The following is a 47,314-nucleotide window of genomic DNA, read 5'->3' as shown; positions in this document are numbered from 1 at the left end:
CGCCAACACCAAGCCCGCATCAGCCACTACAGGCGACGCGGACACAGCCCATAAACCTGCCCAGCAATCAGCACAAGCACCGTTGCAGTACTAGGGCCTGTCGTTTGGATCATGCCGGCGTCGCGGGGCCTGGCACGCACTCCCCCAGAGGGGGGACCCCCAGCCGCGTTGTCGTCAGTCGCCGATGCTCCGCGTCGACTCCCTCCTCCGCCGTGCAGCTGCACGCACCAGGCCCCGCTCGGGTCGGTTGAAAGGCGCAGTCTCTCTCAGCCGGCCTGATCCAAACGACAGGCCCTAGCCCACAAGAACACGACCGACACGGACCTCGCCCTCCCCAGGGCTGTACCAACGGCACCGCGGTCAACTCGCCTGTGCGCAGCGGTGGCTCCGCGCCACGGGCGACCCGGCCGAAGCCGACGACGTCTCGGCCTGGCCCAGTCGGCCGACACTTGGCAGCAGCTCGCGACGACCTTCCGCACCGGCCCCGCCACGACCGGCGTCATGATCCACCCCCACGGCCGGTACGGCACGGGCGCCCATCACGCGCACGACATCTCCCTGGCCGGGCCGGGCCGGGCGGGGACACCGCCCAGCCACCCGCGGCACCGATCGACCTGACGACGCGCGCGGTCACCTCGTACAACGTCGCCCTGTCCGCCACGGTGACGGGCACGACCGGCGCCGGACCGGACGGCGGCGGCACGGACCCCCGGCCCACGCCCCGGTCGGCTACCTCCACGCGGCCTTCAAGAACCCGAAGACCCCACTGCGGGCGTTCGGCGGCTGTTTCGGTTGAGGAACAGCCACAGCAGAGAGACGAGCACCGTACAGAGGCACCAACTGGCCACCACGTCCAATGGCCAGTGGTATCCGCGCCGGATCAACCCGTAGCCGGCGCCGAGATTGAGGGCGGCGCACACGGCGAGGAGTGCGCGGCGGGCGCGTGCGGAGTTCAGCCACCGCAGGAGGAGCAGCGTCGCGGCGCCGTACGCGACGGCGGCCGTCGCGGTGTGCCCGGACGGGTAGTAGCCGGTGGCCGGTGGCACGACCGGGGTGCCGGGGCGGTCGGTCAGTTCCTTGAGGGGAACGATCAGGGCCGGGACCAGCGCCATGAGGAGGGCGGCCGAGGCCGCGGGCAGCCACCAGTGGTGTGTACCAATACGGCGATGCCGCCAGGTGACGTACGCCAGGGCGAGGGCCAGTACCGGTACCGCGACCGGCACATTGCCCAGGTCGGCGAGGAGTTCGGAGAGGCGGTCGGGATGGACCAGGGCCCGGCTGGCCGCTGCGTCGGCGTCCAGCAGCGGGCCGTCGGCCACGACCTGCCAGGTGATGAGCGTGAAGAGAAGGGACGGAAGCCCGAGAAGGAGGAAGAGGGAGGTCGGCCGCCCCGGAACAGGGGGGGTAGTTCCGGGGCGGCCGTCCGGATCGGATCGTCGCGCGCCCCGGGGGGTTTGGGGCGGGCGACTGTCCGATCGGTGAGGAGATCCGGAGCCGGAAGCTCCGGGTGTGTGCGCGAGGGCACGACCAGGTTGAAGCTGGGGAGGCCTCAGCCTGATGTCGCCCAGAGTCCCCTCTGGACGGGGTGTATCTCTCATCTGGTTAGAACCTACGACAGGGCGAAGGCGTTAGACAGACGGAATCGCGTCCTGACATCCACCTCGCACACCTTCTTCACACGCTCTGACGGTAGCCGCCCCAGCCCCGGAATCACGGATGACACCGGGGCTGGGGCGGATGTGGTTCCCGGGACCGGAAACCTGTCGCTCACCAGGGGCTTCGCTGTGGCCTCAGATACGGGCGAACGCCTGCTCGATGATGTCGAGGCCCTCGTTCAGCAGGTCCTCGCCGATGACCAGCGGGGGCAGGAAGCGCAGCACATTGCCGTAGGTGCCACAGGTCAGGACCAGCAGACCCTCGGCGTGGCACGCCTTGGCCAGCGCGGCGGTCGCCTCCGGGTTCGGCTCCTTGGTGGCGCGGTCCTTGACCAGCTCGATGGCGATCATGGCGCCACGGCCGCGGACGTCGCCGACGATGTCGAACTTCTCGGCGATGGCGCCCAGGCGGGCCTTCATGATCGCCTCGATGTTCTTCGCCTTGGCGTTGAGGTCGAGCTCCTTCATCGTCTCGATGGAGCCGAGCGCACCAGCGCAGGCGACCGGGTTGCCGCCGTAGGTGCCGCCCAGGCCGCCCGCGTGAGCGGCGTCCATGATCTCGGCGCGGCCGGTCACGGCGGCGAGCGGAAGGCCGCCCGCGATGCCCTTCGCGGTGGTGATCAGGTCGGGGACGATGCCCTCGTCCTCGCACGCGAACCACTGGCCGGTACGGCAGAAGCCGGACTGGATCTCGTCCGCGACGAAGACGATGCCGTTGTCCGTGGCGAACTTGCTGAGGGCCGGAAGAAAGCCCTTGGCCGGCTCGATGAAGCCGCCCTCGCCGAGCACCGGCTCGATGATGATCGCGGCCACGTTCTCCGCGCCGACCTGCTTGGAGATCTGGTCGATGGCCTGCGCTGCGGCCTCCGGACCGGCGTTCTGCGGACCGGTCGGCCAGCGGTAGCCGTACGCCACCGGCACCCGGTAGACCTCGGGCGCGAACGGACCGAAGCCCTGCTTGTACGGCATGTTCTTCGAGGTCAGCGCCATCGTGAGGTTGGTCCGGCCGTGGTAGCCGTGGTCGAAGACGACGACGGCCTGCCGCTTGGTGTACGCCCGCGCGATCTTGACGGCGTTCTCGACGGCCTCGGCGCCGGAGTTGAACAGCGCCGACTTCTTGGCGTGGTCACCCGGCGTCAGCTCGGCCAGCGCCTCGGCGACGGCGACGTAGCCCTCGTACGGCGTGACCATGAAACAGGTGTGGGTGAAGTCGGCGAGCTGCGCGGACGCCCGGCGTACGACCGCCTCGGCGGACGCGCCCACGGAGGTCACGGCGATGCCCGAACCGAAGTCGATGAGCCGGTTGCCGTCGACGTCCTCGATGATGCCGCCGCCCGCACGGGCCGTGAACACGGGCAGCACGGAGCCCACGCCCTGCGCGACCGCGGCCGTACGGCGGGCCTGCAGTTCCTGCGACTTCGGGCCGGGGATGGCGGTGACGACGCGGCGCTCCTGCGGAAGTGCGCTCATGAGGGGCTCCTGGGGGTTTTGCGGACTCTTGTCTTGTCTTTTCTCGCAGGCTAGGGCGGGGAGCGGGGGGTGGGCATGCTCCATGTGGGCGTTGTCAGGCGAATGCGTTGTCCGTCGTGGACATAGCGGCCGGCGTGGCGCGCACGCGGCGCCCGAGGATCACTGGAGCATCTCAGTCCCTTCCGTCGGCCGTGTAAGCGGTGAACTCCCCAGGAGAGGGCGTTAGATTGACTCGCTGATGGTGGATGGCACGGACGGAACGGCTGGTCAGGGGGCAAGGGCGATGGACAGCGACGGGACGCAGGACGCGCGGGGCACGCATGCGACGCCTGTGCCGCGTCCGGCGGTGCCGCCGGAGGCCCCCGCGGTACCGCCGCGGCCGACCAGGGCACCCGGTGCGGGGCCGGACGGCTCGGCGTTCCTCGCGTGGCTGCGGGCGCCGCGACCGCAGGCGCAGCCCGGGGTCTGGCGGATGGGGCATGTGCCCCGGCCGGACGAGGAGCCCGAGCGGATTCCGGGGCGGCAGTTGCTGAGCGGGGCGGTGATCGCGTTCCTGGTCGGATGGCTGGTCTGGTCGCTGCTCTGGAACGGCTACCTCGGCGGCTGGTGGGTGCTGCCCCTGGAGCTGTTCACCCCGGACTCCTGGCGCGAGAACAACGACCGCGTCGGCAACGCCATCCTCTGGTACAGCTACTACACGCTCATCGCTCTCGCCATAATGCTCGCCGTCGGCCGCCTGGGCCGCTGGGGCGAGGTCTGGCGCCGCTACGGCCCGCCCGCCTGGCGTCGTGCCGTGCCCGCGCCCGAGCGTCCGCCCGCCCCCGAGCAGGACCCGGCGTCCTGGCCCGCGCTGCGTGCCGCCGGGGCCGCCGACGCCGCCGAGCGGCTCGCCGCCGACGCCCGGTCCGGACGGATGCTGGACGTCGACTACGCCCGGATCACCCGCGCCTGGCAGGGCGTACGCAGCGGGCGGCACGACCTGCCCGCCTTCAACGGCGCCGTGCTCAAGGACGGCGCCGCCGCCTGTCCGCACCCCTCGGGAGAGCGCGACCTGCCCGCCCGGGCCTCCCGGCACGACCTCGTCAGCGGTCAGGTGCGGCTCGGCACCACCGCCGACGACCCGCGCAACCCGTACGTCTATCGCGGCACCGGCCTCGGCCTCGGGCCCGATCTGCTCGCCACCTCCCTGCTCGCGGTCGGTCCGGCCGGCTCCGGCAAGACGGGGACCGTCGTGCGGCCGCTCGCCGAGTCGCTGTGTCTGCACGCGCTGGCCGGGCGGGCCTCGGTCGTGGTGGTCGGCGCGGCGGGCACGGGGCTCGGACCGGCCGACGCCTACGACGTCGTCGTACGGATCGGAAACCCGGACTCCGTGTACGACCTGGACCTCTACGGCGGCACCAGCGATCCCGACGAGGCGGCGGCGGTGCTCGCCGAGGCGCTCGTCGGGGATCTCGCCGACCCGCATCCGGGCAGCGACAGCCGCCGCTCCACGACCGTGCTGGCGCAGCTCCTCGGGCCGTTCCGGGCGGTCCACCAGCGCTTCCCGTCCGTGCCGGAGCTACGGCAGCTGCTGGACGGCGCGCCCGGGGCGCTCGGCGCGCTGCGGACCGCGCTGGAGGGCTCGGGGCAGGAGTCGCTCCTGCGTGAACTGGACGCCCGGGAGCGCCAGTCGGGGCACCCCGGCGATGTGTCGGCGGTCCTCGCGGACCGGGTGGCGCTGCTGGACCGGCCGGCGTTCGCCGGCTTCTTCGACACGTCGGGACAGTCCCGGCCGTTCTCGCTCAAGGCCCTCGACCACCCCGTCCGGGTGCGTATCGACCTGCCCGCGCGCGGACACGCCGAGGCCTCGCGGATGCTGGCCCGGCTGGTGCTGGCGCAGTTCACGGCGAGTGTCGCGGTACGGGAGGACCGGTCGCTGTTCGCCTGCCTGGTACTGGACGACGCGACCGGGGTTGTGACGCCCGAGGCCGTACGGGGCATCCAGCGGCTGCGGTCGGGCAACGCGGGCGCGGTCCTCACGCTGCGCACCCTGGACGACGTACCGAGGCCGCTGCGCGGGCCGCTGCTGGGGTCCACCGGGTGCCGGATGGCGCTGGCCGGCGTCACGCCCTGGGACGGGCAGGACTTCGCCGACGTGTGGGGCAAGGAGTGGACCGAGGCGCGGGACGTCACCGACCGGCAGATCATCGCCGAGACACCGGCCGGCAAGGCGCTGCACGCGGTGCGGCGGGTGATCACCGGCAAGGCGCCGACCGCGCGCGCGGTGACCGTGCGGCAGGTCGAGCGGGAGCGGTGGTCGGCTTCCGAGCTGGCGCACGCGGTGCCGCCGGGGCACGCGGTGCTGTCGCTCACCAGCGTCCAGGGCGAGCACGCGCCGCCGCTGCTGGTGGATCTGCGGGGGTGACCCGGGTATCCGGGCGCAGGGCCAGCCGGTGACCGTACGGTGAGGCAGAATCGACACAGGTCGTTCATACATCGCGGCCAAAAGATCACCGAGGTCACACCGACTTGAAGGCCCTATGCCCCCCACGCTCTCCTCGCTCGTCCACCACTCCGCGCTGAAACTGACCGTGCGGGCGGGCGGGGACCGCCTGGACGTGCCCGTGCGCTGGGCGCATGTGAGCGAACTGGCCGACCCCGTCCCCTATATGGAGGGCGGGGAGCTGCTCCTGATCACCGCCCTGAAGCTGGACGCGGAGAACCCCGAGGCGATGCGGCGCTATGTGCGGCGCCTCGTGGGCGCGGGCGTGGTCGGGCTCGGCTTCGCGGTCGGCGTCAACTACGAGGACATCCCCACAGCCCTTCTCGACGCGGCGGCGGAGGAGGACCTTCCGCTGCTGGAGGTGCCGCGTCGGACGCCCTTCCTCGCCATCAGCAAGGCGGTGTCGGCGGCCATCGCGGCGGACCAGTACCGGGCGGTGACGGCGGGGTTCGCGGCCCAGCGGGAGCTGACCAAGCAGGCGCTGACCGACGGGCCGGAGGGGCTGCTGGCCGCGCTGGCCTCGCAGGTGGACGGCTGGGCGGCGCTGTACGACGCGTCCGGCGCCGTCGTCGCGACCGCGCCCGAGTGGGCCGGGCGGCGGGCGGCCCGGATCACGGCGGACGTGGAGCGGCTGCGGGAGCGGCCCGCGCCCGCGTCGTCCGTGGTCGGCGGGCCGGAGAACGAGGACCGGGTCGAACTGCACACCCTGGGCACGGGGCGCCGGCCGCGGGCGGCGCTGGCAGTCGGTACGGCGGCCGCGCTGGGCACGGCGGAGCGGTACGCCGTGCACTCGGCGATCGCCCTGCTGACGCTGACGACCGAGCGTTCGCGCTCGCTCCAGGCGGCCGAGCAACGGATCGGGACAGCGGTGCTGCGCATGCTGCTCGCCGGGGAGCCGGACCACGCCCGGACCGTGGCGGGGAATCTGTACGGCGACCTGCTCGACATGCCCTTCCGGGTGATCGTCGCCGAGGTCGCGTCGGTGTCGGCGGCGCGAGTGGTGGACTCCGGGGGGCGGACGGCGCTCGGCAAGCCGACCGCCGCCGCGCTGGCCGCCGTCTCCGACACCCACGGCGACCCCCTGGGCGCGCTCACCGAGATCGTGGAGTCCGCGGCGGCCCGGGCCGGAGAAGCGGTGCTGGTGGTGCCGGAGGGGGAGGGCGACACGGCCCGGCTGGTCGTGCTCGCGGCGGACGGGGGCGCTGCGGTCTCGGCGTGCGCGGAGTACGCGGCGGTGCTGGAGGCGGCGCGGGCGGGCGGCGTGGCGGAGCAGCCCGCAGGACTCGACGAGGACGAGCTGGTCGCCGGGCTGTCGGCGCCGGCCGGGCCCATCGCGGCGGCGGCGGCGTACAAGCAGGCCGAGCAGGCGCTGTCGGTGGCCCGGCGGCGGGGCCGGGTGTTCGTGGAGCACGAGCAGGTGGCGGCCGGGTCCGTGCTGCCGTTGCTCGCGGACGACGCGGTGAAGGCGTTCGCGGACGGGCTGCTGCGGGCGCTGCGCGAGCACGACGCGACGGGGCGGGGGGATCTGGTGGCCTCGCTGCGGGCCTGGCTGTCCCGGCACGGGCAGTGGGACGCGGCGGCCGCTGACCTCGGGGTGCATCGGCATACGTTGCGGTACCGGATGCGGCGGGTGGAGGAGATCCTGGGGCGGTCGCTGGACGACGCGGATGTGCGGATGGAGCTGTGGCTGGCGTTGAAGGCGACGTCGGCCGAGTAGGCGCGCGGCGTGGGTGCCTTCGTTTCTCGCCCCCGCCGCCCCTACCCGTCCCGTCCCTGGGGCTGCCGCCCCAGACCCCCGCTTCGGCCTGGACGGCCTCGTCCTCAAACGCCGGACGGGCTGGTTGTCGCAGACGGCGCTGAAATCGTGCCCTCACCTCGCCAATCCGTAGCACCCCCGCCCCCGACTGCTACGACTCGGACAAACGCCGCTTCGCCTCCCCACCCCTACCGTGGACCCCGACACCACCAGGACACCCCTAATGCGGAAGGGCCGGGAAACGACATGACTTCCACCCACGCCTTCTGGCTCGCCGGCCGCCAGGTCGGCGGCGAGGACAGCTTCGATGTGACCTCCCCGTGGGACGGGCGCGTCGTCGGCAAGGTCAGTGTGCCGACGGACGCGCAGATCGAGGAGGCCGTGGCCGCCGCGTACGCCGTCCGCGACGAGTTCGCCGCGACGCCCGCCCATGTGCGCGCCGCCGCCCTCGACCACGTCAGCCGGCGGCTGGTCGAGCGGACCGAGGAGATCGCCCGGCTGATCTCCGCCGAGAACGGCAAGCCCATGAAGTGGGCCCGGGGCGAGGTCGGCCGTGCCGTGTCCGTGTTCCGGTTCGCGGCCGAGGAGGCCCGGCGGTTCAACGGCGGCGAGGCCCAGCGGCTCGACACCGACCTCGGCGGTCAGGGGCGGCTCGCCCTCACCCGGCGGTTCCCGAAGGGTGTCGTGCTCGGCATCGCGCCCTTCAACTTCCCGCTGAACCTGTGCGCCCACAAGATCGCCCCGGCCATCGCCGCCGGCGCGCCGATCATCCTGAAGCCCGCCCCGGCCACCCCGCTGTCCGGCCTGATCATCGGTGACCTCCTCGCCGAGACCGAGCTTCCGGCCGGCTCCTGGAGCATCCTCCCGGTCCCCAACGACCGCATGCCCGCGCTTGTGCAGGACCCGCGCCTGCCCGTGATCTCCTTCACCGGCTCCGAGAAGGTCGGCTACGCGATCATGGACTCCGTGCCGCGCAAGCACTGCACCCTGGAGCTCGGCGGCAACGGCGCGGCGATCGTGCTCGCCGACTTCGCCTCCGACGCGGACCTCGACTGGGCGGCCGGCCGGATCGCCACCTTCTCCAACTACCAGGGCGGCCAGTCCTGTATCTCCGTGCAGCGCGTGATCGCGGACGCGTCCGTGTACGACCGTCTCCTTCCGCGCATCGTCGCCGCCGTCGAGGCCCAGGTCACCGGTGACCCGAGCGACGACGCGACCGACGTCGGGCCGCTGGTCAGCGAGGACGCCGCCAAGCGTGTCGAGACCTGGGTCGACGAGGCCGTGGCCGCCGGGGCCGCCCTCCTCGCCGGCGGCAAGCGCGACGGTGCCGCCTACGCGCCGACCGTCCTCACCGACGTCCCCGCCGACGTCACCCTCGCCTGCGAGGAGGTCTTCGGGCCCGTCCTGACCGTGCAGAAGGTCGACGGGGAGGCCGCCGCCTTCGCCGCCGCCAATGCCTCCAAGTACGGCCTCCAGGCAGGTGTGTTCACCCACGACCTGCAGACCGCCTTCCGTGCCCACCGGGCTCTGGAGGTCGGCGGCGTGGTCATCGGCGACGTGCCGTCCTACCGCGCCGACCAGATGCCGTACGGCGGCGCCAAGCAGTCCGGCGTGGGCCGTGAGGGCGTGAAGTTCGCGATGGAGGACTACACCTACGAGCGGGTGATGGTCCTCACCGGCATCGCTCTCTGAGCCGTTTCGGGATCCGCTCTGGCTTGTGACAATCGTTTTCAGGTAGAGTGGGTCCCGCAATCCCGGGATGAAGAAGGGCCCGGCACCGATGCCTTCCGGTGCCGGGCCCTTCCGTGTGCCGGCCTGTTCCGGACCCTCAACCGGAGAAGCCGACGTGCGCGAGCCGCAGCGGGCCGCGCAGTTCGAGGCGGACGTCGTGGATGCCCTCGGCCGCGAGCGCGGCGGTGAGCGCCGTGTAGTCGTACGGGCCGGACCCGGACGCCTCCGACGTCAGTACGGCCCGCACCGGGCCGCCGTCCAGCGACACCTCGACCGTGCCCTCGCCCGCCACCGTCATCAGCACCTCGGTGACGCCGTCACCGAAGTCGCAGCCCCGGTAGACCAGTTCACCTTCCTCGCCCCGCGCCGCCGTCACCGCGTCGCCCGACGTCTTCGTGCGGTCGACGATCGTGACACCGCGCTGCTCGTCGAAGTCGGCCGCGGCCAGGCCCCGTTGGAGGACGGGCCGCGGAGCTGCGGGCTCGCCGTCCAGAAGCACCGTCGTACGCAGCCGGACGTCCTCACTGGAGGCGCCGGCCAGCATCTCGTACGGGCCGGGCTCGCGGCGCCATCCACCCCCGGCCACGTCCCAGAAGTCGAAGGCGGACAAGGGGACTTCGAAGGTCACGTCCCGCCGCTCGCCGGGGGCCAGACTCACCCGGCAGTGCGCCAGCAGCTCGCGGCGCGGGCGCGGCACCGACGGCTCCAGGGCCCGGGTGTAGAGCTGGGCGACCTCGTCGGCCGTCACGTCGCCGGTGTTGGTGACCGTGAAGGAGACGTGCAGCGCGTCATCCGCCATGCGGATGTTCAGGTCGGCGTAGGAGAAGGTCGCGTACGACAGGCCGTGGCCGAAGGGGAAGAGGGGCGTGCCCTCGAAGTAGAGGTAGGTCTGACGGCCGCCGATCACGTCGTAGTCGAGGAGGTCGGGCAGGTCGGAGTCGTCGGCGTACCAGGTCTGCGGGAGGCGGCCGGCGGGGGAGACGTCGCCGGCCAGGATCCGGGCGAGCGCGGTGCCGGCCGCCTGGCCGCCGTGGGCCGTCCACAGCAGCGCCGGCACCTGAGCGTGATCGACCGCGTACGGGTATGCCGAGACCAGCGCCAGGACGGTGTCCGGATTGGCCGCGCGGGCCGCGCGCAGCAGACGCTCCTGGTGGGCGGGGAGGGCGAGTGTCGTACGGTCCTCGGTCTCGCGGCCGTTGATGTGCGGGTCGTTGCCGGCGACCACCAGGACCACGTCCGCCTGGGCGGCGACCCGGGTCACCGCGTCCTCGCCGCTTTCGACGACGACGACTTCGAAGCTCTCCCCGTTCCCGTCGGCAACCTTGAGGCCGTCGGCGGCGACTGAGACGTGGTGACCCGTACCGATGTGCCTCAGGAGGTGCCCGTTCCCGTGGGGTTCCAGGCGGAAGGTCTCCTGGACGATCCAGCCTCCGGGCTGGTCGGCGGAGGCCCGGACACGGCCGTCCTCGGCGACGGAGAGGTAGCGGCCGTCGGGGGCGCGCAGGGTGAGCACGCCCTCGCCCCAGTCGATGAGGGAGAGTTCGGTGCCGGCCGGGTCGGTGGTGAGCGGGGGAAGGTCGGTGCGGCCGGCGAGCAGGGCGGGGTCGAGGGCGCCTTCGGCGCCGCGCACCTCGTCGGCGGCGTCGGCCTCGGGGACGTGCAGGAAGGTGCCGGCCGAGGTCTTCAGGCGGATGCGGTCCACGCCCTCCGCGAACTCCACCCGCTCCGCGCCGAACCGCTCGTACAGGCCCTCCAGCGGCGTGCAGCGGTGGATGAGCGTGCCGCTGTACCAGTCGAGCTTGCACTCGTCGGCGAGCAGGCCGACCACGGCGAGCCGGGTGCCGGCCGCGAGCGGCAGCAGGCCACCGCTGTTCTTGAGCAGTACGACGGCCTGCTCGGCGGCCTCCTGGGCGAGGGCGCGGTGGGCCGGGGTGTCGAAGTCCTCGGTGAGCGCGTGCGGGTCGTACTCCGGGTCGAACTCGCCGAGCCGGAAGCGGACCGAGAGCTGACGCCGTACCGCCGTGTCGATGTCCGGCTCGGTCAGCAGGCCCCGGTCGAGGGCGCCGCGGACCCGTGCGGTGATCTTCGAGCTGTCGGTGCCGTGGTCGGTGAAGCTGTCGACGCCGGCGAGGATCGCGGCGGCCGTGGCCTCCTCGTGGGTGTCGAAGTAGTGCTCGGAGTCGACCAGGTTGGAGGGCGCGCCCGCGTCCGAGCAGACCAGCAGGTCCTCGTCGGTCCAGGTGCGCAGGTGCTCGCCGAGATACGGCGAGACGTGGTTGGGGCGGCCGTTGACCAGGTTGTACGCCGGCATCACCCCGGCCACGGCGCCCGCCTCGACCGTCTCGCGGAAGGCACGCAGGTCGTATTCGTGCAGGACGCGCGGGCGGACCGAGGAGGACGTGATGTCGCGGCCCGTCTCGTTGTTGTGCGCCAGCCAGTGCTTGAGGACGGGCGCGGTGCGCCAGTACGTGGGGTGCTCGCCGCGCAGGCCACGGGTGTAGGCGGTGGCGATGGCCGAGGTGAGCTTCGGGTCCTCGGAGTAGCCCTCCTCGCCCCGGCCCCACAGGGGGTGGCGCAGCAGGTTCACGGTCGGGGACCAGACGTTCAGCCCCACGCGGGCGTCGCGGGCGCGCATCGCCCGGACCTCCTTGGAGACGGCCTCGCCGACTCGTCGTACGAGATCCGTGTTCCAGGTCGCGCCCAGGCCCACCGCCTGCGGGAAGACGGTGGCCGGACCCATCCAGGCGACGCCGTGCAGAGCCTCCTGACCGGTGCGGAAGACAGCGACGCCGAGCCGCTCGACCGCCGGCGCGAACTGGTGCAGGAATCCGATCTTCTCGTCGAGGGTGAGCCGCGACAGAAGGTCGTCGATGCGCTTCGTGAACGGCAGCTGCGGATCACGGAAAGGCGGAGTGTGCGGGGTGTGTGCGGTCACGTGGGGATCCCCTTGCGATGGATCGGGTCGGCGCTTTCGAAGCGCTTCGATGCTCATTGGACTCGGGGGCGGGTGTCAAGAGACCAGCACCGTTACTTCAAGCAGTGCATGAGAAAGGGTCCCTTCCTGCACCTCGGAGGAATCTTGGGAGCGACCCTTGTGCACCCATGGGCGTTCACTTAACCTCACAGCAACATCGAAGCGCTTCGACTACTGTCGACCTCACTCACGGAGCTCGTCGCAGTCGTCGGAGGGCCGCTTCAGCTCAGCCAGTTCCGCTTACGACACCGCAGCCGACGGCCCACCGCCGGGTGTCCAGGTGCGCCACGAAGGGTTGACGCAATGACGCCGAACGCCGCCTCCGCCACCTCCGGACCAAGCCGGAGAAGCTTTCTCGCCTCCACGGCGGTCGCCACCGCGGCGGCGGCCGGCGGGATGCCGCTGCTCGCCGCGTGCGGCGGTTCGGACAGCGGATCGCGTGACGGCACCACGTCGGGCAAGGACGCGAAGAAGATCCTGCCGGCGTACGTGGCCAGCAACGTCGTGACGCCGGACATCCCCTCGAAGAACGGCTCCTCGAACGGCTTCACCAGCAAGCTGGACCTGGCGGACCTGAAGACCTCGGTGGCGAAGAAGCTCGGCAAGGGCGGCAAGGTCACCATCATGTCCCCGTTCTGGGGCTCCCCGCCGAAGGGCGGCAACCCCTACTACACGGCGATGAACGACCTGATCGGCGTCGACGTCCAGTGGCAGAACCAGGACGGCAACACCTACGACCAGAAGCTCGGCGCGGTCCTCGCCTCCAGCCATGTCCCCGACATCGTGGTGATCCCCGGCTGGAACATGGGCGGCAAGATACCCAGCGCCATCATCAGCAAGTTCGCCGACCTGGGCCCCTACCTCTCCGGGGACAAGGTCAAGGAGTACCCCAACCTCGCGGCCGTCCCCACCGACGCCTGGCAGCGCTCCATCTTCGGCGGCCGGCTGCGCGGACTGCCGATGCCCGCCTCGTACGTGCCCAACATCGTGCCCCTCTACCGTCAGGACGTCTTCGAGAAGGAGGGGTACGAAGTCCCCACCTCCACCGACGAGTTCCTGGCGCTGGCCAAGGACATCACCAACGCCAAGGCGAAGGTGTGGGCCTGCGGTGACATGAAGTGGACCGCGTTCAACTCCTTCGGTGTGCTCTCCGGTTCGGAGAAGCCGCTCGGCTGGAACCTCGTCGACGGCAAGCTGGTCTACCGCATCGAGACCGAGGAGTACCTGGAGGCGCTGGAGTGGTCGCGCAAGCTGTTCGCCGCCGGGGTCGTCCACCCCGACTTCAGGCTGGGCAAGAGCCAGGCCACCGACCCGCAGACCAAGTTCGCGGCCGGTGAGTTCCTGATCTACAACAACGACATCTCCAGCTGGTACGGCCTGACCGCCTCCCAGTCCACCCAGAACCCGGACTTCAAGGTCTCGGGCATGGACATCTTCGGCGCCGGCGGCAGCGAGCCGAGCCCGTGGGCCGCCCAGCCCGCAGGCATCTTCGCGTTCATCAACAAGAACGCCTCCGAGTCGGTGATCCGCGACGCGCTGGCCGTCGCCAACGTGACCGCGGCGCCGTACGGCACCAAGGAGTACATGCTCACCAACTACGGCGTCGAGGGCACCCACTACACCCTCAAGGACGGCGTCCCGGTCAAGACCGACCAGGGCAACAACGAGGTCCTCAACGCCTACGTCATGGTCGCGAGCCCCGCCTCCACCCTCGCCCACCCGGACTTCCCGGACATCGCCAAGGCGCAGGTCGAGTGGCAGCAGCGGATGGGCGCCCGCACCAGGAAGTCGTCCTTCTGGGGCATGCAGATCACCGAGCCCGCCCGCTACACCAACCTCTCCAACGACTTCGAGCAGCTGGAGGACGACATCGTCCGCGGCCGCAAGAAGATCGGCGACATGCAGCAGGCCGTCTCCGACTGGAAGAGCAAGGGCGGCGACAAGCTGCGCGACTGGTACAAGAAGATCCTCGACGAGAACGGCAGCGCGGCCGGCTGACCCGGGCCCCAAGGCAAGGAGAAGGCCGTGTCGCACAACACGGTTCCTCGGAGCAGGGCCGAGGCGAAGAGGAAGACCCTGCCGGATCAGACCCCGGTGGCGTCCGGCGGCGCCACCGGTGCCACGGGGGAGCGTCCCTCGGGAAAGCTGAGCATCAAGGTCCGGTTCAGACGCGACCGGTTGCTTCTGCTGATGACCCTGCCGGCCGTCGTGCTGGTCCTGCTCTTCAACTACATACCGATCCTCGGCAACGTCGTCGCCTTCCAGGACTACGACCCCTACATCAGCGACAACGGCGTCGTCTCCATCCTGAACAGCCCCTTCGTGGGCATGGAGAACTTCCAGCGGATCTTCGAGGACTCCGCGTTCTGGAACGCCGTCCAGAACACGCTGATCCTCTTCTTCCTCCAGCTCGTGCTGTTCTTCCCGATCCCGATCCTGCTCGCGCTGCTCATCAACAGCGTGGTCAGGCCACGGGTGCGGGCGCTCTCACAGGCGATCCTCTATCTGCCGCACTTCTTCTCCTGGGTGCTGGTCATCGCCGTCTTCCAGCAACTGTTCGGCGGTGCCGGGATCTTCTCCCAGCTGCTGCGGCAACACGGGTACGACGGCCTCGACTTCATGACCGACCCCAGCACCTTCCCGCTGCTGATCACCGCGCAGAGCGTGTGGAAGGACGCCGGCTGGGGGATCATCGTCTTCCTCGCCGCGCTCGCCTCGGTGCCGCCGGACCTCTACGAGGCCGCCGCGATGGACGGCGCGGGGCGCCGGCGCCGCATGTGGCACGTCACGCTTCCCGCGCTGCGCCCGGTGATCGCCCTGCTGCTGGTGCTGCGCGTCGGTGACGCTCTGACCGTCGGCTTCGAACAGATCCTGCTGCAGAGGGACATGGTGGGGCCGGGCGCCGCGGAGGTCCTCGACACCTTCGTGTGGTGGAACGGCGTGCGCAACCAGGACTTCAGCTACGCGGCCGCCGCAGGCCTGGTCAAGGGCGTCGTCAGCCTCGGACTGGTCCTCGCCGCGAACAAGGTGGCCCATCTCATGGGCGAGCAGGGGGTGTACAAGAAGTGACCGCCGTGATCGACAAGACGGTGCGGGGGCCCGGCCGATGGGCCGCGCCGCCCCGGCCTTCCTGGGAGGAGGAGCCCTCCGGGGCCGGCCTCGCGGGCAAGGGGCTCGTCCTCACGCTGGCCTGCCTCGGGATCCTCTTCCCGCTGTGGATCGTGGTCGTCACCAGCGTCTCCTCGCGCAAGACGATCGACGAGGCCGGCGGGCTGGTGATGGTGCCGAAGGACATCACTTTCATCGCCTACAAGGAGCTGCTGAGCGGTGGGCAGGTGACCCGGGCGGCGATCATCAGCGTCCTCGTCACCCTCATCGGCACGCTGTTCTCGATGGCCGTGTCCGTGCTGTGTGCGTACGGCTTGTCCCGGACCGGGTCGCTGGGGCACCGGTGGATCCTGATGACGCTGCTCGCGACGATGTTCTTCAGCGCCGGGCTCATTCCGACATATCTGCTGGTGCAGACCCTCGGGCTGACGGATTCCTATCTGGCGCTGATCCTGCCGAGCGCGGTGAGTGTGTTCAACATCCTTGTGCTGCGTGGGTTCTTCATGGGGATATCGCAGGAACTCATCGACAGCGCGCGTATCGACGGCGCCGGGGACCTGCGGATTCTCTGGCAGATCGTCATGCCGTTGTCGCGGGCCGTCATCGCGGTGATCACGTTGTTCTACGCCGTCGGGTACTGGAGTGCGTGGTTCAACGCCTCGCTGTATCTGAACGACCAGGACATGATGCCGTTGCAGAACGTCATGATTCAGCTGGTGCAGAAGCAGGAGGCACCGGTCGGACTGGGCCAGGCCATCAAGACGGGTCAACTGTCCGGGCTGGCCGTCCAGATGGCCGTGATGGTCATGGCCCTGCTGCCTGTCGCCGTGCTTTCCCCCTTCGTCCAGAAGCACTTCAAGAAGGGCATGCTCACGGGGGCCGTCAAGGGCTGACGCCGCGCCGAGTCAGGAGTACGGGGCGTCCACCAGTTGCTCCGGGGGGATGGCGGCGCGGGCCGCGAGGGCTCGGCGCGTGGCGCGGCTCAGCAGGGCATCCAGGTTCTCCAGGTGCATGGGGAATGGCGGGGACGTCCCGGAAGCGCGGCGCGAAGAGGTCCGTGCCCTGGGCCGGCCGGTGCCCGGCCGTTCACGGCCCTGGACGGGGGTTGGGCGAAGATGCGAGAGGGTGGCCGGAAGACCTCCACCCCCCGGCCACCCCCTCCGACACGGCTACTCCGCTACAGGCAGCCGCGCCCCGTCCCGCAGGAACAGCGGGATGCGGTCCAGCGGGGCGTCGACCGTCACGGCCTCGCCGCCCTCGTACGTCTCACCGGTCCACGCGTCGGTCCATCGGGCCCCGGCGGGGAGATACGTCATCCACGTCGTCGCGCCCGGCTCCAGCACCGGAGCGACCAGCAGATCCGGCCCGAACATGTACGCGTCGGAGACCTGCCATGCGAGCTTGTCCTCCGGGAACTCCAGGAACAGCGGCCGCATCACCGGCAGCCCCTCCGCGTGGGCCTCGCGCATCACGTCCAGGACGTACGGCTTCAGGCGCTCGCGCAGCCGCAGGTACTTCTCCAGGATCGCGCCGGCCTCCTCGCCGTACGACCAGACCTCGTTCGGGCCGCCGGTCATCTCCGGGCCGAGCGGCATGCCGGGGTCGCGGAAGCCGTGCAGGCGCATCAGCGGGGACAGGGCGCCGAACTGGAACCAGCGCACCATCACCTCGCGGTAGGCCTCGTCGTCCGGGTCGCCGCCGTGGAAGCCGCCGATGTCGGTGTTCCACCAGGGGATGCCGGACAGCGCGGTGTTCAGCCCGGCCGCGATCTGGCGGCGCAGGGTCGGGAAGTCGGTGCCGATGTCGCCGGACCACAGGGCGGCGCCGTAGCGCTGGCTGCCCGCCCAGGCCGAGCGGTTGAGGGTGACGATCTCGTCCTCGCCGGACGACAGCAGGCCTTCGTAAAAGGTGCGGGAGTTCTCGGCGGGGTAGAGGTTGCCGACCTCCAGGCCGGGGCCCGCCCAGTAGCGCAGGTTCTCCTGGAAGCCCGGCTTCAGTTCCGGCTCGCAGGCGTCCAGCCAGAAGGCCGTGATGCCGTACTGGTCGAGGTAGTTCTGCTTGACCTTGGACCATACGAAGTCCCGGGCTTCGGGGTTGGTGGCGTCGTAGAAGGCCACCTGGACCGTCGACGCCACCTCCTTGTCGGGCCAGTCGGCGTGCGCCATTGGGCCGTACTGGGTGCCGATGAAGTAGCCGCGCTGCTCCATGACCGGGTGGTTCTCGGAGAGCGGGGAGACCGACGGCCAGACGGAGACGACGAGCTTGACGCCGAGCTCTTCCAGCTCACGCACCATCGCCGCCGGGTCCGGCCACTCCTTCGGGTCGAACTTCCACTCGCCGAGGTGCGTCCAGTGGAAGAAGTCGCAGACGATCGCGGAGAGGGGCAGGCCCCGGCGCCTGTACTCCCGTGCCACGGCGAGGAGTTCGTCCTGGGTGCGGTAGCGCAGCTTGCACTGCCAGAAGCCCGCGGCCCACTCCGGCAGCATCGGCGTACGGCCCGTCACCGCGCTGTAGCGGCGCTGGCCGTCGGCCGGGGAGCCCGCGGTGATCCAGTAGTCGATCTGGCGGGCCGAGTCGGCGACCCACCGCGTGCCGTTGTGCGCGAGCTCGACGCGGCCGATCGCCGGGTTGTTCCACAGCATGGTGTAGCCGCGGCTGGAGGCGAGCACCGGGATGCCGACCTCGGCGTTGCGCTGGACCAGGTCGAGGACCAGGCCCTTCTGGTCGAGCCGTCCGTGCTGGTGCTGGCCGAGGCCGTACAGCTTCTCGTCGTCGTACGCGGCGAAGCGCTGCTCCTGGCGGTGGTGGCCGTTGCCGACGGGGGTGTAGAGGCGCGGGCCGGGCCACCAGAAGTGGGCACGCTCCTCGGCGAGCACCTCGGTGCCGTCCTCGGTGCGCAGAAAGCGGATCAGGCCCTCGGCGTCGACCTCGACGGTCAACGCGCCGACGGTCAGCGTCCCCAGGCCGTCCTCGATCTTGACGGCGGACTCGGTGGGCGGGGCGGACTCCAGCAGCGCGCCGGGCAGTCCGTCGAGGACCGGCCCGCCGAGCCGGGCACGCACCCGGACCGCGTCCGGACCCCACGGCTCGACACGTACGGTCTCCTGGCGGCCGCTCCACTCCAGCGCGCCGTCCCGCTCGCGGAACGTGCCGACGGTCGGGGACGACTGGGCGAGGCTGACCGTGCCCGGCTGGGGTTGGGTTTCGGCAGACTGATTCACGAGGTGCTCCTCAGGAGGGCAGCGAATGCAGACATGGCGGTGCCCGGCGAGGGCACGGTGGTGAAGCGGTCAGTGGGCGGCGGACGGCGCCGGGCCCGTGCTCGTCCGGACCGTCAACTCGGGTGCGATCAGCAGGACTTCGTCACTGCCGCGCCCGTCCAGCTTGGCGACGAGCTGCTCCACGGCATGCCGGCCCATGTCCTGCGCGGGGATGGAGACCGACGTCAGCCGCACCGAGGCCTGGGTGGCGACCTGGTCGGGGCAGATGGCGACCACCGAGACGTCCTCGGGCACGGCACGGCCCTGCTGGCGCAGCAGGGCGAGCAGCGGCTCGACCGCCAACTCGTTCTGCACGACGAACCCCGTGGTGCCCGGCCGTTCGTCGAGGATCCGGGCGAGGGTGACGGCCATCGCGTCGTACCCGCCCTCGCACGGCCGGTGCAGCAGCCGGATCCCCAACTCCTGGGAACGCAGCCGCAGTCCGTCGAGTGTGCGCTCCGCGAACCCGGTATGCCGTTCGTAGACGGCCGGCGCCTCGCCGATGACAGCGATGTCGCGGTGCCCCAGCGTCGCCAGATGCTCCAGGCACAGCGCGCCGGTCGCCTTGAAGTCGAGGTCGACACAGGTGAGCCCGGCGGTGTCGGCGGGCAGCCCGATCAGCACGGACGGCTGGTGGGAGCCGCGCAGCAGCGGCAGCCGCTCGTCGTCCAGCTCGACGTCCATCAGGATCATCGCGTCGGCCAGCCCGCTGCCGGTGACGCGGCGCACGGCGTCGGGGCCCTCCTCGCCGGTCAGCAGCAGGACGTCGTAGCCGTGTGTACGGGCCGTGGTGGCCACCGCGATGGCGATCTCCATCATCACCGGCACATACATGTCGGTGCGCAGCGGAATCATCAGCGCGATGATGTTCGACCTGCTGCTGGCCAGGGCCCGGGCGCCCGCGTTCGGGTGGTAGCCGAGCTCGCGGATGCTCTGCTCGACCCGTTGCCGGGTGTTCGCGGAGATGGACCGCTTTCCGCTGAGGACATAGCTCACCGTGCTTGCCGAGACTCCGGCGTGCTGGGCGACCTCGGCGAGGGTGACCATCCGCTCTCCAAGCTTTGTGAAGCGCTTCGACAGTGCGCGGTGCGAACATGGGCAGGTGTGAGGGTGGTTCGACACTAGCTCTGGCGGGCTTGGGTGTCCATAGGTTGTCGAAGCGCTTCGATAGCTTTTCTTCAGGCAGCCATTCAAGAGCACGGACGGCGTGGACGCCAAGGCGTACTCCGTCAACATGGGCCGAACGGCCGCACGCGGGGTGGTGGGGTCGCCCGGAATCGGGTACATACGATCGGGTAGCACCCGTCAGTAACCAAACGGCCCAAGATCCCGATTCGTGTCGAGGTGAGCCTCATGTCGGCAGCACCCACGAAACCTACCGTCACCGAACGTGAGGCACGCCAAGTGGCGGAGGAGGCCCGCCAACAGGACTGGCGCAAGCCCAGCTTCGCCAAGGAACTGTTCCTAGGCCGCTTCCGCCTGGACCTCATCCACCCCCACCCGATGCCCACCGACGAGGCCGCCCAGCGCGGCGAGGAGTTCCTCGCCAAGCTGCGCGACTTCATCGAGACCAAGGTCGACGGCGCCCTCATCGAGCGCGAGGCCCGTATCCCCGACGAGGTGATCGACGGGCTCAAGGAGCTCGGCGCCTTCGGCATGAAGATCGACACCAAGTACGGCGGTCTCGGCCTCGGGCAGGTCTACTACAACAAGGCCCTGACCCTGGCCGGCTCGGCCAGCCCGGCGATCGGCGTCCTGCTCTCCGCCCATCAGTCGATCGGCGTACCGCAGCCGCTGAAGTTGTTCGGCACCCCCGAGCAGAAGGAGCTGTTCCTGCCGCGCTGCGCCCGCACGGACATCAGCGCCTTCCTGCTGACCGAGCCGGACGTCGGCTCCGACCCCGCCCGCCTCGCCACCTCCGCCGTACCGGACGGGGACGACTACGTCCTCGACGGCGTCAAGCTGTGGACGACCAACGGCGTCGTAGCCGACCTCCTCGTCGTCATGGCACGCGTGCCCAAGTCCGAGGGCCACAAGGGCGGCATCACGGCCTTCGTCGTCGAGACCAACTCGCCCGGCATCACGGTCGAGAACCGCAACGCCTTCATGGGCCTGCGCGGCATCGAGAACGGCGTCACCCGCTTCCACCAGGTCAGGGTCCCGGCCGCCAACCGCATCGGCCCCGAGGGCGCCGGTCTGAAGATCGCGCTCACCACCCTGAACACCGGGCGGCTCTCGCTTCCCGCGTCCTGCGTCGCGGCCGGCAAGTGGTGCCTGAAGATCGCCCGTGAGTGGTCGGCGGCGCGGGAGCAGTGGGGCAAGCCGATCGCCCACCACGAGGCCGTCGGCTCCAAGATCTCCTTCATCGCCGCCACCACCTTCGCCCTGGAGGCCGTCACCGACCTCGCCTCGCAGATGGCCGACGAGGACCGCAACGACATCCGCATCGAAGGCGCCCTCGCCAAGCTGTACGCCTCCGAGATGGCCTGGACGATCGCCGACGAACTCGTCCAGATCCGCGGCGGCCGCGGCTTCGAGACCGCCGACTCGCTCCGGGCGCGCGGCGAGCGCGGTGTCCCCGCTGAGCAGGTCCTGCGCGACCTGCGTATCAACCGCATCTTCGAGGGCTCGACGGAGATCATGCACCTGCTGATCGCCCGCGAGGCCGTCGACGCCCACCTGTCGGTCGCCGGTGACCTCATCGACCCCGACAAGTCCCTCCAGGACAAGGCGAAGGCGGGCGCGAACGCCGGCGTCTTCTACGCCAAGTGGCTGCCGAAGCTGGTCGCGGGCCAGGGGCAACTGCCGTACACCTACAGCGAGTTCAAGCACGGCATCGATCTCTCCGCGCACCTGCGCTACATCGAGCGCACCTCCCGCAAGCTCGCCCGCTCCACCTTCTACGGCATGTCCCGCTGGCAGGGCCGTATGGAGAGCAAGCAGGGCTTCCTCGGCCGGGTCGTCGACATCGGCGCCGAACTGTTCGCCATGAGCGCGGTCTGTGTCCGCGCCGAGCATCTGCGCGGCCAGGGCGAGCACGGCCGCGAGGCGTACCAGCTCGCCGACGCCTTCTGCCGCCAGGCACGGCTGCGGATCGAGGAGCTCTTCGGCAGGCTGTGGTCCAACACCGACGACCTCGACCGCAAGGTGGTCAAGGGCGTGATGTCGGGCACGTACGAGTGGCTGGAGTCGGGCATCGTCGACCCGTCGGACGACGGCGGCGTGTGGATCGCGGACGCGACCCCGGGCCCGAGCACTGGGGAGAACGTGCACCGTCCGATCAGGTGATCGACGAGGTGAGGGGCCGTCGCCCGCCGGTCACAGCCCGGGGCGGCCCCTCACCATCCTGTTACCCGCCGGATGGGGACACCCTGTCCTGCCCGCGGGCCCTTCCGGCCACAATGGGGGGATGAGCGACAGTCCAGCCCCCTCAGGGCGCGGTTCGGAAGCCCCGTCCGCCCCGCGACGCCATGCACGCACTCTCCTGACGCCGCAGGGCCCGCCCTCCGGGGCGACGACGGGACTCGGGACCCGCGTCCTGGCCGACCCGCACCTCGTCTACGACCCCGTGGCGGGCGACGGCCCCAAGGACGTGGTGATCCTCGGCTCCACCGGCTCCATCGGCACCCAGGCCATCGACCTCGTGCTGCGCAACCCCGACCGGTTCCGGGTCACCGCCCTGTCCGCCAACGGCGGCCGGGTCGCCCTCCTCGCCGAGCAGGCGTACCGGCTGAAGGTCCGGACCGTCGCGGTCGCCCGCGAGGACGTCGTACCGGCGCTGCGGGAAGCCCTCCAGGCCCAGTACGGCACGGGGGAGCCGCTCCCCGAGATCCTGGCCGGACCGGACGCGGCCACCCAGGTCGCCGCCTCCGACTGCCACACCGTCCTCAACGGCATCACCGGCTCCATCGGCCTCGCCCCCACCCTCGCCGCTCTGGAGGCGGGCCGCACCCTCGCGCTCGCCAACAAGGAGTCCCTGATCGTCGGCGGCCCACTGGTCAAGGCCCTCGCCAAGCCCGGTCAGATCATCCCGGTCGACTCCGAGCACGCGGCCCTGTTCCAGGCGCTGGCGTCCGGTTCGCGCGCGGATGTGCGCAAGCTCGTGGTGACCGCCTCCGGCGGCCCCTTCCGCGGCCGCACTAAGGCGGACCTGGCGCAGGTGACCGTCGAGGACGCCCTCGCGCACCCCACCTGGGCCATGGGCCCGGTGATCACGATCAACTCCGCCACCCTCGTCAACAAGGGGCTGGAGGTCATCGAGGCGCACCTGCTGTACGACATTTCCTTCGACCGCATTGAGGTGGTCGTGCATCCCCAGTCGTATGTTCACTCGATGGTTGAGTTCACCGACGGATCCACGATCGCGCAGGCGACACCGCCCGACATGCGCGGGCCGATCGCCATCGGCCTGGGCTGGCCGGAGCGCATCCCCGACGCGGCGCCCACCTTCGACTGGAGCAAGGCGTCGACCTGGGAGTTCTTCCCGCTCGACAACGACGCGTTCCCGTCGGTCAACCTGGCGCGCCATGTCGGGCAGCTCGCGGGCACGGCACCCGCGGTGTTCAATGCCGCCAACGAGGAGTGCGTGGAGGCCTTCCGGGCCGGCGCGCTGCCGTTCAACGGGATCATGGAGACCGTGACGCGGGTGGTGGAGGAACATGGCACCCCGCGTACGGGAACTTCGCTGACCGTCGCGGACGTCCTCGAAGCGGAGACCTGGGCCCGAACGCGGGCCCGGGAACTGGCGGCACACACGGCGGAGGCCCGTGCATGACGACCCTGATGTTCATCCTCGGCATAGTGCTGTTCGCGGTCGGGCTGCTCGCCTCGATCGCATGGCACGAGCTGGGCCACCTGTCCACGGCCAAGCTGTTCGGCATCCGGGTGCCGCAGTACATGGTCGGGTTCGGCCCGACCATCTGGTCGCGGAAGAAGGGGGACACCGAGTACGGCATCAAGGCGATCCCGTTCGGCGGCTACATCCGCATGATCGGGATGTTCCCGCCCGGTCCTGACGGCAGGCTGGAGGCCCGCTCCACCTCACCGTGGCGCGGCATGATCGAGGACGCCCGCTCGGCCGCGTTCGAGGAGCTCAAGCCCGGCGACGAGACCCGCCTGTTCTACACGCGCAAGCCGTGGAAGCGGGTCATCGTGATGTTCGCGGGCCCGTTCATGAACCTGGTGCTCGCCGTCGCCCTGTTCCTCACGGTACTGATGGGCTTCGGCATCCAGCAGCAGACCACCACCGTCAGCTCGGTCTCCCCGTGCGTCATCGCCCAGACCGAGAACCGCGACGAGTGCAAGGCGTCCGACCCCAAGTCGCCGGCCGAGGCCGCGGGCATGGAGGCCGGCGACAAGATCGTCGCCTTCGCCGGGGTCAGGACCGACGACTGGAACACCCTCTCCGACCTGATCCGCGACAGCGCCGGCAAGGAGGTGCCGATCGTCGTCGACCGCAAGGGCGAGCAGGTGACCCTTCACGCGAAGATCGCCACCAACCGGGTCGTGAAGAAGGACGCGAGCGGGGCGTATGTCGAGGGCGAGTACGTCAAGGCCGGCTTCCTCGGCTTCAGCTCGGCCACCGGCGTCGTCAAACAGGACTTCGGCGACTCGGTGTCCTGGATGACCGACCGGGTCGGCGAGGCCGTCGACTCCCTGGTGGCCCTGCCCTCCAAGATCCCCGCCCTGTGGGACGCGGCCTTCGGCGACGGCCCGCGCGAGCCGGACTCCCCTATGGGCATCGTCGGCGCGGCGAGGGTGAGCGGCGAGATCGCGACGCTGGACATCCCGGCGTCCCAGCAGCTGGCCACGTTCGTCTTCCTCCTGGCCGGCTTCAACCTCTCCCTGTTCCTCTTCAACATGCTCCCGCTGCTGCCGCTCGACGGCGGCCATATCGCGGGCGCCCTGTGGGAGTCGCTGCGCCGCAACACGGCGAAGGTGCTGCGCCGGCCGGACCCGGGTCCGTTCGATGTGGCGAAGCTGATGCCGGTGGCGTACGTGGTCGCCTCGGTCTTCGTCTGCTTCACGCTGCTCGTGCTCGTCGCGGACGTGGTTAACCCGGTCAGAATCTCCTAGTCACCAGGAATCTTCCGGTCATTCGGAGTTCGAGGCGGCCCGGGATCCTGGGGGAGTCCTGGGCCGCCTTCCATTGAGTGGGTTTACGGGCGATGGGGGTCCCCCCGCCGAGTGCATTCGAGGTGGGGGAGTGCTGGGGCGAGGGCCGGTGCCGTAATCTCGAAGCCTGGAGCCCGCTGCTGACGGGACCGGGCCTTGATCCACGACTTGGGGTTGCACAGCAGATGACTGCGATTTCTCTCGGCATGCCGTCCGTACCGACCAAGATCGCCGAGCGTCGGCAGAGCCGGCAGATCCAGGTCGGATCCGTGGCGGTCGGCGGGGACGCGCCGGTCTCGGTCCAGTCGATGACGACGACGCGTACGTCGGACATCGGCGCGACGCTCCAGCAGATCGCCGAGCTCACGGCTTCCGGCTGCCAGATCGTGCGGGTGGCGTGCCCCACACAGGACGACGCCGACGCCCTCGCGACCATCGCTCGCAAGTCCCAGATCCCGGTGATCGCGGACATCCATTTCCAGCCGAAGTACGTCTTCGCGGCCATCGAGGCCGGCTGCGCCGCGGTCCGCGTCAACCCGGGCAACATCAAGCAGTTCGACGACAAGGTCAAGGAGATCGCGCGGGCCGCGAAGGACCACGGCACCCCGATCCGTATCGGCGTCAACGCGGGTTCGCTGGACCGGCGCCTGCTGCAGAAGTACGGCAAGGCGACGCCGGAGGCCCTGGTCGAGTCGGCCCTGTGGGAGGCGTCGCTCTTCGAGGAGCACGACTTCCGGGACATCAAGATCTCGGTCAAGCACAACGACCCCGTGATCATGATCGAGGCGTACAAGCAGCTCGCCGCGCAGTGCGACTACCCCCTCCACCTCGGTGTGACGGAGGCGGGCCCGGCGTTCCAGGGCACGATCAAGTCGGCGGTGGCCTTCGGAGCCCTCCTCTCCCAGGGCATCGGCGACACGATCCGCGTCTCGCTCTCGGCTCCGCCCGCCGAGGAGGTCAAGGTGGGCATCCAGATCCTGGAGTCCCTGAACCTCAAGCAGCGCGGCCTGGAGATCGTCTCCTGCCCGTCCTGCGGCCGCGCCCAGGTCGACGTGTACAAGCTGGCCGAGGAGGTCACGGCGGGCCTGACCGGCATGGAGGTCCCCCTCCGGGTAGCCGTCATGGGCTGTGTCGTCAACGGCCCCGGCGAGGCCCGCGAGGCCGACCTCGGCGTCGCCTCCGGCAACGGCAAGGGCCAGATCTTCGTCAAGGGCGAGGTCATCAAGACCGTCCCCGAGTCCAAGATCGTCGAGACCCTCATCGAGGAGGCCATGAAGCTGGCCGAAAAGATGGAGGCGGACGGAGTGACGAGCGGCGAGCCGTCGGTGGCGGTGGCGGGCTGAGAGGTTCCTCGCCCCCGCCGCCCCTACCCGTCCCGTCCCTGGGGGCCTGCGCCCCCAGACCCCCGCTTCGGCCCTGAACGGGCCTCGTCCTCAAACGCCGGACGGGCTTTTGGGGCCGCAGGCCCCAGGGGCGCGGGGAACTGCGCGGCCAGCCCCCACCCACCCGCAGTCGCCATCCTCCCCAGCGCCCCGAGCTCATAGGCGCCCGGCCCAGCGGCGCAGCCAAGCGGCGGCACGGCAAAGCTTCCGCAGGTACAGTGCGGGGACCAGCAGAACCCCAGCGTGAGGCCCCGCACGTGTTGACCCAGACCACCTCACGGGTGCTCGAACCGAGTGACCTGGACGCCGCGCTCGCCGTCCTCGACCGCGAGCCGGTCGCGAACGCCTTCGTGGCGTCCCGCGTCCAGATCGCCGGCCTCGACCCCTGGCGCCTCGGCGGCGAGATGTGGGGCTGGTACGAGGACGGCATGCTGACGTCCCTGTGCTACGCGGGCGCCAACCTCGTCCCGATCTGCGCGACCCCCCGAGCCGTACGGGCCTTCGCGGACCGCGCCCGGCGCGCGGGCCGCCGCTGCTCCTCCATCGTCGGCCCCGCGGAATCCACCGCCCAGCTGTGGCGCCTGCTGGAACCCAACTGGGGCCCGGCCCGGGAGATCCGCTCCCATCAGCCCCTCATGGTCACCGACCGCATGCCGGCCGGCATCGCCCCGGATCCGTATGTCCGCCGTATCCGCAAGGACGAGATGGACACGATCATGCCGGCGTGCGTGGCGATGTTCACCGAGGAGGTCGGTGTATCGCCCCTCGCCGGCGACGGCGGCCTGCTCTACCAGGCCCGGGTCGCCGAACTCGTCGGCTCCGGCCGCTCCTTCGCCCGCCTCGACCACAACGGCAAGGTCGTCTTCAAGGCCGAGATCGGCGCCGCGACGGACAGGGCCTGCCAGATCCAGGGCGTGTGGGTGGCTCCCGAGTACCGGGGGCAGGGCGTTGCGGCCCCCGGGATGGCGGCCGTTCTGCGCTACGCCCTCGCGGACGTCGCCCCGGTGGTCAGCCTGTACGTCAACGACTTCAACACGGCGGCGAGAAGGACGTACCAGAGGGTGGGCTTCCAAGAGGTCGGCGCCTTCATGAGCATCCTGTTCTGAAACCCCCTCAGGGGCGCGGGGAACTGTGCGAGCAACCCCGGACAGCCCGCACCCGAACGACGGCCTTCGGTCCCTGTACGCTCCCCACATGCGCATTCCCGGTCACGGACACCGCCGCCAACCAGACGACATCGTGATCGGCCCCCTGGACCTCCCCACCCACGTCGACCAGGCGCTCGCCGTGCAAGCCGTGGCCTTCGGCCTGGGCCCCGACGAGGTGGCCGTACGCCGCCAGATCGTCCTGCGCCACATGACCTACCCGGGCGCGAGGGCCCTCGGCGCGACCGCCGCGGGCATGCTCGTCGGGTTCGTCTACGGCATGCCCAACGACCGCACCCACTGGTGGTCCACGGTCGTGGAGCCCTACCTCCGGGCCCAGGGCCACGACGACTGGCTCGACGACTCCTTCGTCATCACGGAACTCCACGTCCACCCGCGCTACCAGAACCGGGGAGTCGGCCGTTCCCTGATCACCACGATCACGGACGACGCCCTCGAACCCCGCTCGATCCTCTCGGCGATCGACGTCGAAAGCCCGGCCCGCGGCCTCTACCGCTCCCTCGGCTACCAGGACCTCGCCCGCCAGGTCCTCTTCCCCAGCGCCCCCAAGCCGTACGCCGTCATGGGGGCCCCGTTGCCCCTGCGTCGCCGTTAACCGATTTCCACCGTCCCGTCCCACCCGGCTAACCTCCTGCCATAACCCAACCCGGCAGGAGTACGAGAACGATGGCGAACGCACCGGTCCAGCGCATGTCCCAGTTGATGGCGAAGACGCTGCGCGACGACCCGGCGGACGCCGAGGTCCTCAGCCACAAGCTGCTGGTCCGCGCCGGATACGTCCGCCGCACGGCGGCCGGCATCTGGTCCTGGCTGCCCCTCGGCAAGCGGGTCCTCGCCAACGTGGAGCGCATCGTCCGCGAGGAGATGGACGCCATCGGCGCCCAGGAGGTGCTGCTCCCCGCGCTGCTGCCGCGTGAGCCGTACGACGCGACGGGCCGCTGGGACGAGTACGGCCAGGAGCTGTTCCGGCTCAAGGACCGCAGGGGCGGCGACTACCTGCTCGGCCCGACCCACGAGGAGATCTTCACCCTGCTGGTGAAGGACCAGGCGTCCTCCTACAAGGACATGCCGGTCATCCTCTACCAGATCCAGCACAAGTACCGCGACGAGGCCCGTCCGCGGGCCGGCATCCTGCGCGGCCGTGAGTTCCTGATGAAGGACTCCTACTCCTTCGACGTGGACGACGAGGGCCTCGCCCAGTCCTACGCCCTGCACCGCCAGGCCTACCAGCGCGTGTTCGAGCGCCTCGGCCTCGACTACCGCATCTGCGCCGCGACCGCCGGCGCGATGGGCGGCTCCAAGTCGGAGGAGTTCCTCGCCCCGGCCGAGGCCGGCGAGGACACCTTCGCCGACTGCCCGAACTGCGACTTCGCGGCCAACACCGAGGCGATCACCTACCAGCTCACGCCGGTGGACGCCGCGGACGCGCCCGCCCTCGAAGAGATCCCGACCCCCGACACCCCCACCATCGAGACCCTCGCCGCCCACCTCGGCGTCCCGGCCTCCGCCACCCTGAAGAACCTCCTGGTCAAGGTCGACGGCGAGATCGTCGCCGTCGGTGTCCCGGGCGACCGCGAGGTCGACATGGACAAGGTCGAGGCCCACTTCGCCCCGGCGGTCGTCGAGATGGTGACCGAGGCGGACTTCGCGCAGAACCAGGACCTGGTACGCGGGTACGTGGGCCCGCAGGGCCTGGGCGAGAAGGTCAAGTACCTCGCCGACCCGCGGGTGGCGCCCGGCACCTCCTGGATCACCGGTGCCAACAAGGAGGGCATGCACGCGAAGAACGTCGTCGCGGGCCGTGACTTCGAGGCCGACGAGTACGTCGACGTCGTGGTCGTCCAGGAGGGCGACCCCTGCCCCAAGTGCGGCACCGGCCTCAAGCTCGACCGCGCCATCGAGATCGGCCACATCTTCCAGCTGGGCCGCAAGTACGCCGACGCCCTCAAGCTCGACGTCCTCGGCCAGAACGGCAAGCCGGTCCGCGTGACCATGGGTTCCTACGGCATCGGCGTCTCCCGCGCCGTCGCGGCCCTCGCCGAGCAGACCGCCGACGACAAGGGCCTGTGCTGGCCCAACGAGGTCGCGCCGGCCGACGTCCATGTGGTCGCCGCGGGCAAGGCACTGCAGACCGAACTCGCCCTCGACGTCTCGGAGAAGCTGGCCACGGCCGGCCTGCGCGTCCTGTGCGACGACCGGGCCGGTGTCTCGCCGGGCGTGAAGTTCACCGACTCCGAGCTGATCGGCGTACCGCAGATCCTGGTAGCCGGGCGGCGCGCGGCCGAGGGCGTCGTCGAGCTCAAGGACCGCAGGACCGGCGAGCGCGAGGAGCTGACGGTGGACGAGGCGATCGCCCGCCTGACGGCGTAAGGAATTCCGAAGGCCGTTCCCCGACCGCAGGACGTGACAGAACGTCACTGCGGGAGGGGAACGGCCTTGCGCCGCACGGCACATGGCGCCACGGCAGCGGTCCGAGGACGAGCCCCCCACCGGACACCCGCAGACCGAACACAACCGGCTACAGCCACCCGGCGAATTCCAGCAACAGCTCCGCGTCCTTCGGCCGCCCCACCCGAAGCGCCCGCACCCCCGACTCAACGGCACGGAACAAGGTCCACCCCCGCAGCCGCTCCTGATCGACGTCCAGCGACTCCGCGAGCCGCTTCACCCGCCGCCGAGTCGTCGCCGCCCCCGAGGGCGAGGCGATCAGATCCTCCACCCGATCCCGCACGAGCCGCGCCAGATCGAACGCGCACTCACCGACCACCGGATCCGGCCCCACCGCAAGCCACGGCATCCGCTCCCCGGCCAGCACCTTGCTCTGCCGGAACGTCCCGTGCAGCAACCGCGGCTCGGGCGGCGCGGCCACCAGCTCCTCACGGGCGGCCAGCGCGGCGTCGACCAGCACCGCCACATCGCCGAAGGCAGCCGCCGTCGACCGCATCGCCCCGGCCTGCCGTACGGTCCGCTCGGCCACGGTCTCGAAGACATGCCCGGCCGGCGGCTCCACCCACAGCCGCCGCAGCGTCCCCGCCGCCTCCAGCAACGCCTTCGCCTCCGGCAGCGACCGCACCGACTGTTCCGGATGCAGCCGCTCCAGCAGCAGCACACCCTCGGTCACCAAGGGCTCCAGCAGCTGTACGGCGCCCAGTCCACCCCAGTGCGCGAGCGCGGCCCGCTCGCTCTCCGGGCGGGACCGGGGCGGGGCCAGCTTGAGCACGGCGGGCGTGCCGTCCGCGCGCCGCACCAGGACCACCAGGCTGCTGCGGCCACCCGGCATCTGCACTCGTTCAACGGTCAACTCGCGCAGCGCGACGGCCTGGTGGGCCGCCTCCGGCAGCTTCTCCAACCAGTCGTCACCCTCCGGTGCCGTCTCACCGAGCGCCCTGACCAGACGCTGCGGCGGTTCGAAAGCCATGCGCGAGTCGTCCCCTTCCCGTACTGCCCGTACGTGTGTTCCGGCCGCGTCAGGCGGTGGGCGCCGCCGACGTCGCCGGGGTGCCCGCCCGCTCGGCGAGCCCAGGGAAGGCTACGCTCTCGCCCCGCCAGCGCACCGCCCGCACCGCGGCCTCCCGCAGCGCCTCGGTGGCCGTAACCCGCAGCGCGCCCCCGGCCGCCCGCACCAGGTCCGAGTAGACCCCGGCCACCCGGTCCTCCAGCTCGGCGGCCAACCGGACGGCCGTGGCCGAGTCCTGCACCGGGAACGGCAGCGCGTACCCGGCGCTCGCGACGACCGGCTTGGCGCCCAGGTCACGTACCTCGCGCTCCAGCGCGTCCCGCCGCGCCCGGTGCGCGTCGTACGCCGCACGTGCCTCCGTGCGCCGCTGCTCGCCGATCCGGCCGCCGACGACGCCGTATCCGTACACGGCCGCGTGCTCGGCGGCCAGCGCCGCCTGGAGAGCGGCGACCGTCGCCTTCCTCGCCTCGTTCACTTGGCCCCCTCCGCAAGCAGGTACGCGTGCGCCGCCCCGGCCGCCGCCACGGAGGCGAGCAGCCGCGCCAGTTCGCCGGGCAGTTCGAGCAGTGCCTTCGTCCGCCGGTCCGCGAGCGTGCGTTCAGCGGCGGCGAGCTGGGCCAGGGCGTCCTTCTCGTTCGCGGGCACGGCGGCCGACGGGGAGCCCGACGGCGACGCGTCCCCGGCCTGCGGCGCCTTGGACGTCGTGGAAGAGCCCTCGGAAGGTCCGGAGGTTCCAGTGGACTCGGGGGTTCCGGAGGAACCGGCGGCGCCCCCGCCGAACGCCTCCGCGTGCCGTGCCGCCTCCGACCGCAACGGCCCCACCAGTTCCGCCAGCACCGGATGGGCGGCGAGCACGGCGTCGTACCGCTCGACCAGCCCCTCGCTGTCCCGGGCCGCACGTGCGCGGGCCCGCTCGGCGAGCGACGGACTGCCGCTGCTGCCGCCGTCCGAGTCGCCGGACCCGGAGGAGCAGCCGACCAGCAGTGCGGCCCCGGCGGCGGAGGTGAACAGGGTTCTTCTGCGCGGCCCGGAGGGCGAGCGCGGCGGCGAGGGGAACGGCACGGCAGACGTCCTCGGGGGGCTCGTACGAAAGCAGTTGCGAAAGCAGTTGCGAAAGCGGCTGCGGAATCGAAGGACCGCAGACCCGTGATCACCGTACCCGCGCACGCCCCCCGCACCACTCATCGGCACCGCTCACGCGCAGGTGGACGGCAACACTCCCCGCGACCCGATACCCTTTGACCAGACACGCGACCCATCCCACAACAGCACACGCGGCCGAGGAGTCACCCGGATGAGCACCACCCAGAGCGAGAGGCTGCGAGAACTGCTGGAACCCCTCGTCACCTCCCAGGGCCTGGACCTCGAAGAGATCGCAGTGGACTCCGTCGGACGCAAGCGCGTGCTGAGCGTCGTCGTCGACTCCGACACCGGGGCGGACCTGGACCAGATCGCCGATGTGAGCCGTGCGCTCTCGGCGAAGCTCGACGAGACGGACGCGATGGGCGAGGGCGAGTACACCCTCGAGGTCGGCACCCCGGGCGCGGAGCGCGCCCTCACCGAGCACCGCCACTACGTGCGCGCCGTCGACCGGCTGGTGAAGTTCCAGTTGGCCGAGGGCGGCGAGCTGGTGGCCCGAATCCTGAAGGTCGACGACGACGGCCTCGACCTCGAAGTCCCCGGAGTGAAGGGCCGCAAGGCCACCAGCCGCAGACTCGGCTTCCCGGAGATCGACAAGGCGCGCGTGCAGGTCGAATTCAGCCGCAAGGACAAGAAGGAAGAGGAGGCGTAGCCGTGGACATCGACATGAGTGCCCTGCGGGGCTTGGTACGGGAGAAGGAGATCTCCTTCCCCCTGCTGGTCGAGGCGATCGAGTCGGCCCTCCTCATCGCCTACCACCGCACCGAGGGAAGCCGCCGCCACGCGCGCGTGGAGCTGAACCGGGAGACCGGCCATGTGACCGTGTGGGCGAAGGAGGACCCCGAGGACCTGGAGGAGGGCCAGGAGGCCCGCGAGTTCGACGACACCCCGTCCGGCTTCGGCCGTATCGCCGCCACCACCGCCAAGCAGGTCATCCTGCAGCGGCTGCGCGACGCCGAGGACGACGCGACGCTCGGCGAGTACGCAGGGCGCGAGGGTGACATCGTCACCGGCGTGGTCCAGCAGGGCCGCGACCCGAAGAACGTGCTCGTGGACATCGGCAAGCTGGAGGCCATCCTGCCGGTGCAGGAGCAGGTCCCGGGCGAGACGTATCCGCACGGGATGCGGATCCGGTCGTACGTCGTACGAGTGGCGAAGGGCGTCCGCGGCCCGTCCGTGACCCTCTCGCGCACCCACCCGAACCTGGTGAAGAAGCTCTTCGCCCTCGAGGTGCCGGAGATCGCCGACGGCTCCGTCGAGATCGCCGCCATCGCCCGCGAGGCCGGCCACCGCACGAAGATCGCCGTACGGTCCACCCGCAGCGGTCTGAACGCCAAGGGCGCCTGCATCGGCCCCATGGGCGGCCGGGTGCGCAATGTCATGGGCGAGCTGAACGGCGAGAAGATCGACATCGTCGACTGGTCGGACGACCCGGCCGAGATGGTGGCGAACGCGCTCTCCCCGGCCCGGGTCTCCAAAGTGGAGGTCGTGGACATGGCGGCCCGCTCGGCCCGTGTGACCGTGCCCGACTACCAGCTGTCACTGGCGATCGGCAAGGAAGGGCAGAACGCCCGGCTCGCCGCCCGGCTCACCGGCTGGCGGATCGACATCCGCCCGGACACCGAGCAGGTCGGCGAGTAGGTCCGGGAATAGATCCAAGCCGCAGGGCGCTCAGATCACGTCAGGTTACCGAGCGGCAACTGTTCGAATCCTCCCCCGAAGGGGTGAGGTCGCTACGGGGAGGTAGACTTAGCAGTGTCTGGCCGGACACGCACCCGCGCCTGCCCTGAACGCACCTGTGTGGGGTGCCGGGAGCGAGCGGCCAAGGCTGAACTGCTGCGGATCGTGGCGATCAAGGACGAGTGCGTTCCTGATCCAAGCGGTACGCTGCCCGGCCGGGGTGCGTATGTGCACCTCGCCCTGGTCTGTCTCGACCAGGCGGTACGCCGCCGGGCGTTCACGCGGGCGTTGCGCGCCCCGGGAGCGCTCGACACAAAGGCGTTGCGCCGGCACGTCGAGCAGAGAACAGTTGCCGACCAGGCAACACCGTAAGAAGCGTCGCGCGGAACCCCCGCGCGGCCCAGGTACCCCGCGAGTTGGAAGTAGGTCGAGATTGCGATGAGCACTCGATGAGCACGCGATGAGTACGCCCATGAAGTAGCGACGGTCCGGACGCAACCCGGACCTAAAAGGAGCGAAGTGGCTAAGGTCCGGGTATACGAACTCGCCAAGGAGTTCGGGGTTGAGAGCAAGGTCGTCATGGCCAAGCTCCAAGAACTCGGTGAATTCGTCCGTTCGGCGTCTTCGACCATCGAAGCGCCCGTTGTCCGCAAACTGACGGACGCCCTCCAGCAGGGCAACGGAGGCGGCAAGCCCGCCCCCGCCCGCAAGGCTGCCCCGGCGAAGCCGGCAGCCCCCTCTCCGGCGCAGGCTGCCCGTCCGGCACCGCCGCGCCCGCCGGCCCCGAAGCCGGCAGCGGCCGAGAAGCCCGCGGCTCCGGCCGCCCCGGCCTCTTCCGGCCCCCGTCCCACTCCGGGCCCGAAGCCCGCGCCGCGGCCCGCCCCGGCGTCCCCGGCTCCGACCACGCCCGAGTTCACGGCACCCCCGGCTGCTCCCGCGGCCCCGGCTCAGGGCTCCGGCCCGCGTCCGGGCGCTCCGCGTCCGGGTGGCCAGGCCCCGCGTCCGGGCGCTCCGCGTCCGGGTGGCCCCGGTCAGGGTGGTCAGGGCCGTGGTGACCGCGGCGACCGCGGTGACCGTCCCGGCGCTCCGCGTCCGGGTGGCGGCGCCTCGCGTCCCGGTTCCCGTCCGGCCGGTCCCCGTCCGGGCAACAACCCGTTCACCTCTGGTGGCTCCACCGGCATGGCGCGCCCGCAGGCGCCCCGTCCGGGCGGTGCCCCGCGTCCGGGCGGCCCCGGTGCCCCCGGCGGCGCCCCGCGTCCGCAGGGCCAGGGCGGTCCCCGTCCCCAGGGTGCGGCGGGCGGTCCTCGTCCGCAGGCTCCGGGCGGCTCGCGTCCCAGCCCGGGCGGCATGCCCCGTCCGCAGGGCGGCGGTCCGCGTCCCGGCGGCGGCCCCGGTGGCCCGCGTCCCAACCCCGGCATGATGCCGCAGCGTCCGGCTGCCGGCCCGCGTCCCGGTGGCGGTGGCCCCGGCGGCCGCGGTCCCGGCGGCGGCGGTCGTCCCGGTGGCGGCGGCGGTCGTCCGGGCGGCGGCGGTGGCGGTTTCGCCGGTCGTCCCGGTGGTGGCGGCGGCGGTGGCGGTTTCGCCGGTCGTCCCGGTGGTCCCGGTGGCGGTGGCGGCGGTTTCGCCGGTCGTCCCGGTGGTCCCGGCGGTGGCGGCGGTGGCCGTCCCGGCTTCGGCGGTCGTCCCGGCGGTCCCGGTGGCCGTGGTGGCACGCAGGGTGCCTTCGGTCGTCCCGGTGGTCCCGCGCGTCGTGGTCGCAAGTCGAAGCGGCAGAGGCGCCAGGAGTACGAGGCCATGCAGGCCCCGTCGGTCGGCGGTGTGATGCTGCCTCGCGGCAACGGCGAAGCCATTCGCCTGTCGCGCGGTGCGTCGCTCACCGACTTCGCGGAGAAGATCAACGCCAACCCGGCGTCGCTCGTCGCGGTCATGATGAACCTTGGCGAGATGGTCACCGCGACCCAGTCCGTCTCCGACGAGACCCTCCAGCTCCTCGCCGACGAGATGAACTACACGGTTCAGATCGTCAGCCCGGAGGAGGAGGACCGCGAGCTGCTCGAGTCCTTCGACATCGAGTTCGGCGAGGACGAGGGCGACGAGGAGGACCTGGTGGTCCGTCCGCCGGTCGTCACCGTCATGGGTCACGTCGACCACGGTAAGACCCGACTCCTCGACGCCATCCGCAAGACGAACGTCATCGCGGGCGAGGCCGGCGGCATCACCCAGCACATCGGTGCCTACCAGGTCGCGACCGAGGTCAACGACGAAGAGCGCAAGATCACCTTCATCGACACCCCGGGTCACGAGGCGTTCACCGCCATGCGTGCCCGTGGTGCGAAGTCGACCGACATCGCGATCCTGGTCGTCGCGGCCAATGACGGCGTCATGCCGCAGACGGTCGAGGCGCTCAACCACGCCAAGGCGGCCGAGGTCCCGATCGTCGTCGCGGTCAACAAGATCGACGTCGAGGGCGCCGACCCGACCAAGGTGCGCGGTCAGCTCACCGAGTACGGGCTGGTGGCCGAGGAGTACGGCGGCGACACGATGTTCGTCGACATCTCCGCCAAGCAGGGTCTGCACATCGACTCCCTGCTGGAGGCCGTGATCCTCACCGCCGACGCCTCGCTCGACCTGCGGGCCAACCCGAACCAGGACGCGCAGGGCATCTCGATCGAGTCCCGTCTCGACCGCGGCCGTGGCGCCGTGTCGACGGTCCTCGTCCAGCGCGGCACGCTGCGGGTCGGCGACACGATGGTGGTCGGCGACGCGTACGGCCGAGTCCGGGCGATGCACGACGACAACGGCAACAGCGTCGCCGAGGCCGGTCCGTCGACTCCGGTCCAGGTCCTGGGCCTGACCAACGTCCCGGGTGCGGGCGACAACTTCCTGGTGGTGGACGAGGACCGTACGGCCCGTCAGATCGCCGAGAAGCGTGCCGCCCGTGAGCGCAACGCCGCGTTCGCCAAGCGCACGCGCCGCGTGTCGCTGGAGGACCTGGACAAGGTGCTCAAGGCCGGCGAGGTCCAGCAGCTGAACCTGATCATCAAGGGTGACGCTTCCGGTTCCGTCGAGGCCCTCGAGTCCTCGCTGCTCCAGCTGGACGTCGGCGAAGAGGTCGACATCCGCGTCCTGCACCGCGGCGTCGGTGCGGTCACGGAGTCGGACATCGACCTGGCCATGGGCTCCGACGCGATCGTGATCGGCTTCAACGTGCGCGCCGCAGGGCGTGCGCAGCAGATGGCCGAGCGCGAGGGCGTGGACGTCCGGTACTACTCGGTCATCTACCAGGCGATCGAGGAGATCGAGGCGGCCCTCAAGGGCATGCTCAAGCCGGAGTACGAAGAGGTCGAGCTCGGTACGGCGGAGATCCGCGAGGTCTTCAAGTCGTCCAAGCTGGGCAACATCGCGGGTGTTCTCATCCGCTCCGGCGAGGTCAAGCGCAACACCAAGGCGCGCCTCGTCCGCGACGGCAAGGTCATCGCGGAGAACCTCAACATCGAGGGTCTGCGTCGCTTCAAGGACGACGTCACCGAGATCCGCGAAGGGTTCGAGGGCGGTATCAACCTCGGCAACTTCAACGACATCAAGGTCGACGACGTCATCGCGACGTACGAGATGCGCGAGAAGCCGCGGGTGTAACAGCCAGACGGTCCGTGCTGGCCGACGGGACTTCGGTTCCGTCGGCCAGCGCGCCGTTTGGCCCTCGGTCCACGGTGCGTAATATCCGTCGATCGGCTCGCCCCCTTCGATGTACGGTTCTGATGTCCCTGCCCGACCAGTCGGCGGGGCCATCGATCCCGGGCCGGCGGGTGAACCGGTTGCACACATGTATGTGGGGACTCTGTCCTTCGACCTGCTCCTCGGTGACGTGCGCTCACTGAAGGAGAAACGCTCTCTCGTCCGTCCGATCGTGGCCGAACTCCAGCGCAAGCACGCGGTGAGCGTGGCGGAGACGGGCCACCAGAACCTCCACCGCAGGGCCGAGATCGGGCTCGCGGTGGTCTCCGGGGACACGGGACACCTCACCGACGTACTGGATCGCTGTGAGCGGCTGGTCGCCGGGCGCCCCGAGGTGGAACTGCTCTCGGTTCGACGCAGACTCCACAGCGACGAAGACTGAAGCAAGCAGCAAGAGAAGTTACTAAGGAGACGGACCAGTGGCCGACAACGCGCGGGCGAAAAGGCTGGCGGACCTCATTCGAGAGGTGGTGGCCCAGAAGCTCCAGCGCGGGATCAAGGACCCGCGGCTCGGCTCGTACGTCACCATCACGGACACCCGTGTCACGGGTGACCTGCGGGAGGCGACCGTCTTCTACACGGTGTACGGCGACGACGAGGAGCGGCAGGCCGCGGCCGCCGGGCTGGAGAGCGCCAAGGGCATCCTCCGGTCCGAGGTCGGACGGGCCGCCGGTGTGAAGTTCACGCCGACCCTCACCTTCGTCGCCGACGCCCTCCCGGACACCGCACGCACCATCGAGGACCTCCTCGACAAGGCGCGCCAGTCCGACGAGAAGGTGCGGGAGGCGTCCGCGGGCGCGAAGTACGCCGGCGAGGCGGACCCGTACCGCAAGCCGGAATCCGACGGCGAGTCGGACATCACTGCCGAGACGGACGGCGACAGCTCGGAATGACGCAGAAGCACACCACGCCCGACGGCCTTGTCATCGTCGACAAGCCGTCGGGCTTCACTTCGCACGACGTGGTCGCGAAGATGCGCGGCATCGCGCGCACCCGTCGCGTCGGGCACGCCGGCACCCTCGACCCGATGGCGACGGGCGTCCTCGTCCTCGGCGTGGAGAAGGCGACCAAGCTCCTCGGTCATCTGGCCCTGACCGAGAAGGAGTACCTCGGCACCATCCGACTGGGCCAGACCACGGTCACCGACGACGCCGAGGGCGAGATCACGGGGTCCACCGACGCCTCGAAGGTCACCCGCGAGTCCGTCGACGCCGGGATCGCCAAGCTGACCGGCGACATCATGCAGGTGCCGTCCAAGGTCAGCGCCATCAAGATCGACGGTGTGCGCTCCTACAAGCGGGCGCGGGACGGCGAGGAGTTCGAGATTCCGGCTCGGCCGGTCACGGTTTCCTCCTTCACCGTGTACGACATGCGGGAGAGCGTCGCCGACGACGGCACCGCGGTCGTCGACCTGGTCGTCTCGGTGGTCTGCTCCTCCGGTACGTACATCCGCGCCCTCGCCCGTGACCTCGGCGGCGATCTCGGCGTCGGCGGCCACCTCACGGCGCTGCGCCGCACCCGTGTCGGGCCGTACAAGCTGGACTCCGCCAGGACGCTGGACCAGCTGCAGCAGGAGCTGGCCGTGATGCCGATCGCGGAGGCCGCCACCGCCGCGTTCCCGCGCTGGGACGTGGACGCCAGGCGTGCCCGGTTGCTCATCAACGGGGTCCGTCTCGACATGCCCGACGAGTACGCGGGCTCCGGCCCCGTCGCCGTCTTCGACCCCGAGGGCCGCTTCCTCGCGCTCGTGGAGGAGCTCAAGGGCAAGGCCAAGAGTCTCGCCATATTCGGCTGAGGCAGCCGCTCAGCGGGTGCCTGCCCGTGGAGCGGCGGTCACGGGGTCGTCCTCTGCCCGCCGCTCCACGGTCCCCCTCGGTTCCCCCACCTCTAGGGTGTATCCAAGGACCCCCACCTGTTCACCCGTCCGGGCAGGCGCTCGGAGTGAACCGAGGGAGCGGAAGGGGGCGCGTTCGCCATGTGATCTGTCCCGCTGATCACCACACGCCTACCGTCTGAAAAAGGGCGCGGGCGCAAGGGCGTACGGGCGCATGGCGGGGAGGTTCGACGATGGCGGGACGGGGCCCGCGGGCGGGCGGCGGCCGTCGGACGCCGGAGGAGACACGGCACGACGGCGGCTGGAGCGACAACGACGCCGGGGCGTTCGAGCAGGACGCCGGCACACAGGACACACCTCGTTGCGGGTCCCGCGACGAAGGCCTGGTCCATATCCATGATCTGGCCGGCCGGCCGCGGGGCCTCGGCTTCGTGGCCGATCACCGGGGCACCGTCGTCACCAGCCATGAGGCCGTCGACGGCCTGTCGCGACTCGTGCTGCTCGCCGCCGGGGGCGACCGCAGCTGCCTGGTGGCGGCGAGTGCGGTGACATCGTTGCCCGGGCTGGATCTGGCCCTGGTGCGGACGGAGGGGCTGGGCGTTGACCCCCTTCCGGTGACCGTGCGGGAGCGGATCGAGACCGGTGCGTATGTGCGGATCCCGGCCGGTGGCTGGCGGGAGGCGCGGGTACTGGGCGCGGCGTCCGTGACGTACACGGCGACGGATCGCGTCCATCTCCTCGACGGGGCACTCGAGTTGGCGATCGGCACGGCCGGGCGGGACGCGTTGCGGCTCGGGGGAGGGGCGGCCGGGGGACCGGTGCTCGACGCCGGGACCGGCGCTGTCGTGGGGGTCCTCGGCACGGCGCTGCAGACCGGTCAGCGCGACGCCGGGTTCGCCGTGCCGCTGCTCCCACCGCTGGACGGCCCGCTGGCCGAGCTGCTCGCCGAGAACGCCGCGACGGTGCCCGCGTACGGCGCCGACCTGAACCTCGCGGGCGTACTGGAACTGACGGCCACCTCGGTCGGGCAGGACGGTCCGCCGGGGACGCCGGCGGGTCACGTGGGCCACGCGGACGCCGGGGGAGCCGTGGCGCCGGTCGAACGGGCCTCGACGGCACGGGAGTTCGACGCCTTCGCCGAGAGCGGCGCTTCGGTGCTCGCGCTCGTCGGGCCGCCCGGCAGTGGCCGTACGACGGAACTCGCGGCCCTCGCCGCCCGCCGCGGCCACGGCCCGCTACCGGCCCCCACGCTGTGGCTGCGCGGCGCCGACCTGAAGGACGACGACGCCTCAGTGGCCGATGCCGCGCGCCGGGCGCTGGCGCGGGCCGCTCGCATCGTGGCGGCCCCGGCCGACCCCACCACCCTGGGCGACACGACCCCGGAGCGACTGGCCCACCTCGCGCACCGCGCCGGCCGCCCCCTCCTGCTCCTCCTGGACGGCCCGGAGGAGATGCCGCCCGTGCTGGCCCACCGCCTCACGGACTGGACCGACGGTACGGCGGAGTGGCTGGGCAGAACGGGGGCACGGCTGGTGGTGGCCTGCCGGGCGGAGTACTGGGAAGGGGCGGGGGCCGAGTTCCCGGCGGAGCTGCTGTACGGCGCCGCCGATCCGGCGGAGCGGGAGGCGGCCCATCGGTTTCCGCCCTGCGTACGGCTCGACGACCTCGTCCCCGACGAGGCCCGGCAGGCCCGCGCCCGCTACGGCATCCCGGACGGCGCCCTGGCCGAACCCGACGCCCGTCATCCCCTCACCCTCCGCCTCCTCTCCGAGGTGCGGGCCGCCCTGGCCGGCACCCCCACCCCGGACCGGGTCGACCGCGACGACGTCCTCTCCGCCTACCTCGACCTCATGTGCCTGCGCATCGCCGTGCGCCTCGCCGCCGAGAACGGCCTGCGCGGCACCGCCGTACGCCGCCTCGCCGCGAAGGTCTCCGGGCAGGTCCACGAGGCCGCCCGCCGCAGTCTCGGACCGGGCCAGGGAGAGCTGGACCGCGCGTCCTTCGAGGCCGTGTTCCCCTGGGGTACCGCCCCCGCCCGGCTCGGCGGCGGTACCGGCTGGGCGTCCGCCGTCCTCACCGAGGGCCTCCTCGTCCCCGCCGGCAACGGCTACCGCTTCGCCCACGAGGAGCTCGCCGACTGGATCCAGGGCCTGCACCTCGACCTCGACGAGGCCCTGCACGCCCTGGTCCACCGCCGGCGCACCCATCCCGGCGCCGCGCACCCGCTGCCGGTGCCGCACCACCGCATCGGCCCCGTGGTCCAGGCCCTCCTGCTGCTCGCACGCCATCAGGGTCACTGCCAACTCGCGCTCCGGCTGGAGGAGTTGACGCACGCCCTGGACGCCGACCGGCACTCCTGGTGGGCCGCCCGGCTGCTCGCCGAGACCCTGCTGAGGGTCCCCGACGCGACGCCGTACCAGGACGTGCTGCGCCTGCTCACCGACCGGATCGTGGTCTGGCGCCGGCACGACCGTTCCGTGCCCCGCGAGTTCGGCCCCGAGTTCTGGACCGCGCTGCCGCTCCCGGCCGACGAGCGCTTCGACCTGCTGCGTCGCCTGGTCCTGGCCGACGGCCCGCCGACCGACGCGGACGAGCCCGGGCGCCCCCGGTACCTGGACGCCGTCGCCCGGCTCCTCGCCGCCGACCCCACCGCCGTACAACGCCATCTCATCCGCTGGTTCGACGACGAGCGCCCCCTGCCCGCCACCCCGCACGCGACCGTCGCGCACGCGGCGCAGGCCCTGCTGCACACCCACCGCCACCGTGCCCTCGACGAACTCACCGAGCGGCTCGTCGACAGCGCGCACCGCAGGGCCGACGAACTCCTCACCGTGCTGGCCGAGGAGGAGACGTCCGCCGTCTGCCGGGCCGTCGACCGCTGGGCGCACGACGAACGGCCCGCGCGACGCGTCGCCGCCGTGGCGTACGGGCTGCGCGTCGCGCCGCACGTCTGTACCGAGGCCGACCGCGAGCTGCTCCGCTACGCCGCCCTCGCCCTGCTCGCCCGCCCCGACGACTGCACCCTGCACGGCGGCGCGCTCGCGCTGCTCGTACGGGATCCACGCACGCGTCCCCGTCATCTCCCGCAGGCACTGGCGCACTTCGCGGCCGCCGACCCCCAGTTCCCGGCCAGTGCCCTGGTCGACGCGCTGACCACCCACCCCGAACCGGTCCTCGAGGCCTTCCGCGCCCGCCTGGTGCGGCCCGGCGGCGGAGCGGCGCTGCGCACCCTCGCCGATGTCACCACGCCCGCCCTCGCCCGCCGCGTCGCCGACCTCGTACGGGAGGCGGTGCAGCGGCAGCCGGAGACGGCGGCCGACCTGGCCGCCTATGTCGACCAACGCCTGGACCAGGGACCGAGCGCCCGTGCCGTGCTCCTCCCGCTGGTCACCGGCCTGCTGGACGGCGGCACGGAACCGGTGCGGGCCGTCCTGGCCGCCGTACTCGCCACCTCCGGCACCGCCGAGTCCCGCCCCCTGCGGCGCGAACTCCGGGAATTCCTCCTCGCCCACGAGCGTGCCCCCGCCGTCCTGGACGCCTTTCTGCACGCCACCGTCCAGGAGGGCGGCGACCGCGCGGACGACGACCTGCGCGGCCTCGTCCACCACACCGGCCTGCTGCTCGTGCGCACCCCCGACGGCGCGGCCCGCTTCGACCGCGGCCTGGTCGACCTCGGCCGCCATGTCCCCGGCTTCGCCACGCGGTTCGCCGGCTGGCTGACCGACACCCCGCAGGAGTGGTCGGCGGTGGTGGGCCCGAGCACCCGCCGGATGATCGAGAACCTGGCCGGTGTACGAGTTCCCGCCTGACCACTCACCGCCTGACCACGGCTTCCGTTCGTGCGCCCGGTCACAGCGCCCATGCCGATGCGGGCCGGGGGCGCCCGGCATGGCACCCTTAGACCTGCGTAAGAGCGTGAAGAGCGTCTGAGGCAAAGACGGACACGGGTTCGACTCGACGAGTTTGCGACAAGGAGCAGGCACAGTGCAGCGCTGGCGTGGCTTGGAGGACATCCCCCAGGACTGGGGGCGCAGCGTCGTCACCATCGGCTCCTACGACGGAGTCCACCGCGGGCACCAGCTGATCATCCGGCATGCCGTGGAACGCGCACGTGAGCTGGGTGTTCCCGCCGTTGTCGTCACCTTCGACCCGCACCCCAGCGAGGTCGTCCGCCCCGGCAGCCACCCACCCCTGCTCGCCCCGCACCACCGCCGCGCCGACCTCATGGCCGAGCTCGGTGTGGAAGCGGTGCTGATCCTGCCCTTCACCACCGAGTTCTCGAAGCTGTCGCCGGCCGACTTCGTCGTCAAGGTCCTGGTCGACAAGCTGCACGCCAAGGCGGTCGTCGAGGGCCCGAACTTCCGCTTCGGACACCGCGCGGCGGGCAATGTCGAGTTCCTCGCCGAGCAGGGCAAGATCTACGACTTCGAGGTCGAGGTCGTCGACCTGTATGTGACCGGCGAGGCGGGCGGCGGCGAGCCCTTCTCCTCCACGCTGACCCGGCGCCTGGTCGCCGAGGGCGACGTCGAGGGCGCCGCGGAGATCCTGGGCCGCCCGCACCGCGTGGAGGGCGTCGTCGTACGGGGCGCTCAGCGGGGGCGTGAGCTCGGCTTCCCCACGGCCAACGTCGAGACGCTGCCGCACACCGCCATCCCCGCCGACGGCGTCTACGCCGGCTGGCTGCACGCCCAGGGCGAGGTGATGCCGGCCGCGATCTCGGTCGGCACGAACCCGCAGTTCGACGGCACGGAGCGGACGGTGGAGGCGTACGCGATCGACCGGGTGGGGCTCGACCTGTACGGGCTGCATGTGGCCGTCGACTTCCTCGCCTATGTGCGCGGGCAGCAGAAGTTCGATTCGCTGGACGAGCTGCTCAAGGCGATGGCGGACGATGTGCAGCGTTGCCGTGAGCTGATCGAGAGCGCGGGGAACGCCGAGAACGCGGAGAACGCGGAGAACGCGGAGACATCGGGCTGAAGTACGACGACGAAGGGCCGGCACCGTCACGGTGCCGGCCCTTCGTCCTGTCGGACGTCCGCTACTGCTGGGTCCAGCCCGGCGGTACGGCGCCCGGCTGCTGGCCCGGCTGCTGCGGATCCTGCTGCGGCTGCTGCCAGCCCTGGCCCGGTGCGGGCTGCTGCGGGGCCTGCTGTCCCCAGCCCTGACCCGGCTGCGGGGCGCCGCCGGGCTGGGCGTAGGGCTGCTGGGGTTGCTGCGGCTGCTGCTGCGGGGCCGGGTATCCCTGCTGGGGCTGCTGCTGGTACTGCATGTTCGGGTTGCCGAAGCCCTGCTGGGTACGGGCGATGTCCTCGGCGATGAGGGCGGCGAGGTCGAAGTAGGCCTCGCGGGTCTTGGGCCGCATCATCTCGAGGTCCACCTCGGCGCCCGCCGAGAGATGCTCGTCGAAGGGGATCACGACGACACCGCGGCAACGGGTCTCGAAGTGCGCGACGATGTCCTCGACCTTGATCATCTTGCCCGTCTCGCGGACCCCGGAGATCACGGTGACCGACCGCTGGACGAGATCGGCGAAGCCGTTCGCCGACAGCCAGTCGAGCGTCGTCGAGGCGCTGCTCGCACCGTCCACCGACGGGGTGGAGATGATGATCAGCTGGTCGGCGAGGTCCAGCACACCGCGCATCGCGCTGTAGAGCAGACCGGTGCCCGAGTCCGTGAGGATGATCGGGTACTGCCGCCCCAGCACATCGAGCGCGCTGCGGTAGTCCTGGTCGTTGAAGGTGGTGGAGACCGCCGGGTCCACGTCGTTGGCGATGATCTCCAGGCCCGAGGGCGCCTGCGAGGTGAAGCGGCGGATGTCCATGTAGCTGTTCAGCTGCGGGATCGCCTGCACCAGGTCGCGGATGGTCGCGCCGGTCTCGCGCCGCACCCGTCGTCCGAGGGTGCCGGCGTCCGGGTTGGCGTCGATCGCCAGGATCTTGTCCTGCCGCTCGGTGGCGAGCGTGGCGCCCAGCGACATGGTCGTCGTGGTCTTGCCGACGCCGCCCTTGAGGCTGATGACCGCGATCCGGTAGCAGGACATCACCGGCGTACGGATCAGACCCAGCTTCCGCTCCCGCTCCGCCAGTTCCTTCTTGGCGCCGAGCTTGAAGCGCGACGGGCCCTGGTTGTTCTTGCGGGCCTTCGGCTGATTGCGCAGCAGCCGGTCCGAGGACAGCTCCACGGCGGCGTTGTAGCCGAGCGGGGTGCCGGGCGCGGCTTGCTGCTGCTGGGGGGCGCCGGGGCCGGCCTGGGGGCCGGGCGGGGCGGTCCAGCCCTGGTTGCCGTAGGCGGCGGGGTTCTGCTGGGCCGGGGGCTGCTGCGGCGGCTGTTGGGCCTGCGGCTGCTGCGGCTGGTTGGGTTGGGGGTATCCGTAGCCGGCCTGTTGGGGTGGGTAGCCGTAGCCGGGCTGGGGCTGTGGCTGGGGCTGCTGCGGGTAGCCGTAGCCGTCGGGCTGCGGCTGCGGCTGTTGGGGGTGTGCGGGGTGCGGCTGGCCGGGGTGCTGTTGAGCCGGCTGCTGCGGGTAGCCGTACCCGGCGGCCTGCGGGTGAGGCTGAGGGGGCTGAGGCTGGGCGGGCTGTTGCGCCGCCTGTCGCGGGTCGACCGGCGCGGGCTGTCCGGGCTGCGCGGGGTAGCCGGGCTGCGGCTGGGCCGGGCCGAACGCGCCCTGCGCCGGGGCCTGGTGAGCGGGCTGACCGGTGTGGTCGGGGTACGGCTGGGCCGGGGGCTGCGCGTGGGGCTGGGGCTGGGCGTGCGGCTGAGGCTGACCCTGGGGGTAGCCGTAGCCGGGGACCTGACCGGCGGCCGCGGCCTGCGGGTCCGGCTGCCCTGGCTGCGGCGCGCCCTGCGCGGGGTGTGCGGGCTGTCCCGGGTGCGCGGGTGCGAAGCCCTGGGGCAGCGGGGGGAGCGCCTGGCCGGCCTGTGGGGGCGGGGGCACCTGGCCCGCGGGCTGCTGCGCCTGCGGCTGCTCGGGAGTCTGGCCGGTCGGCTGGGCCTGCGGCTGCGGCTGGGGCTGCGCCGGGGCCGTGTGTGCCTCCGGCTCCGCGGTCGGCGTCGCAGGTGCGGCCTCGGCGTCGGGCTGCGCGGGTGAGTCGGTGTCGGCCTGGACCGGCGCCGGCTCGTCGCCCTCCGCGGCGGACATGGACCCGGTGGCGTCCGGCTCGGTCTCGTCGCCGCGCTCCTCCTCCGGCTCGTCGTCGACGTCGCCGAACAGCAGTGCCGCCTCCGCGTCCGCGGCGGCGTGGTTGAGCTCGAACTCCGGCTCCGCCACCGGCTGTACGGGGGCGGGCGGCTCGGGCGCGGGAGCTGCCGGGACACCGGACGCCGGGGTCGCGGTGGGAGCAGGCGCGGCGGCCTGCGCGTCGTCGTCGACCGGCCGCAGCACCGGGAAGCCGGGCGCGGCGGGCGCGGCCGACGGCGGCTGGGCAGGCGCCGAGGGAGCGGCGGCGGGCGGCGGAGCGGGAGCGGCGGGCGGCTGGGCATGGGCGTGCTGCTGCTGGGGCGCGGCGAAACCGCCGGACGTGTCCTGGTTCGGCTGAGGCGTGCCGAAACCGCCGGACGTGTCCTGACCGGGCTGAGGCACGCCGAAGCCACCCGAGGTGTCCTGGCCCGGTTGGGGAGCACCGGCTCCCGGCTGCTGCGGGTAGCCGTACCCGCCGGGTGCCGCCGCGGACTGCTGCTGCGGATAGCCGTATCCGTCGGCAGGTACCGCGGACTGCTGCTGCGGATAGCCGTATCCGTCGGCAGGCGCCCCGGACTGCTGCTGCGGGAAGCCGTAGCCACCCGTGGCCGGGCCCTGCTGGTGCGCGGGCGTGCCCTGGGCCGGGGTGTGCTGACCCTGCTGCTGCGGGGGCACGCCGGGTGTCTGGGGCTGCGCCGGTGCGGGAGTCCCCGGCGCGGGCCCCTGGGACGCGGGAATGCCGGGCGGCCCGGTGGGCGACCCGATCGGTGGTCCGCTCGGCGGTGGTGGCGAGGTGCCGGCGTCCTGTTGCCCGCCTCCTGGCGAGCCACCCTGCGTGCTTTGGGCATACCAGGCGGGAGGTGTGTAGACGATTTCGAACTCGCCGGTGAGATCCACCTCGTGATCGTCCCCGTCCGAGGAAGGGCTCCCGCCGTTGTACTCGGACCGATCCCTGTTCACTGCTTGCCTCCTGGTCAGCCACTGCTGCTGAGCTGGTCGTCGTCGCGGAGTCGGGCGGACCGAGTGGCGAGTCCCACGCGACTGCGATCGTCACCGCACCACCAGAAGCCTAATCACTCGCATGGCGGGACGGAAAAGCCCCCATGGGCGCGGACGCTATAGCCCCGGGTGCGTGGACGGAAGAGCCTCATGGGTATGGGCGGACGAGCCCCATGGGTGTGGGCGGAACGCCC

General features: G+C 71.4%; 31 protein-coding genes. 22 read left to right on the top strand and 9 right to left on the bottom strand.

What is annotated here, in order from left to right:
• Nucleotides 1-746 precede the first annotated feature (746 nt).
• Nucleotides 747-1,568 (bottom strand): phosphatase PAP2 family protein, encoded by an 822-nt coding sequence (locus ACZ7NC_RS33165; protein WP_471493616.1) that lies wholly within the window; start codon nt 1,566-1,568, stop codon nt 747-749.
• Between the two features lie 222 nt (nt 1,569-1,790).
• Nucleotides 1,791-3,125: a 4-aminobutyrate--2-oxoglutarate transaminase gene (gabT, locus tag ACZ7NC_RS33160; protein WP_471493599.1), complete on the bottom strand. Its 1,335-nt coding sequence runs from the start codon at nt 3,123-3,125 to the stop codon at nt 1,791-1,793.
• A 283-nt stretch (nt 3,126-3,408) separates the two neighbouring features.
• Here gabT and ACZ7NC_RS33155 point away from each other — a divergent pair, with 283 nt between their 5' ends.
• The 3 genes from ACZ7NC_RS33155 (at nt 3,409) to ACZ7NC_RS33145 (ending at nt 9,055) form a co-directional block, all read left to right on the top strand.
• A complete protein-coding gene (locus ACZ7NC_RS33155; protein WP_471493597.1) occupies nt 3,409-5,529 on the top strand; it encodes an ATP-binding protein in 2,121 nt (706 codons plus the stop codon).
• Nucleotides 5,530-5,644: 115 nt separating this feature from the next.
• Nucleotides 5,645-7,324, top strand: a complete 1,680-nt coding sequence (locus ACZ7NC_RS33150; RefSeq protein ID WP_471493595.1) for a PucR family transcriptional regulator — start codon at nt 5,645-5,647, stop codon at nt 7,322-7,324.
• A gap of 285 nt (nt 7,325-7,609) precedes the next feature.
• Nucleotides 7,610-9,055, top strand: coding sequence for an aldehyde dehydrogenase family protein (locus ACZ7NC_RS33145; RefSeq protein WP_471493593.1), 1,446 nt, complete (start codon nt 7,610-7,612; stop codon nt 9,053-9,055).
• Nucleotides 9,056-9,191: 136 nt separating this feature from the next.
• On the opposite strand, the gene ACZ7NC_RS33140 is transcribed toward ACZ7NC_RS33145, so the two are convergent.
• Nucleotides 9,192-12,029 carry a glycoside hydrolase family 3 C-terminal domain-containing protein gene (locus ACZ7NC_RS33140; RefSeq protein ID WP_471493591.1) on the bottom strand — a complete coding sequence of 946 codons (2,838 nt, stop codon included), beginning with the start codon at nt 12,027-12,029 and terminating at the stop codon, nt 9,192-9,194.
• Nucleotides 12,030-12,371: 342 nt separating this feature from the next.
• On the opposite strand from ACZ7NC_RS33140, the gene ACZ7NC_RS33135 reads away from it, so the two are divergent.
• From ACZ7NC_RS33135 to ACZ7NC_RS33125, 3 genes are read left to right on the top strand one after another with little or no spacing between them, the layout of a single operon-like run.
• Nucleotides 12,372-14,066: an extracellular solute-binding protein gene (locus tag ACZ7NC_RS33135; RefSeq protein ID WP_471493589.1), complete on the top strand. Its 1,695-nt coding sequence runs from the start codon at nt 12,372-12,374 to the stop codon at nt 14,064-14,066.
• 27 nt (nt 14,067-14,093) lie between these two features.
• The gene (locus ACZ7NC_RS33130) at nt 14,094-15,137 is read left to right on the top strand and encodes an ABC transporter permease (protein WP_471493587.1); all 1,044 of its coding nucleotides are present in this window, start codon (nt 14,094-14,096) and stop codon (nt 15,135-15,137) included.
• Entirely contained in the window at nt 15,134-16,069 is a 936-nt protein-coding gene (locus tag ACZ7NC_RS33125; RefSeq protein ID WP_471493585.1) for a carbohydrate ABC transporter permease, read from the top strand. Before ACZ7NC_RS33130 ends, ACZ7NC_RS33125 begins: the two co-directional genes overlap by 4 nt.
• A gap of 276 nt (nt 16,070-16,345) precedes the next feature.
• On the opposite strand, the gene ACZ7NC_RS33120 is transcribed toward ACZ7NC_RS33125, so the two are convergent.
• Complete coding sequence (locus ACZ7NC_RS33120) at nt 16,346-18,397, bottom strand: glycoside hydrolase family 31 protein (protein ID WP_471493583.1); 2,052 nt, start codon at nt 18,395-18,397, stop codon at nt 16,346-16,348.
• Nucleotides 18,398-18,466: 69 nt separating this feature from the next.
• Nucleotides 18,467-19,483 (bottom strand): LacI family DNA-binding transcriptional regulator, encoded by a 1,017-nt coding sequence (locus tag ACZ7NC_RS33115; protein ID WP_471493581.1) that lies wholly within the window; start codon nt 19,481-19,483, stop codon nt 18,467-18,469.
• A 306-nt stretch (nt 19,484-19,789) separates the two neighbouring features.
• On the opposite strand from ACZ7NC_RS33115, the gene ACZ7NC_RS33110 reads away from it, so the two are divergent.
• The 7 genes from ACZ7NC_RS33110 (at nt 19,790) to ACZ7NC_RS33080 (ending at nt 29,468) form a co-directional block, all read left to right on the top strand.
• The gene (locus tag ACZ7NC_RS33110; RefSeq protein WP_471493578.1) at nt 19,790-21,724 is read left to right on the top strand and encodes an acyl-CoA dehydrogenase family protein; all 1,935 of its coding nucleotides are present in this window, start codon (nt 19,790-19,792) and stop codon (nt 21,722-21,724) included.
• Between the two features lie 280 nt (nt 21,725-22,004).
• On the top strand, nt 22,005-23,210 hold the full coding sequence (gene dxr, locus ACZ7NC_RS33105; RefSeq protein ID WP_471493613.1) for a 1-deoxy-D-xylulose-5-phosphate reductoisomerase: 1,206 nt from the start codon (nt 22,005-22,007) through the stop codon (nt 23,208-23,210).
• 8 nt (nt 23,211-23,218) lie between these two features.
• Nucleotides 23,219-24,511, top strand: a complete 1,293-nt coding sequence (locus ACZ7NC_RS33100; RefSeq protein ID WP_471493611.1) for a M50 family metallopeptidase — start codon at nt 23,219-23,221, stop codon at nt 24,509-24,511.
• Nucleotides 24,512-24,735: 224 nt separating this feature from the next.
• On the top strand, nt 24,736-25,893 hold the full coding sequence (gene ispG / locus ACZ7NC_RS33095) for a flavodoxin-dependent (E)-4-hydroxy-3-methylbut-2-enyl-diphosphate synthase (RefSeq protein WP_471493576.1): 1,158 nt from the start codon (nt 24,736-24,738) through the stop codon (nt 25,891-25,893).
• 296 nt (nt 25,894-26,189) lie between these two features.
• Nucleotides 26,190-27,038, top strand: a complete 849-nt coding sequence (locus tag ACZ7NC_RS33090; protein WP_471493574.1) for a GNAT family N-acetyltransferase — start codon at nt 26,190-26,192, stop codon at nt 27,036-27,038.
• A gap of 88 nt (nt 27,039-27,126) precedes the next feature.
• Entirely contained in the window at nt 27,127-27,693 is a 567-nt protein-coding gene (locus ACZ7NC_RS33085; protein WP_471493572.1) for a GNAT family N-acetyltransferase, read from the top strand.
• 71 nt (nt 27,694-27,764) lie between these two features.
• Entirely contained in the window at nt 27,765-29,468 is a 1,704-nt protein-coding gene (locus ACZ7NC_RS33080; protein ID WP_471493570.1) for a proline--tRNA ligase, read from the top strand.
• A gap of 148 nt (nt 29,469-29,616) precedes the next feature.
• On the opposite strand, the gene ACZ7NC_RS33075 is transcribed toward ACZ7NC_RS33080, so the two are convergent.
• Genes ACZ7NC_RS33075 through ACZ7NC_RS33065 form a run of 3 tightly spaced genes read right to left on the bottom strand, consistent with a single transcriptional unit; the run spans nt 29,617 to nt 31,617 of the window.
• Nucleotides 29,617-30,516, bottom strand: coding sequence for an aminoglycoside phosphotransferase family protein (locus ACZ7NC_RS33075; RefSeq protein WP_471493568.1), 900 nt, complete (start codon nt 30,514-30,516; stop codon nt 29,617-29,619).
• Nucleotides 30,517-30,565: 49 nt separating this feature from the next.
• Nucleotides 30,566-31,030: a ferritin-like domain-containing protein gene (locus tag ACZ7NC_RS33070; protein ID WP_471493566.1), complete on the bottom strand. Its 465-nt coding sequence runs from the start codon at nt 31,028-31,030 to the stop codon at nt 30,566-30,568.
• Nucleotides 31,027-31,617, bottom strand: coding sequence for a hypothetical protein (locus ACZ7NC_RS33065; protein WP_471493564.1), 591 nt, complete (start codon nt 31,615-31,617; stop codon nt 31,027-31,029). Before ACZ7NC_RS33065 ends, ACZ7NC_RS33070 begins: the two co-directional genes overlap by 4 nt.
• Before the next feature lie 232 nt (nt 31,618-31,849).
• Here ACZ7NC_RS33065 and rimP point away from each other — a divergent pair, with 232 nt between their 5' ends.
• The 9 genes from rimP to ACZ7NC_RS33020 all read left to right on the top strand — a co-directional run bounded on the left by rimP (nt 31,850) and on the right by ACZ7NC_RS33020 (nt 43,921).
• On the top strand, nt 31,850-32,347 hold the full coding sequence (gene rimP / locus ACZ7NC_RS33060; protein ID WP_471493562.1) for a ribosome maturation factor RimP: 498 nt from the start codon (nt 31,850-31,852) through the stop codon (nt 32,345-32,347).
• A gap of 2 nt (nt 32,348-32,349) precedes the next feature.
• Entirely contained in the window at nt 32,350-33,336 is a 987-nt protein-coding gene (gene nusA, locus ACZ7NC_RS33055) for a transcription termination factor NusA (protein ID WP_471493560.1), read from the top strand.
• A gap of 114 nt (nt 33,337-33,450) precedes the next feature.
• Nucleotides 33,451-33,747, top strand: coding sequence for a YlxR family protein (locus tag ACZ7NC_RS33050; protein ID WP_471493558.1), 297 nt, complete (start codon nt 33,451-33,453; stop codon nt 33,745-33,747).
• 147 nt (nt 33,748-33,894) lie between these two features.
• Complete coding sequence (gene infB / locus ACZ7NC_RS33045) at nt 33,895-37,011, top strand: translation initiation factor IF-2 (RefSeq protein ID WP_471493556.1); 3,117 nt, start codon at nt 33,895-33,897, stop codon at nt 37,009-37,011.
• A 187-nt stretch (nt 37,012-37,198) separates the two neighbouring features.
• Nucleotides 37,199-37,492 carry a DUF503 domain-containing protein gene (locus tag ACZ7NC_RS33040; RefSeq protein ID WP_471493554.1) on the top strand — a complete coding sequence of 98 codons (294 nt, stop codon included), beginning with the start codon at nt 37,199-37,201 and terminating at the stop codon, nt 37,490-37,492.
• A gap of 37 nt (nt 37,493-37,529) precedes the next feature.
• On the top strand, nt 37,530-38,003 hold the full coding sequence (gene rbfA / locus ACZ7NC_RS33035; RefSeq protein ID WP_471493552.1) for a 30S ribosome-binding factor RbfA: 474 nt from the start codon (nt 37,530-37,532) through the stop codon (nt 38,001-38,003).
• Nucleotides 38,000-38,905: a tRNA pseudouridine(55) synthase TruB gene (gene truB, locus ACZ7NC_RS33030; protein WP_471493550.1), complete on the top strand. Its 906-nt coding sequence runs from the start codon at nt 38,000-38,002 to the stop codon at nt 38,903-38,905. Before rbfA ends, truB begins: the two co-directional genes overlap by 4 nt.
• Before the next feature lie 272 nt (nt 38,906-39,177).
• Complete coding sequence (locus ACZ7NC_RS33025; protein WP_471493548.1) at nt 39,178-42,753, top strand: trypsin-like peptidase domain-containing protein; 3,576 nt, start codon at nt 39,178-39,180, stop codon at nt 42,751-42,753.
• A gap of 175 nt (nt 42,754-42,928) precedes the next feature.
• Nucleotides 42,929-43,921, top strand: a complete 993-nt coding sequence (locus ACZ7NC_RS33020) for a bifunctional riboflavin kinase/FAD synthetase (RefSeq protein WP_471493545.1) — start codon at nt 42,929-42,931, stop codon at nt 43,919-43,921.
• 61 nt (nt 43,922-43,982) lie between these two features.
• Here ACZ7NC_RS33020 and ACZ7NC_RS33015 read toward each other — a convergent pair whose 3' ends face one another.
• Nucleotides 43,983-47,081 (bottom strand): SCO5717 family growth-regulating ATPase, encoded by a 3,099-nt coding sequence (locus ACZ7NC_RS33015; RefSeq protein WP_471493543.1) that lies wholly within the window; start codon nt 47,079-47,081, stop codon nt 43,983-43,985.
• Between the last annotated feature and the right edge of the window lie 233 nt (nt 47,082-47,314).

This window comes from Streptomyces sp. NPDC111802, assembly GCF_055634335.1.
This window is presented reverse-complemented; position numbering and strand designations above follow the sequence as displayed.

What these genes read in the sequence shown, in the direction of transcription:
- gabT (WP_471493599.1), bottom strand. Translation starts at nt 3,125, where the DNA reads ATGAGCGCACTTCCGCAGGAGCGCCGCGTCGTCACCGCCATCCCCGGC.
- ACZ7NC_RS33155 (WP_471493597.1), top strand. Translation starts at nt 3,409, where the DNA reads ATGGACAGCGACGGGACGCAGGACGCGCGGGGCACGCATGCGACGCCT.
- ACZ7NC_RS33150 (WP_471493595.1), top strand. Translation starts at nt 5,645, where the DNA reads ATGCCCCCCACGCTCTCCTCGCTCGTCCACCACTCCGCGCTGAAACTG.
- ACZ7NC_RS33145 (WP_471493593.1), top strand. Translation starts at nt 7,610, where the DNA reads ATGACTTCCACCCACGCCTTCTGGCTCGCCGGCCGCCAGGTCGGCGGC.
- ACZ7NC_RS33135 (WP_471493589.1), top strand. Translation starts at nt 12,372, where the DNA reads ATGACGCCGAACGCCGCCTCCGCCACCTCCGGACCAAGCCGGAGAAGC.
- ACZ7NC_RS33115 (WP_471493581.1), bottom strand. Translation starts at nt 19,483, where the DNA reads ATGGTCACCCTCGCCGAGGTCGCCCAGCACGCCGGAGTCTCGGCAAGC.
- ACZ7NC_RS33110 (WP_471493578.1), top strand. Translation starts at nt 19,790, where the DNA reads ATGTCGGCAGCACCCACGAAACCTACCGTCACCGAACGTGAGGCACGC.
- ACZ7NC_RS33100 (WP_471493611.1), top strand. Translation starts at nt 23,219, where the DNA reads ATGTTCATCCTCGGCATAGTGCTGTTCGCGGTCGGGCTGCTCGCCTCG.
- ispG (WP_471493576.1), top strand. Translation starts at nt 24,736, where the DNA reads ATGACTGCGATTTCTCTCGGCATGCCGTCCGTACCGACCAAGATCGCC.
- ACZ7NC_RS33085 (WP_471493572.1), top strand. Translation starts at nt 27,127, where the DNA reads ATGCGCATTCCCGGTCACGGACACCGCCGCCAACCAGACGACATCGTG.
- ACZ7NC_RS33080 (WP_471493570.1), top strand. Translation starts at nt 27,765, where the DNA reads ATGGCGAACGCACCGGTCCAGCGCATGTCCCAGTTGATGGCGAAGACG.
- ACZ7NC_RS33075 (WP_471493568.1), bottom strand. Translation starts at nt 30,516, where the DNA reads ATGGCTTTCGAACCGCCGCAGCGTCTGGTCAGGGCGCTCGGTGAGACG.
- rimP (WP_471493562.1), top strand. Translation starts at nt 31,850, where the DNA reads ATGAGCACCACCCAGAGCGAGAGGCTGCGAGAACTGCTGGAACCCCTC.
- ACZ7NC_RS33040 (WP_471493554.1), top strand. Translation starts at nt 37,199, where the DNA reads ATGTATGTGGGGACTCTGTCCTTCGACCTGCTCCTCGGTGACGTGCGC.
- truB (WP_471493550.1), top strand. Translation starts at nt 38,000, where the DNA reads ATGACGCAGAAGCACACCACGCCCGACGGCCTTGTCATCGTCGACAAG.
- ACZ7NC_RS33025 (WP_471493548.1), top strand. Translation starts at nt 39,178, where the DNA reads ATGGCGGGACGGGGCCCGCGGGCGGGCGGCGGCCGTCGGACGCCGGAG.